The sequence below is a fragment of the Streptomyces sp. NRRL S-350 genome (assembly GCF_000719705.1).
Taxonomy (GTDB): Bacteria; Actinomycetota; Actinomycetes; order Streptomycetales; family Streptomycetaceae; genus Kitasatospora.
Genome location: NZ_JOHO01000034.1, coordinates 1 through 56,620, shown reverse-complemented (window position 1 = coordinate 56,620; position 56,620 = coordinate 1). Strand labels below are relative to the sequence as shown.

Sequence of the window (56,620 nt, the reverse complement as noted above, 5' to 3'; positions counted from 1 at the left end):
AGGTGGCCGTCCTCAGCCTGGTGTTCGGCGCCGTACTGCTGACCGGCGCGGCCGCCGGTGCCTGGGGCGACCCGGCCGACGTGCCGCCGCGCCCCTCCGCCGACGCCGCCCGGGCCGCGGGCGTCGGCCTCCCGTCGGACCCTGCGGGCAGCGCACTGTCGGAGCAGCAGGCCGAGCACCTCCTCGGGGCCAGCGGCGACCGCTGGGGCGCGTACTACAGCGCGCAGGAGTACGCCGAGTTCAGCCAGGGGCTGGACGGCCGCTACCTCGGCGTGGGCCTCTCCGTCGGCCGCGGCGAGGACGGCACCACCGAGGTCTCCCAGGTCGCGCCCGGCGGCCCGGCCGCGGCCGCCGGGATCACCCCCGGCGACCGGCTGCTGCGGGTCGGCCCGGACCAGGCCGACCACCTGCCCGTCACCGAGGTGGTCGCGCGGCTGCGCGGCCAGGGCGACGAGCGCAGGGCCGGCTCCGAGGTCACCCTGGAGGTGCGGCGCGGCGGGGGCGAGGTGCGCGAACTGCGGCTGCGGCGGGCCCTGCTGGACAGTCGGCAGGTCGCCGTGGAGCGCCTGGACAAGGGTGTGCTGCGGATCACCGTACGGGCCTTCACCAGCGGCGTGGCGGATCAGGTCCGCGCCGCGCTGCGCGCCGCGCACACCGGCGTGGTGCTCGATCTGCGCGGCAACTCCGGGGGGTTGGTCGACGAGGCGGCCGGCACCGCCGGGGTCTTCCTGGACGGCGGCCCGGTCGGCTCGTACCAGGAGCGCGGCGGGACCAGGGAGTTGACCGCCCCGCGCGGCGGGGACCAGCGCACCCCGCTGGTGGTGCTGGTGGACGGCGGCACGATGAGCGCGGCCGAACTGCTCGCCGGCGCCCTGCAGGACCGCAGCCGCGCCGTGGTGGTGGGCGCGCGGACCTTCGGCAAGGGCACCGTCCAGCAGCCCAGCCGGCTCGCCGACGGCGCCGTGCTGGAGATGACCGTCGGCCGCTACTTCACCCCCGCCGGCCGCTCCCCGGACGGCACCGGCCTCGCCCCCGACGTCCCGGCGGCCGCCGGCGAGGACGCCGACGCGCTCGCCCTGCGCGTCCTCGCCGGGCTCGGGACCCGCGCGTAAAGGGGCTGCCCCCGGGCGCCCGAAGTGCGAGAATGTCCGCGCTATGGCAAAGGAAACCGGACACAAGCTGATCGCGCAGAACAAGAAGGCGCGGCACGAGTACACGATCCTCGACACCTACGAGTGCGGCCTCGTACTCACCGGCACCGAGGTCAAGTCGCTGCGCGAGGGGCGGGCCAACCTGGTCGACGGCTACGCCTACGTCCAGAACCACGAGGCGTGGATCGACAACGTCTTCATCCCCGAGTACACCCAGGGGACGTGGACCAACCACGCGGCCCGCCGCAAGCGCAAGCTGCTGCTGCACCGCATGGAGATCCGCAAGATCGAGACCAAGGTCCGCGACGCGGGCCACACCCTGGTCCCGCTCTCGCTGTACTTCAAGGACGGCCGGGTCAAGCTGGAACTCGCGCTGGCGGTCGGCAAGAAGCTGTACGACAAGCGCCAGACGCTCCGCGAGAAGCAGGACACCCGCGAGACGGCCCGCGCCGTGGCCGCCGCCCGGCGGCGCCAGGGTTAATCCGCTGGACCCTCGCCCGTCGCCTCGCGTACTATGGCCCAAGCAACACGGACGGTCGACGTCCGAGCTGTTTCTCAAAAAAACATGGGGATGATCGGTTTCGACAGGGGATGTTGAAACAGGGGAAGCGAGCCGAGGAACGCGGCAATGATCTCGTAAACCACGTGTCGCAAAAAATAATCGCCAACTCTAAGCGCGATTCCCAGCAGTTCGCTCTCGCTGCCTAATAAGCACCGATAGCGCTTGGGTGTCAGACCGGGGAGTTCCCGACCCGGACCCTGGCATAATCTAGGGAACTCAACCGTCCGCCCGGGCTGCGGGGGCGGATGGGAAATCAAACAGCAGCTGGGCCTGTTGGCGGCTTGTCCGCGTGACTGCCAGGGCCGAGAAAATCACAGCGGACTGCGCTCGGAGAAGCCCTGAATTAACTCCACTGGACCCGGGTTCGATTCCCGGCATCTCCACCACCCCATGTTCACACCGAAGGCCGCCCACCGCCCCGCGCGGAGGGCGGCCTTCGATTTTTGTGCGCTCCGGTGCAGCGCTGCGCGGGGGTCGCAGCGTAGGATCATCCGTCCGCTCGTTTTCCGGAGCCGGATTCCGCCGCTACCACCGAGGCCATGCAGAGCAACACGGATACCACCCCCGCCACCGACCACGAGACCGTCCGCGAGCGCGAGATCTCCGGTGAGCAGCAGCACCTCGACACCGTCTACCACCGGCTGGAGGAGAAGCTCGCCGAGGCCGAGTACATCCTGGAGGACGCCGCCAAGCGGGTCCAGGTCGGCACTCCCGGCGCGCTCGCCGAGCGCGACGCCCAGGTGTACCGGGCCGGCGCCCACCTCCAGCGCCTCAACAACGAGTTCGAGGACTTCCTCTTCGGCCGGATCGACCTCCAGCGGGCGGACGCCCCGGAGGAGCACGGCATCCCCTCGAACACCCCGCTCGACCCGGCCGACCCGGCCGTGGCCGAGACCCTCCACATCGGGCGCCTGGGGGTGCTGGACGCCGAGTACGGCCCGCTGGTGATCGACTGGCGGGCGCCCGCCGCCGCGCCGTTCTACCGCGCCACCCCGGTCGAGCCCGGCCGGGTCATCCGCCGCCGGGTGATCCGCTCCAAGGGCCGCAGGGTGATCGGCGTCGAGGACGACCTGCTGCGCCCCGACCTCACCCCGACCCTGGACGGCGAGGAGCTGGCCGTGGTCGGCGACGGCGCGCTGATGGCCTCGCTGGGCCGCGCCCGCAGCCACTCCATGCGCGACATCGTCTCCTCGATCCAGAAGGAGCAGGACGAGGTGATCCGCGCCCCCGCCGCGGGCGCCACCCTGGTCACCGGCGGCCCGGGCACCGGCAAGACCGCCGTCGCCCTGCACCGCGCCGCGTACCTGCTCTACCAGGACCGCCGCCGCTACGCCGGGGGCATCCTGGTGGTCTCGCCGACCCCGCTGCTGGTCTCCTACACCGAAGGCGTGCTGCCGGCGCTCGGCGAGGAGGGCCAGGTCGCCATCCGGGCCGTCGGCTCGCTGGTGGACGGCATCGAGGCGGCCACCTACGACACCCCCGAGGCGGCCCGGGTCAAGGGCTCGGCCCGGATGGTGCAGCTGCTGCGCCGGGCCGCCCGCGCGGCCCTGGAGCTGAACGCCCCGCAGGTGCTGAAGGTGGTCGCCCGCGGCGAGGTGCTGAAGCTGGACGCGGGCCGGCTGAGGGCCGTGCGCGGCAACGTGGTGGGCTCCGGCGGCACCCCGCTGAACCTGCTGCGCCCGCGCGCCCGCCGGCTGCTGCTGGACGCCCTGTGGCACGAGTTCGTCAAGGACCTGCCGAAGCCCGCCGACCACTACGCCCGCGAGCAGCGCCAGGAGGAGAAGGAGTCCTTCGACGACTACGTCTCGGACCAGGCGCCGTTCCTGGACTTCCTGGACGCCTGGTGGCCGGCCCTGACCCCGCGTCGGGTGCTCGCCACGCTCAAGCAGCACCGCCACACCAACCGGATCGCCCGTCGAGCCGTCACCCCGGACGAGGCGAGGCTGCTGGCCGCCTCCTGGCGCCACCTGTCCCCGTCGGGCGAGGGCGCGCTGTCCGCGCACGACGTCGCGCTGGTGGACGAACTGCAGGTGCTGCTCGGCGAGCCGGCCCGCCCGAAGGTCCGCGAGGTGGACGCGATGGACCTGCTGACCGGGCTGGAGGAGGTCACCACCTTCGCCGACCGCAGCTCCCGCCGGCGCGACCACGGGCCGGTGGAGCGCAAGGAGTACGCGCACATCATCGTGGACGAGGCGCAGGACCTCACCCCGATGCAGTGGCGGCTGATCGGGCGCCGGGCCCGGATGGCCACCTGGACGATCGTCGGAGACCCGGCGCAGTCCTCCTGGCCGTTCCCGCAGGAGGCCCAGGCCGCGCTGGACGAGGTGCTGGCGGGCAAGCCGCGCCGCCGGTTCACACTGACCGTGAACTACCGCAACCCGGCCGAGATCGCCGAGGTCGCGGCCAAGGTGCTGGCCCTGGCGGCGCCGGGCACGCCCTCGCCGAGCGCGGTGCGCCACGTCGGCGTGGAGCCGCGCTTCGCGGCCACCGCCGACCCCTCGCCGGAGGCCTTCGGCAAGGCCGCCCGGGCCGAGCTGGAGCGGCTGCTGGCCGAGGTGGACGGCACCGTGGCGATCGTGGTGCCGATGGACCGCCGGGCCGAGGCGGCCGGGTGGGCCGAGGGCCTGGGGGAGCGGGTGGTCGCACTGGGCAGTCTGGAGGCCAAGGGCCTGGAGTACGACGCCACCGTGGTGGCCGATCCGACCGGCATCGCCGGCGAGTCGGAGGCCGGTCTGCGGGTGCTGTACGTCGCGCTGACCCGGGCGACCCAGCGGCTGACCGTGCTGTCCGGCCCGGACGACCTGCCGGACGCGGCCGGCGTGCCCGCGCTGCTGCGCGACTGACGGGCCGTACGGAAGAGGGCCCCTCACCGCTTGGTGAGGGGCCCTCAGACGTTGACGACACCGACCCGCCATGCTCGCCTCGCGGCAAGTGGTCCCTCGAAGGGACGAAGGTTGGGCCCGGGGGCTTGGATCGAGCCGGTGTCCCGTCCAATGTAACGCATCGGCCCGGAGAGGCAAGGAGTGGGCGGCGGGAGCTCGGTGGAGCCCGGGCGGATTGTCGGATCCGCACACTCAATGAACGTTATTTCTGGCTATCCCTTGGAAGGTGCGACGATCGAGGTCTAGCATGCGCAGGCGATGCCTTCAACAAAATGTTGAGCCTGCGGGACAGACGGAAGAAGGAAGCGTCGATGGCGACGGTGCCCAGTGTCTCCAACTCGATCACGGTACGGCTGGAGGTCCCGGCGCGGGGCAACGCCGTCAGTGCGATCACCACGGCCGTGGAGTCCTCCGGCGGTTCGGTGACCGGTCTCGACGTCACCGCCTCCGGCCTGGAGGCGCTGCGGATCGACGTCACGGTGGCGGCCTTCTCGGTCGCGCACGGCGAGGAGATCGTCGAGAAGCTGCGGGCGATCGACGGCGTGTCGATCGGCAAGGTCTCGGACCGCACCTTCCTGATGCACCTCGGCGGCAAGATCGAGATGTCGTCCAAGCTGCCGATCCGCAACCGTGACGACCTCAGCATGATCTACACCCCGGGCGTCGCCCGCGTCTGCATGGCGATCGCGGAGAACCCCGAGGACGCCCGTCGCCTCACCATCAAGCGCAACAGCGTCGCCGTGGTCACCGACGGCTCCGCGGTGCTGGGCCTGGGCAACATCGGCCCGGCGGCCGCGCTGCCGGTCATGGAGGGCAAGGCGGCCCTGTTCAAGCGCTTCGCCGGCATCGACGCGTGGCCGATCTGCCTGGACACCCAGGACACCGACGAGATCGTCGCCATCGTCAAGGCGATCGCCCCCGGCTTCGCGGGCATCAACCTGGAGGACATCTCCGCGCCGCGCTGCTTCGAGATCGAGGCCCGGCTGCGCGAGGCCCTGGACATCCCGGTCTTCCACGACGACCAGCACGGCACCGCGATCGTGGTGCTGGCCGCCCTCACCAACGCGCTGAAGGTGGTCGGCAAGGAGATCGGCGACATCCGCCTGGTGATGTCGGGCGCCGGCGCCGCCGGCACCGCGATCCTCAAGCTGCTGATGGCGGCCGGCGTCGAGCACGCCACCGTGGCGGACGTGCGCGGAGTGGTCCACGAGGGCCGCGAGGACCTCAACGAGAGCCTGCGCTGGATCGCCGAGCACACCAACCGCTCGGGCCGCACCGGCAGCCTCAAGGAGGCCGTGGCGGGCGCGGACGTCTTCATCGGCGTCTCGGCCCCGAACGTCCTGGACGGCGACGACCTGGCCACCATGGCCGAGAACGCGGTCGTCTTCGCGCTGGCCAACCCGGACCCGGAGGTCGACCCGGCCATCGCCCGGCAGACCGCCGCCGTCGTCGCCACCGGCCGCAGCGACTTCCCGAACCAGATCAACAACGTGCTGGTCTTCCCGGGCGTCTTCCGCGGCCTGCTGGACGCCCAGAGCCGCACGGTCAACACCGAGATGATGATCGCCGCCGCCCGGGCGCTGGCCACCACCGTCGCCGACGACGAGCTGAACGCGAACTACATCATCCCGAGCGTCTTCCACAAGGACGTCGCCAAGACCGTCGCCGCCGCCGTGCGCGACGCGGCCCTGGCCGGCGCCCAGGAGGACCGCGTGCCGGACCGTCCGACCCCCGGCATCGTCGGCACCCTGGACACCTCCGCCTTCCCTGTGGTCAAGCTCTGACGGCCGAATCGGCGGCCGTGCCGCTGATCGCTCAAATGTGCGAATAGCGGTCATACCCGCCCCGCCCGCCCCGAACCCTTGCGACACAAGGGCGAGGGGCGTGTTTGGGCTTGTCAGTCGTAGGGCGTACGGTAGCCCTGCACGGGGCAGGCGTGTCCGACAAGTACGGAACGTCCCCCTGGTCTTCCGGCGAGTCCTCCCGACCGCCGTCCGCGCCCGGTCCGCCGGAGCCGACGGAGCGTCACACCTCCAACGGGCGGGCTGTGTTCGGGTGGCCCGGCCGGGGCCCGATTGGCTTTCTCGGGGCCGGTCGGGGCAGGATTCGTATCCAGGCGGGCGGGTGGGCCTTCGAAGGCTCCGGCGCGCGGCATCGGGTACGGATCCGGCCTGCGACCACGCATTGCCTGCATGAGCACAGTGTGCGGACCTGCGGCCTATCCGGGTGCCCCCCGGTGGGAGCACCGATGGGCCCCCGCACACCGCAAGCGAACAGACCACAGGAGTACACATGAACCGCAGTGAGCTGGTGGCCGCGCTGTCCGAGCGCGCCGAGGTGACCCGCAAGGACGCCGACGCCGTTCTGGCCGCCTTCGCCGAGATCGTCGGCGAGGTCGTCGCCAAGGGCGACGAGAAGGTCACCATCCCCGGTTTCCTGACCTTCGAGCGCACCCACCGCGCGGCCCGCACCGCCCGCAACCCGCAGACCGGCGAGCCGATCCAGATCGCCGCGGGCTACAGCGCCAAGGTGAGCGCCGGCTCCAAGCTGAAGGAAGCCGCCAAGGGCGCTGCCTGAGCCACCCCTTGAACGCCGAGAGGCCGGGCTCCCCACGCGGGGGGCCCGGCCTCTCGCCGTACGTACGGCGGGGCTGAGGATCAGGCGTCGACCAGTTGCTCGCTGGGCAGCTCGACGTGGGCGCCCAGGTCGCGCAGCTTGTCCATGAAGTTCTCGTAGCCGCGGTTGATCAGGTCGATGCCGTGCACGGTCGAGGTGCCCTCGGCCGCCAGCGCCGCGATCAGGTACGAGAAGCCGCCGCGCAGGTCCGGGATGACCAGCTCGGAGCCGATCAGCTTGGACGGGCCGGAGACGACCGCGGAGTGCAGGAAGTTGCGGGCGCCGAAGCGGCACGGGGTGGCGCCCAGGCACTCGCGGTACAGCTGGATGTGCGCACCCATCTGGTTCAGGGCGCCGGTGAAGCCGAGCCGCGACTCGTACACCGTCTCGTGGACGATGGACAGGCCGGTGGCCTGGGTCAGCGCGACCACCAGCGGCTGCTGCCAGTCGGTCTGGAAGCCCGGGTGCACGTCCGTCTCCAGGGCGATCGCCTTGAGCTCGCCGCCCGGGTGCCAGAAGCGGATGCCCTCGTCGTCGACCTCGAAGGCCCCACCGACCTTCCGGAAGGTGTTGAGGAAGGTCATCATCTCCAGCTGGCGGGCGCCGCGGACGTAGATGTCGCCCTTGGTGGCCAGCGCCGCGCAGGCCCAGGAGGCGGACTCCAGGCGGTCCGGCAGCGCGCGGTGGTTGTAGCCGCCGAGCTCGTCCACACCGGTGATCAGGATGGTCCGGTCGGTGCCGAGGGTGATGATCGCGCCCATCTTCTGCAGGACGCAGATCAGGTCGACGATCTCCGGCTCGATGGCCGCGTTGCGCAGCTCGGTGACGCCCTCGGCGAGCACGGCGGTGAGCAGCACCTGCTCGGTCGCACCGACCGAGGGGTAGGGCAGCTCGATCTTGGTGCCGCGCAGGCGCTGCGGGGCGACCAGGTAGGTGCCCTGCGGGTGCTTCTCGATGGTGGCGCCGAACTGGCGCAGCACCTCGAAGTGGAAGTCGACCGGGCGGCCGCCGATGTCGCAGCCGCCCAGGCCCGGGATGAAGGCGTGGCCGAGGCGGTGCAGCAGCGGGCCGCAGAACAGGATCGGGATCCGCGAGGAGCCGGCGTGCGCGTCGATGTCGGCCACGTTGGCGCTCTCGACGTGCGAGGGGTCGAGGATCAGCTCGCCGTCCTCGTCACCGGTGCGCACGGTCACGCCGTGCAGCTGCAGCAGTCCGCGGACCACCTTGACGTCACGGATGTCCGGGACGTTGCGCAGTCTGCTGGGGCCCTGGCCGAGGAGGGCGGCGACCATGGCCTTGGGGACCAGGTTCTTCGCACCGCGGACGCGGATCTCGCCTTCGAGCGGGTTTCCGCCGTGGACCAGCAGGACGTCGTCGGTCATCGTTCTCGCAATCCGGGGTGCCAGAGGAATCGGGGAGGGCTCCGGGAGAGAGCCGGTGGTGGACCGGTCGTACGGGCGCGTTCGGGCCCCCGGCGAATCCGAGTCGGCACCTATAGGCGTCCACCAGACGTAGATGGTAGTGGGCGTGCCGTTGGTTCCCGTGAGCCTCTCCCGTGATGGTGCTCTCTCCGGACGTCCTCCCGCCCGCCGGTGCCGCCGTACGGGTGTTCGTCCGGCGTGTCGGGTTTCGGGCGTTGCGGTGCCCGGTCGGTGCCGTTCTGCGGGATCATGTGAGGCATGACGGCGGCCCATTCGCACGGAGACCGATCCCACACCGGCCGTCTGCTCGTCGCGACGCCCGTGCTCACCGACCCGAACTTCGCGCGGGCGGTGGTGCTCCTCCTCGACCACGACGCCGAGGGGGCGCTCGGCGTGGTCCTCAACCGGCCGACCCCGGTCGACGTGGGCAGCGTGCTCGACGGCTGGGGGCGACTCGTCGGGCAGCCCGCCGTGGTGTTCCAGGGCGGCCCGGTGGCGCTGGACTCGGCACTCGGCCTCGCGGTGGCACCGGGGGAGCCGGGCACCGGCGAGCCGCTCGGCTGGCGGCGGGTGCACGGCGCGATCGGCCTGGTCGACCTGGGGGCGCCGCCCGAGGTGCTGGCGGGAGAGCTGGGCAGCCTGCGGATCTTCGCCGGGTACGCGGGCTGGTCGCCGGGCCAGCTGGAGGCCGAGCTGGAGAGCGGCGCCTGGTACCTGGTGGAGTGCGAGCCCGGGGACGTCTCCAGCCCCGAGCCGGAGCGGCTGTGGCGCGCGGTGCTGCGCCGCCAGCGCGGCCCGCTCGCCCTGCTGGCGACCTACCCGGACGACCCGACGATGAACTGAGCCGCCGGCCCCGACACGCGATACTGGCCCGGTTTCCCGGGGCGCCCATAGACTTGGCACCCATGAGCACTCTTGAGCCCGAGCGCGGCCTCGGCACCGGCACCCTGGTCGAGCCCGTCCCCCAGGTCTCCCACGGGGACGGCGACCACGAGCGCTTCGCGCACTACGTCCAGAAGGACAAGATCATGGAGAGCGCGCTCTCCGGGTCTCCCGTGGTGGCGCTCTGCGGCAAGGTGTGGGTGCCCGGGCGCGACCCGAAGAAGTACCCGGTCTGCCCGATGTGCAAGGAGATCTACGACGGCATCGGCAAGCCGCAGGACGGCGACGGCGACAAGTAGGCCGCCGGCCCGTTCCCGAGCCGCCGCAGCGCGCCGTCCCGCACGGCACTGCGATCGCACGTGGTCTATGCCAATCGGCCAGGGCGTGGGCAGGATGTCGGAATGGACCTCATTCCCGCACCCTCGCGTGCCGTCCGCCGCCCGGACGAGGACTTCCCGCTCGACGCCTCGACCACGCTGACCGCCCCGCCCGTGCTGGCCGACACCGAGCGGTGGCTGCGCGCCACGCTGTCCGCCGCCACCGGGCTGCCGCTCCCCCCGGGCCGGCCGGGCGCCGGAATCGAACTGGTCCAGGACGACGCGCTCGCCGCCGAGGCGTACCGGATCACGGTGCGCCCCGGCCGCGCCCTGCTCGTCGCGGGCGGCCCGGCCGGCGCGCGGTGGGGAGCGCAGACCCTGCGGCAGCTGCTCGGGCCGGACGCCTTCCGCCGCTCGCCGCTGCGCCGCGACGGCTGGGTGCTGCCCGGCGCCGACATCGAGGACGCCCCCCGCTTCGGCTGGCGCGGCGCCCTGCTCGACGTCGCCCGGCACTTCCTGCCCAAGGCGGACGTGCTGCGCTTCGTCGACCTGCTGGCCGTGCACAAGCTCAACGTGCTGCACCTGCACCTGACCGACGACCAGGGCTGGCGGGTGGAGATCAAGCGCTACCCGAGGCTGACCGGGCGCGGCGCCTGGCGGGACCGCTCGATGGTCGGCTACCGGACCGGGCAGCGCCGGGACGACCGCCCGCACGGCGGCTACTACACCCAGGACGACCTGCGCGAGATCGTCGCGTACGCGGCCGAGCGCGGCGTCACCGTCGTCCCCGAGATCGACCTGCCCGGGCACACCCAGGCCGCCGTCGCCGCCTACCCCGAGCTGGGCAACACCGACGTGGCGGACACCGCCGCGCTCGGCGTCTGGACGGACTGGGGCGTGAGCCACCACGTGCTCAACGCCTCCGAGGAGACCCTGCGCTTCTTCGAAGGGGTGCTGGAGGAGGTCCTGGAGCTCTTCCCCTCCGAGTTCATCCACCTCGGCGGCGACGAGTGCCCCAAGGAGCAGTGGAAGGACAGCGCCGCCGCCCAGGCCCGGATCCGCGAACTGGGCCTGGCCAACGAGGACGAACTGCAGAGCCACGTCATCCGGCACTTCGACCGCTGGCTGGCCGGGCGCGGCCGTCGGCTGATCGGCTGGGACGAGATCCTGGAGGGCGGGCTCGCCCCGGGCGCCGCCGTCTCCTCCTGGCGCGGCTTCGCCGGCGGGATCGCCGCCGCGAAGGCCGGGCACGACGTGGTGATGTGCCCCGAACAGCACGTCTACTTCGACCACCGGCAGGCGGACGGGCCGGACGAGCCGATCCCGGTCGGCTTCGTCCGCACGCTGGAGGACGTCTACCGCTTCGAGCCGGTGCCCGCGCAGCTGGACGAGGCCGCGGCGCGGCACGTGATCGGCACCCAGGCCAACCTGTGGAGCGAGTTCGCGGACAGCGCCCGGGACATCGACTACCGCGTGTTCCCCCGACTGGTCGCCTTCGCCGAGGTCGCCTGGTCCGAGCTGCCCGCCGAGCCGGACGCGCGCGACTTCGCCGGGTTCGAGCAGCGGCTGGCGGCGCACCTCGCGGTGCTGGACGCGCTCGGCGTCGAGTACCGCCCGGCCGGCGGACCGCACCCGTGGCAGCGTCGGCCCGGCGTGCTGGGCCGGCCGATCGAGGGGCCGCCGCCGGTGCGTTAGTCGTACCCGTCGGGAACTTCCGGAAGGTCATCCGACGTCAAGAACAGATGAACATCTGCCCAGGCCCGAACCTGGCCCGGGCAGATACCGCCCGGTATCCGTCCCAATCGGGCAGTCCCGTTCACCGGCCCCGAAGTGATCATCGAGCATTGTGTGCCAGAGTTGCCCAACCCGGCCCGATCGCCCGTACCCTACGGGCCAGGCCGGGCTGCTGACGCAGGACAGCACGGCCGAAGGCCGCGGGCGGCAGGCGACAGATGAGCAAGTGGAGCACGGTGGGACCCAGGTGAACCGGACGATCATGCTGCCGGCCTCGCTCGACGAGGCCGTCGACGCGCTGGCCACCGCCCCGGCCGCGGTACCGGTGGCCGGAGCCACCGACCTCATGGAAGCCGTCAATGCCGGCCGGCTGCGCCCCGCCGCCCTGGTCGGCCTCGGCCGGATCACCGAACTGCGCGGCTGGCGCTACGAGGACGGCGGCACCGCCGTCCTCGGCGCCGGACTCACCCACGCCCGGATGGACCGCCCCGACTTCGCCGCGCTCATCCCCGCGCTCGCCGACGCCGCCCGCACCGCCGGCCCGCCGCAGGTCCGCAACGTCGGCACCCTCGGCGGCAACATCGTCACCGCCGCGCCGGCCGGCGACACCCTGCCGGTGCTCGCCGCACTGGAGGCCAGCGTCACCCTCGCGCGCGCCGGCGCCACCCGCGAGGTGCCGGTCAGTCACCTGCTCACCGGCCTCGACCCGGTGCGCCCCGGCGAACTGCTCACCTGGGTGCGCGTCCCGCTGCTGCACGCGCCGCAGGTCTTCCTCAAGGCCACCGGCCGCAGCGGCCCGGCCCGCGCCACCGCCTCCGTCGCCCTCGTCCTCGACCCGGCCCGGCGCTCGGTCCGCTGCGCCGTCGGGGCCGTCGCCCCGGTGCCGCTGCGCCCGCTGGAGGCCGAGGCCTGGGTGGCCGGCTGCATCGACTGGGACGGCAGCCGCGAAATCGACCCGGCCGCGAACGCCGCCTTCGGCGAATACGTGGCCACCGCCTGCGTCCCCGACAACTACGGCGCCGAGGGCGCCTGGGAGGCCGTGACCGAGGGGCCGACCGCGGCCGCCGTTCGGCTGCGGCGTACCGTAGCGGTGCTGGCCCGACGGGCACTGGGAAGGGCGCTGAAGTGAGCACAGACCCCATCGAGACCCTCGACGCCGACCCGCTCGGCCTCTCCCCGCAGGTCAGCCGCGAGCTGCGCCCGTGCGCCTCCTACACGCTGCGGGTCAACGGTTTCGAACGGCCCGTCACCGACGCCTGGATCGGCGAGAGCCTGCTCTACGTGCTGCGCGAGCGGCTCGGCCTGGCCGGCGCCAAGGACGGCTGCGAGCAGGGCGAGTGCGGGGCCTGCTCGGTGCAGGTGGACGGCCAGCTCGTGGCCGGCTGCCTGGTGCCCGCCGCGCTGGCCGCCGACAGCGAGATCAACACCGTCGAGGGCCTGTCGGCCGGCGGCGGCGCGAGCGACGTCCAGCAGGCGCTGGCCGCCTCCGGCGCCGTCCAGTGCGGCTACTGCACCCCGGGCATGGCGATGGCCGTGCACGACCTGCTCCAGCGCAACCACCGGCCCACCGAGGTCGAGGCCCGGCAGGCGCTCTGCGGCAACCTCTGCCGCTGCACCGGCTACAAGGGCGTGCTCGCCGCCGTCCAGACCGTCGCGGACGCCCGCGCCCTGGAGGCCGAGGAGGCGGAGGAAGCCGCCGCGGAGGCTGCCGCACAGTCCGCCGAGCCGGGCGGCGGGGCAGCGGGCGACCCGCCCGCCCAGCCGGTGGCCGAGCCGCCCGCCGGCACACCCGCGGAACCCGGGGCCGCCGTCGAGCCGCCGGTCTACGCCGACGCCGAGGCCTGGATCGAGCACGTCCCGCAGCAGCACCCCGCCGCCCAGCAGCCCGCGGCCCCGCACCCCGCCGCCCCGCACCCCGCCGGGCAGCAGCCCGTCGACCAGGCGCAGATCCCGGTCGGGACGCCGTACGGCGATCCGGCGGGCGGCTACGACACCGGCGTGTACGACACCGCCGTCCTGGCCCCGGTGCACGGCGGGATCCCCGCCCAGGCCACCGACGACCAGGTGTACTACCCGCCGCAGGGCTACCCCGAACAGGCGTACCAGGGCACCCCCGCCCACGGCACGTACCTGCCCTACCCGGACGGCCACCAGCAGCACACCGGCTACGGCACCGGGTACGACACCGGGTACGACGCCCCGGTCTACGAGCCCACCCCCGCGCACGGCACCCCGCTGCCCGGCACCGCCTTCGACGGCACGCCGCCGCACGGCACCCCGTACGTCGCCCAGCACCCGCACGGTGCCCCCGCCGAGGGCGGTGCCCCGGCCGGCGCCCCGTACGGTGCCACCCCCGCCCACGGCATCCGGCTCCCCGAGGACGACCACGCATCATGACGTCGCCTACCGACATCGGCGCAGCACCCCAGCAGGACGGCGACGAGGGCGGCGCACCGGAGCCGTTCGGCCTGGGCAGCTCCCCGCTGCGCAGCGACGCACTGCCCAAGGCGCTCGGCATCTACCCGTACGCGGCCGACCTGTGGGCCGAGGGCCTGCTGTGGGGCGCGGTGCTGCGCTCGCCGCACCCGCACGCCCGGATCCGCGGCATCGACACCTCGGCCGCGCTCGCGCTGCCCGGTGTGCACGCCGTGGTCACCGCCGCCGACCTGCCGCCGGGCCCGGACGGCGCCCCCGACGGCGCCCCGGCCGGCCCGATCGTCGCCGACCGGCCGGTGCTGGCCGCCGGCGTGGTGCGCCACCACGGCGAGCCGATCGCCGCGGTGGCCGCCGACCACCCGGACACCGCCCGGCTGGCGGTCGGTCTGATCGCGGTCGACTACGAGCCCCTGGAGGCCGTGATCGACCCCGAGCAGGCGTTCACCGCGCCGCCGCTGCACCCGGACGGCAACCTGTTCCGCCACCTGCCGCTGCGCACCGGTGACCCCGACGCGGTCGGCGAGATCGTCGTCGAGGGCCTCTACCAGGTCGGCCGGCAGGACCCCGCCCCGCTCGGCGCCGAGGCCGGGCTGGCCGTACCGCGCCCGGACGGCGGCGTCGAGCTGCACCTGTCCTCCACCGACCCGCACGGCGACCGCGACCGCACCGCCGCCTGCCTCGGCCTGGAGCCCGACCGGGTCCGGCTGGTGGTCACCGGCGTGCCCGGCGCCACCACCGACCGCGAGGACCTCTCCTTCCAGGTGACCCTCGCACTGCTGGCGCTGCGCACCGGCCGCCCGGTGAAGATGACCCTCACCCGTGAGGAGTCCTTCCACACCCACACCTCGCGCCACCCCGCTCTCCTGCGCTACCGCCACCACGCCGACGCCGAGGGCACCCTGGTGAAGGTCGAGGCGCAGATCCTGCTGGACGGCGGCGCCTACGCGGACGTCTCGGCCGAGGCGCTGGCCGCCGCGACGGCGTTCTCGGTCGGCCCGTACATCTGCCCGAACGTCTTCGTGGACGCCTGGGCGGTGCGCACCAACAACCCGCCGGCCGGGCGGATGCGCGGCGAGGGCGCGCTGCAGGCCTGCTTCGCGTACGAGTCGCAGCTGGACCAGCTGGCCGCCCGGGTCGGCGTGGACCCGGTGGAGATCCGCCGGCGCAACGCGATGTCCACCGGCGACCCGCTGCCCACCGGACAGGCCGTCACCTGCCCGGCGCCGGTGCGGGCCCTGCTGGACGCCGTCGCCGACGAGCCGCTGCCGGCCCTGCCGGTGGACGAGCCGGACGCCGAGTGGCTGCTGCCCGGCGGTCCCGGCGGCGCGGGCGACCCGGCGGCGGTGCGGCGCGGCATCGGCTACGCCGTCGGCATGGTGCACATGCTGGGCGCCGAGGGCGAGGACGAGGTCTCCACCGCGACGGTGCGGGTCAGCGGCGACCACGCCACGGTGATCTGCGCGGCCGTCGACGCCGGGCAGGGCTTCGCCACGCTGGCCCGGCAGATCGTGCAGACCGTACTGGGCGTCAGCGAGGTCTACATCGCGCCGGCCGACAGCGACCAGTCGATCGCCGGTCCGTCCGCGCGGGGCCGGCACACCTGGGTCTCCGGCGGCGCGGTCGAGCGGGCCGCGCTGATGGTCCGCCACCAGCTGCTGCAGCCGATCGCGGCCAACTTCGGGATGTCGGCGGAGCTGCTGCAGATCGCCGACGGCAAGATCACCTCGTACGACGGGGTGCTGGGCATGCCGGTCGCCGAGGCGCTGGAGGGCAAGGAGCTCTGGGCGACCGCGCAGTGCCGCCCGCACCCCACCGAGCCGCTGGACGAGTCCGGGCAGGGCGACGCCTTCGTCTCCATCTCGTTCTGCGCGATGCGCGCGGTGGTGGACGTGGACATCGAGCTGGGTGCCGTGCGGGTGGTCGAGATGACGGTCGCCCAGGACGTCGGGCGGGCGCTGAACCCGCGCCAGATCGAGGACCGGATCGAGGCGGGCGTGGCGCAGGGCGTGGGCCTGGCGCTGCTGGAGGACCTGCGCACGGAGGGCGGCGTGCTGCAGAACCCCTCGCTGACCGGTTACCGGCTGCCGACCGCGCTGGACACCCCTGAGGTGCGGATCGCCACGCTGCTGGAGGAGCGGGACGTGGTCGCCCCCTTCGGCGCCAAGGCGGTCGGCGCGGTGCCCGCGGTGGTCGCCCCGGCGGCCGTCGCCGCGGCCGTCCGCGCCGCCACCGGCCTGCCGGTCGGCCGATTGCCGATCCGGGCTGAGGACGCCGTCACGGCCTGAGGGGAACGCCGCGGCGGGAGCGGCGGGAACCCGGGCGCGAAAAAACTCGCGGGAAAGCCGCACGAAAGCGGCGGGAAACCGTCGCGAAAGCGGCGCGAGTCAACGGAAAGGAATTGCCGGTCGACTTCGCGAGTCGACCGGCAATTCCTTTTCCACGAGGCCATGGCGGGAATCGAACCCGCGTGCACCGCTTTGCAGGCGGTTCCCTAAACCACTCGGGCACACGGCCAGTGAATTCATGGTGGCGTATACGGGGAGGGGGGTCAACGCCGGATTGTAAATTCTGCATGGCAAGGTGTGCTACGGTCGCGGACAGGTGGCCTCGTTCGCGCCACCCCGGACGAGCGCGTCGTACCCGGTGACGACAAGACGGCGCAGTTCAGCGGCAGTTCGGCCGCTGTGGACTGCGGAGGCATCACCGTCATGGCCTGGCTCGTTCTGCTCGTCTCGAGTTTCCTGGAAACCGTGTGGGCGGTCGCCCTGGAATCGTCCAGGGGCTTCACCCGTCCCGTCCCCGCCGCCGTCTTCGGCGTCGCCCTGCTGTTCAGCATGGGCGGCCTGGCGTACGCGATGCGGACCATCCCGATCGGCACCGGTTACGCGGTCTGGGTCGGCATCGGCGCGGTCGGCACCGCGGTGTACGGGATGACCGTCCTGGGCGACGCGGTGACCGCGGCCCGGATCGCCTGCCTGCTGCTGATCGTCTCCGGCGTGGTCGGACTCAAGGTGCTGCACTGACGGGGAGGCGACCGGCGACCCAGGACCACGGACGGAGTCGAGCACCGACCGTGGTCAGGGGCCATCCGGGCGGACGGCTCTTACGATGTCACGTATGACCACTGCCTCCCCCACCTCGGTCGACCCCGCACCGATATCCCGCGACGACGACCCCGGCGGCGGGGTGCTCAGCGGCCGCTACCGCGCGCTGACGCTGGGGATCGTCTCGGTGGTGCTGGTGATCGCCTTCGAGGCGACCGCCGTCAACACCGCGATGCCGACGGCGGCCCGTGAGCTGCACGGCCTCGGGCTGTACGCCTTCGCCTTCTCCGGCTACTTCACCACCACGCTGTTCGCCCTGGTCGTCTCCGGCCAGTGGTGCGACCGTCGCGGCGCGCGGCGGCCGCTGTTCACCGGCATCGCGCTGTTCGGCGTCGGCCTGCTGGTGGCCGGCACGGCGCCCGGGATGTGGGTCTTCGTGGCCGGGCGGGCCGTCCAGGGCCTGGGCGGCGGGCTGGTGATCGTCGCGCTGTACGTGGTGGTCGGCCGGGCCTATCCGGAGCGGTTGCGCCCGTCGGTGTTCGCGGCCTTCTCCTCGGCCTGGGTGCTGCCCTCGATCGTCGGCCCGCTGGTCGCCGGGGCGGTCACACAGCACCTCGGCTGGCGCTGGGTGTTCCTGGCCGTCCCGGCGCTGATCCTGCTGCCGCTGGCCGTGATGGGCCCGGCGCTGGCGCGTTCCGAACGCGAGCACCCGGTGCCCAGGAGCGCGGATTTCGACCGCCGCCGCACCGCACTGGCCGCGATGGCCGCGCTCGGCGCCGGACTGCTGCAGTACGCGGGCCAGCGCCTCGACCCGGTCGGGCTGCTCCCGGGCGCGGCCGGGGCGGCGCTGCTGCTGCCCGCCGTCCTCGGGCTGCTGCCCGCCGGGACGCTGCGGGCGGTGCGCGGGCTGCCGACCGTGATCCTGCTGCGCGGGGTGGCGGCGGGCGCGTTCTTCTCCGCCGAGGTGTTCGTCCCGCTGATGATGACCAGTCAGCGCGGCCTCTCGCCGACCCTGGCCGGGCTCACCCTGACCAGTGGCGGGCTCACCTGGGCGCTGGGCTCGTGGCTGCAGGGGCGGCCGGGGGCCGAGCGCTACCGGGAGGCGATGATCCGGGGCGGCTTCGTGCTGACCGCGGTGGCGATCGCGGGCGCCGCGCTGGTGCTCGTCCCGGCGGTGCCGACGTGGGTGGCCGCGGTGGCCTGGGGCGTCGGCGGGATCGGGATGGGCCTGGCCATCGCGAGCGTCAGCGTGCTGATGATGAAGCTCTCCGCGCCGCAGGACCCCGGCGCCAACTCGGCCGCGCTGCAGATGAGCGACGCGCTGGGGAACGTGCTGCTCACCGGCCTGGCCGGGGTGCTGTTCGCGGCGCTCGGCGGCGGCTCGGCGGCCGGCGCCCACACGGGCGAAGGCGCCGGTTCGCCCGGCGCCTTCGCGGTGGTGTTCCTGACCAGTACGGGGGTGGCCCTGCTGGGGGCGCTGGTCTCCGGCCGGGTCCGCGGCCGGGCCTGAGCTCAGCCGACGGCGGCGGCGGAGGGGGCCGGCGGCGCCGCCGGGGTGCCGAGGAAGGCCTCCCAGCCGCCGGCCGGGGCCTGGCCGGGGGCGAGGGTCTGCAGCTTGCGCAGCACGGCCGGGTCCTGGGCGTCCAGCCAGTCGACCAGCTGGCGGAAGGAGACCAGCCGGACCTCCGGCTTGCCCGCGATGGTCTTGAGGACCTCCTCGACGGCGTTCATGTAGATGCCGCCGTTCCACTCCTCGAAGTGGTTGCCGATGACGTACGGCGCCCGGTTGCCGTTGTACGTGCGGTCGAAGCCCATCAGGTAGGCGTCGCGGGCCTGGGTCTGGAAGCCCGGGTGGAGCGCCGGATCGGCCTTGGTGTTGGGGCCGCACTGGTTGTACATGATGTTGTAGTCCATCGAGAGGACCTGGAAGGTGTGCCCGGGGAAGGGGATGGACTGCAGCGGGAGGTCCCACAGGGCGCCGCCCTGGATCTTCTGCGGCCACACCTGGGTGCCGTTGCCGCTGCTGTCGTAGCGCCAGCCGCGCTTGACCGCGGTGGGCAGCAGGTTGCGCTGGCCCTCCAGGCAGGGGGTGCGGCTGCCGATCAGCTCCTTGCGGTAGTCGAAGGGCAGCGCGGGCAGGTCGGTGAAGCCGGTGTTGGTGCGCCAGTTCGTCACGAAGTCCATGGCCTGCTGGATCTCGCTGTCCCACTCCTCGGGGGACCACTTGCCGACGCCGGTGGCGCCGCAGAAGTGGCCGTTGAAGTGGGTGCCGATCTCGTGGCCCTCCAGCCAGGCCGCGCGCACGTTCTCCAGGGTGTCGCGGATGTGCTGGTCGCTCAGGTAGCCGATGTCGGACGCGCCGACCTTGTGCTGGGGCGGGCGGTAGAGGTCCTTCTTCGACTCGGGCAGCAGGTAGAGGCCGCTGAGAAAGAAGGTCATCTTCGCGTCGTGCTCCTGGGCCAGCCGGCGGAAGCGGGCGAACAGTCCGTTGTCGAGCTCGCCGGCGCCGTCCCAGGAGAAGACCACGAACTGCGGCGGGCGCTGACCGGGCTGCAGCCGCTCGGGGACGGGCTGGTGCGGCTGGGCGCCGGTGTCGGAGGTGGAGCCGTCGCCGATCAGGACGACCTGCGGCTTGGGGGCGGGGGCCGGGGTGGCGCTCTGCTCGACGGCCGCGCCGGTGGCGGGGGCGGCGGACCCGGTCGCCCGCTCCCCGCCGGTGGCGTGGTTGCTGCCGCAGCCCGCCGCCAGGGTGGCGGCGGTGGCGGCACCGGCCGCCAACAGGGTGCGGCGGGAGAGCGCGTCCATGGTCACTCCGTATCGTGAGGCGTTCGGCAGTGCGGGAGTGCGGGATCCGGTCGGAACGTCAGGTGATAGAACCCGTGACCGAGTCAGCATGGCATGAGGGCGTAAGTGATCGAAGAGGCGCAGCCGGTGGTCGTAACCGATCGCCCGAACGTCGCAACCGAACCGAGTCGGGGAACCGTCGGTAGCTCGTGGCGGGCGAGGTCCTGCGGTGGCCGCGCGCGGGGGGCGGTGGTCGCGCTCTGCGATCGGGCGCCCACTGGGCGCAGAGAAGGGGGCGGCAGCCCTGCCGATCGGCGGGTGACGATACGACCATCGTATGGACGTGCCTTACAGTCCGATCCGGTTCAATTGTTTCCCAGGAAACTCCCAGGAAGTGGGATTCCGTCGGCAGAGGGGAGCGCCCGTGGGCGTCCAGCAGAGCAGGAGCCCCTGGCCGGGCACCCTGGCGGCGGGAGCCGCACTGGTGCTCGGTGCCTGGCTGCTGCGCGGCGGATCGCCCGTGCTGCCGCCCTCCCCGGGCGGCAGCCAGGCGCAGGCCGGCATCGCGCCCGTCTCCGTCGTCCCCCCGCTGGGGGCGTCCGCGCCCACCCGGATCCGCATCCCGGCGGTCCGGCTGGACGCCCCGGTGACCGCGCTCGGCCTGGACGCCGACGGGCACCTGCAGGCCCCGCCCGAGGCCGACCGGAACCTGGCGGGCTGGTACCGGGGCGGGGCCAGCCCCGGCCAGCGGGGCACCGCGATCCTCGCGGGGCACGTCGACAACAAGTCCGGTCCGGCCGTCTTCTACCATCTGGGGGCGCTCCGTCGCGGGGACCGGATCGAGATCGCCCGGGCGGACGGCGCCACTGCCGTCTACCAGCTGTACGCCATCGAAGTGCACGACCGAAAGGACTTCCCGGACGACCGGGTCTATCGCCAGGCCGCTGACGCGCAACTGCGGGTGATCACCTGCGGGGGCGCGTACAGCGAGGAACGCGGCTACGACGGCAACGTCGTGGCCTACGGATTCCTGGCCGACACCACCCAGCCGGGCAAAGCAGCATGACCACGCTCACTCTCGCCTCACGCTGGAACCCGATCGACTGGCCGCTCACCGAGGGCCTGATCCCGCACGCCGTGCTCGCGGCCGGCTGGGCGGCGCTGTTCGCGCTCGCCGTCGGCCGCGGCCGGAGCTGGTGGCGGTTCCGCCTGCCCGCCGCGCTGTTCACCGCGGCCGCTCTCAGCCTGCTGCTGGACGTCGTCGTCGACGGCTGGTGGCACCCCTTCCCGGAGGGCACGCCCGAGTACGTCACCTGGTGGATAGCCGTCGCCCTGCTCGGCTTCTGCCTGGCCGGCTACCGGATGCGGCACCTCGCCTGGCGGCGCCGCGGCATCGCGCTCGGCCTGAGCGGGCTGGTGCTGCTGATGGCCGCCTCCGAGGTCAACATCGGCTTCGGCCAGTTCCCGAGCGGGCGGGTGATGCTGGCGCCGTGGCTGACCAAGACCGACGGGCTGGTCCCCAAGGTCGGGCAGACCCTGGCCGCTCCGCCGGACAAGGTCCTCGACGAGGTCTGGCGGCCGCCGGCCGGCCTGCCCGACAAGGGCACCGTCTCGGTGGTGCCGATCCCGGGCACCAAGTCGGGCTTCAAGGCCCGCGACGCGTACGTCTACCTCCCGCCCGCCTACCAGGCCACGCCGCGGCCGCTGCTGCCGGTGGTGGTCATGATCACCGGCCAGCCCGGGGTGCCCGGGGACTGGGTGCTCTCCGCGCAGATCAACGAGGCGCTGGACGACTTCGCCGCCCAGCACGGCGGTCTCGCGCCGATCGTGGTGATGCCCGACCAGCTCGGCTCGACCTGGGCCAACACGCTCTGCCTCGACTCCAAGATCGCCAAGACGCAGACCTACCTGGCGGTGGACGTGCCCAACTGGGTCCACCAGAACCTGCAGACCGCCACCGGCCGGAGGGCCTGGGCGGTCGGCGGTGCCTCGATGGGCGGCACCTGCGCCCTCCAGCTCGGCGTCAACGCGCCCGACGTGTACGGCACCGTCCTGGACATGTCCGGGCAGGAGGAGCCGACCCTGGGCACCCGGGAGCAGACCGTCAAGGCCGCGTTCGACGGGGACGAGAAGAAGTTCGACGCCGTCGACCCGGTGCAGGTGATGGCCCGCAAGAAGTTCCCGGACACCAACGTCGCCATGGTCGTCGGCGAGACCGACGACGAGTTCAGGCCGCAGATGGAGAAGGTCTACCAGGCCGTGCAGGGGGCCGGGATGAAGTCCAAGTTCGAACTGATGCCGGGCGGCCACGGCTGGGTCGTCTTCCGCCCCGGCATCGCCCAGCAGATCCCGTGGCTCGCCCAGCAGACCGGGCTGACCCGGTGACCGGGGCGGGAGCCACCGCCGTCGCCGTCGGCGAGGGCGAGCACCGGACGGCGCGGGTCGTCGCGCAGCGCGCGGCCGAGGGAGGCGCGGACCGCGCCCCCGTCACCCGCACGCCGGAGCCGCGGCCGCAGCGGGTCCGGCGGGCGGCCCGGGCGCTCGGCACCCGGCTGCGCGCGGCGCCGCTGACGCTGGCCCTGCTGGCCGGGCTCTGGCTGCTGGGCGCGGCCACCGGCAGCCTGACCCACGGGCCGTCCGAGCGGCTGCTGGAGCGGGCCGGGGTCGGCCTGCCCACGCTCGCCGAGGGCCACTGGTGGGCGCCGTTCACCTCGGCGCTCTGGTGCTCGGGCCGCGGCTCGTACGTGTTCACCAGCCTGCTGCTGCTCCTGGTCGGCCCGGCCGCCGAGCACCGGCTCGGCCGGCTGCGCACCCTCGCGGTGCTGGTCGGCGGGCAGGTCGCGGGCACCCTGCTGGGCGCCGGGCTGGTCGCGCTCGGCTCCTCGGCCGGCGAGCAGTGGACCGTCTCGGTCGCCGACCAGATCTCGGTCGGCCCCGCCGTCGGCCTGTTCGCGCTGGCCGGGGTGCTCGGGTACCGGCTCACCGTGCTCTGGCGCCGCCGGCTGCACCTGCTGGTACTGCTCGTCCCGCTCGTCATGACGCTGTACGTCGGCCACCTCCAGAGCGTCCAGCGGTGCGCCGCCGCGCTGGCCGGACTCGGCGTGGGCGCGCTGATCAGCCGCGGCCGCCCGTACCTGCGCTCGCACCGCTCCTCGCACTCCGAGACCCGGGTGCTGGTCGCGCTCTGCCTGGTCGCCGCCGCCTTCGGGCCGCTGCTCGCGTCGCTGTACGACACCGCCAGCGGGCCGTTCAACACCTTCTCCGAGCTCTACCTCTCCCACCGGCTCAGCCCGGACGAGGTGGCCGACTTCTGCGCGATGTCCGCGCACGACTGCGCCCGCGCGCACGCCGTCGTCCGGATCTTCGACACCCCCGGCCGGCTGATGGCGACGCTGTTCCCGGCGCTGCTGCTGGTGCTCGCCGAGGGACTGCGCCGGGGGCTGCGGTTCGCCTGGTTGGTGACCGTCGCCACCGAGCTGCTCTGGGGCGCGCTGTTGGGCTGGCTGTACGTGGACGCGGGGCCGGTCAGCCAGGACGTGGTGCAGTACTTCGTCGAGGCGATGCTGCTGCCGCTGCTCACCACCGGGCTGCTGCTGGCCACCCGCAAGCGGTTCCGGCTGCGGCTGTCCGGCCGGTCGGTGCGCCGGCTGGTGGTGGTGCTCGGCGGGGCCGCGCTGGTCTCCTCGGCCGCGTACGTGGGGCTCGGGCGGCTGGTGGCCGGCCAGTTCGAGCCGGGGGCGAGCGTCCGCCGGCTGCTGCACGGCCTGCCGGCGCAGTTCCTGCCCCCCGCGTACAACGACCTGCTGCCGGACTACCCGATCGCGGTCGGCCCGGTGGCACGCCTGCTGGAAACGTACTGCGGGCTGGCGTTCTGGGTGGTGGCGCTGGCCGTGCTGCTGTCGGCCTTCCGCCGGCCGGTGCTGCACACCGACGCGGAGGCCGCCGCCCGGGCCCGGGCGCTGCTGACCGAGCACGGCGGCGGGACGCTGTCGTTCATCACCACCTGGGACGGCAACCACTACTGGTTCGACGAGCAGGGCCGCGCGGCCGTCGCCTACCGGGTGGTGGGCACCGTCGCGCTGACCACCGGCGACCCGTTCGGCGCGCCGCAGGACCGGGCCCGGGCGGTGGCCGGCTTCGCCCGGTACTGCGACGCGCGGGGCTGGACGCCGTGCTTCTACAGCGTCAGCGGCCAGACCAGGGAGGCCGCCGCGCAGCTCGGCTGGCGCTCGGTGCAGGTCGCCGAGGACACCGTGGTCGCGCTGCCCGAGCTGGCCTTCACCGGCCGCAAGTGGCAGGACATCCGCACCGCGCTCAACAAGGCCGGCAAGCAGGGCATCACCGCCGAGTGGTGGGCCTACCACGAGGCGCCGCTCGCCCTGCGGGACCAGATCCGGGCGATCTCCGAGGAGTGGGTCTCCGAGAAGGGCCTGCCCGAGATGGGGTTCACGCTGGGCGGGCTGGAGGAGCTGGACGACCCGGACGTCCGGGTGCTGGTCGCGGTGGACGAGCAGCGGGTGGTGCACGGGCTGACCAGCTGGATGCCGGTGTACGAGGACGGCGTGCCGGTCGGCTGGACGCTGGACTTCATGCGCCGGCGCTCGGACGGCTTCCGCGGCGTCAACGAGTTCCTGATCGCCTCCGCCGCGCTCGGCTTCAAGGAGGAGGGCGCGCGCTTCCTGTCGCTGTCGGGCGCGCCGCTGGCCCGCGCGGGGCAGGGCGAGGAGCCCACCGGGCTGCAGCGGATGCTGGACTGGATGGGCAAGGTGCTGGAGCCGGTGTACGGCTTCCGTTCGCTGCTCGCGTTCAAGTCGAAGTTCCAGCCGGAGTACCGGCCGATGTACATGGCCTACCCCGACCCGGCCGCGCTGCCCGGCATCACCCGGGCGATCGGCAAGGCGTACCTGCCGCACCTCACGGCGGCGCAGGGCGTCCGGCTGATGCGCAAGCTGTCGGGCTGACGCGCGGGCCCGGGCCCCGGGCGGCCCCGGGCCGCCGATCCGCGGCGTTCGGCGGCCCGGGGCGTTCGGCGGCCGGCACGCGGGCTTCGGCCGAGCGGTCGGGCGAGCGCCCGGTCGGCGTCCGGGTGCGGGTGCCCGTCGCACCCGGGCACGACCGGCACCCTCCTGCTGGGAGTCCTGGCGGCCGTGGTGGCCACCGGGTTCCGGGCGGGCCCGGACGTGATCCGCGTCACGGCGGTTTCCGGCCGCCGGGGCCCGGCACGGAGCCTCGCCTGGAGGCCCCGGCGGCGTCGGCCCGGTAGGCTGGGCGGGTTGTCCGATCGCCGCCCGACCGCGGGACGGGGCTGCCAAACCGCCTCTGACCTGCGATGATCCCCCTCGGAGACCGTGAGTACTGCCGCCGCCTCCTCGATGCCGCTGTTCTCCGACGCCTCGGAGCCGCAGGCGCCCGCCCGATCCGTCGGCCAAGCCGCGTCCGCCGGTTCGCACCACCTCTCCCCGGCCTTCCCCGGCCGCGCCCCCTGGGGCACCGCGGGCAAGCTGCGGGCCTGGCAGCAGGGTGCGCTGGACAAGTACATCGAGACCCAGCCGCGGGACTTCCTCGCGGTCGCGACCCCGGGCGCAGGCAAGACCACCTTCGCGCTGACCCTGGCCTCGTACCTGCTGCACAACCACCTGGTGCAGCAGGTGACCGTCGTCGCGCCGACCGAGCACCTGAAGAAGCAGTGGGCCGAGGCGGCCGCGCGGATAGGCATCAAGCTGGACCCGGCGTACTCCTCCGGGCCGCTGTCCCGGGAGTACCACGGCATCGTCGTCACCTACGCGGGCGTCGGGGTCAACCCGATGCTGCACCGCAACCGGACGGAAGCCCGCAAGACCCTCGTGATCATGGACGAGATCCACCACGCCGGTGACTCCAAGTCCTGGGGCGAGGCCTGCTTCGAGGCCTTCGAGCCCGCCGCCCGCCGGCTCGCGCTGACCGGCACGCCGTTCCGGTCGGACACCAACCCGATCCCGTTCGTGCAGTACGAGGCCGGCAGCGACGGCATCCGCAAGTCCGTCGCCGACTACACCTACGGCTACGGGCACGCGCTCGCCGACCACGTCGTCCGCCCCGTGATCTTCCTCAGCTACAGCGGCAACATGCGCTGGCGCACCAAGGCCGGCGACGAGCTGGAGGCCCGGCTCGGCGAGCCGATGACCAAGGACCTGATCGCCCAGGCCTGGCGCACCGCACTGGCCCCCCAGGGCGAGTGGATCCCGGCCGTGCTGCAGGCCGCCGACCGACGGCTGACCGAGGTCCGCAAGGCCATCCCGGACGCCGGCGGGCTGGTGATCGCCACCGACCAGACCGTGGCCCGCGCCTACGCCAAGCTGCTGCGCGAGATCAGCGGCGAGAAGGTCACCCTGGTGCTCTCCGACGAGGCCGAGGCCTCCAAGCGGATCTCCGACTTCGCGGCCGGGACCTCCCGCTGGATGGTCGCCGTCCGCATGGTGTCCGAGGGCGTCGACGTGCCCCGGCTCAGCGTCGGCGTGTACGCCACCTCGATCTCCACCCCGCTGTTCTTCGCCCAGGCCGTCGGCCGCTTCGTGCGCGCCCGCAAACGCGGCGAGACCGCGTCGGTGTTCCTGCCGACCATCCCGATGCTGCTCGGCTTCGCCAACGAGATGGAGGTCCAGCGCGACCACGTCCTCGACCGGCCGAAGAAGGAGGGCGACGGCCTCTTCGACGAGGAGGACCGGCTGCTCGCCGAGGCCGAGCGGGCCAACGACGGGCCGGACGGCGCGGGCGGCGAGGAGTTCTCGTACGAGGCGCTCGGCTCCGACGCGGTCTTCGACCGGGTGCTGTACAACGCCATGGAATTCGGCATGCAGGCCCACCCGGGGAGCGAGGAGGAGGAGGACTACCTCGGCATCCCGGGCCTGCTGGAGCCGGACCAGGTGCAGATGCTGCTGCAGAAGCGCCAGCACCGCCAGATCCAGCGCAGCAAGGCCAAGCCCGCCGACGAGGCGGACCTGCTGGAGATGCCGGCCGAGCAGCGGCCGGTCGTCACCCACCAGGAGCTCCGCGAACTGCGCAAGGAGCTGAACGCGCTGGTGGCCGCCTGGCACCACCGCACCAACCAGCCGCACGGCACCGTCCACAACGAGCTGCGCCGCCAGTGCGGCGGGCCGCTCACCGCGCAGGCCACCGCCAACCAGCTCAAGGCGCGGATCGCCAAGATCCGGGAGTGGGCCAAGTAGCGGTCCGGCGGGCGCCCGCGCGGCCGCCCGCGGGCAGCGGCCCGCGGCCCGATGTGTCCGGACTCCGGACCGGCCGCGGAGCCACGCCCTGATGTGACGGGCGAAATGGTGGCATTCGTCCGGAATCCTCGGTGTCGCGGAAGTCGATCACGCCCGAATTTTGGACAACCACTTCCGCCACGACATTTCCTTCACTACCTTTCCCCCACGCTCTTCCGCCGGGCAACCCCCGCAGGACGGGCTCCGCAGGACCGTGCGGGCGTCAAGGACGACACCGCACCGGCCCGAGCGCGGCCACCCCCCACCTGCGCGCGACACCGACCTCGAACCGGCGTCGCCGCCCGCGAGTGCCGCGGAAAGGATTGCCCGTCGTGACTGCCGAGACCTCACAGACCCTGGACCGCGGCGTTCGGGTCCTCAAGCTCCTCGCCGACTCCGAACGGGGGCTCACCGTCACCGAACTGGCCGCCCGGCTCGCGGTCAACCGCACCGTCGTCTACCGGCTGCTGGCCACCCTGGAGCAGCACGGGCTGGTCCGCCGCGACATCGGCGGCCGGGCCCGCGTCGGCCTCGGCGTGCTGCGGCTCGCCCACCGGGTGCACCCGCTGCTGCGCGAAGCCGCACTGCCCGCCCTGCGCAGCCTCGCCGAGGACCTCGGCGCCACCGCCCACCTGACCCTGGTGGACGGCAACGAGGCGCTGGCCGTCGCGGTCGTCGAACCGAGCTGGACCGACTTCCACGTCGCCTACCGGACCGGCCTGCGGCACCCGCTCACCGAGAGCGCCGCCGGCCGCGCGATCCTGGACGCCCGCATCTTCCCCAGCCAGCGCCGGCCCGAACAGGGCTTCGTCATCACCCGGGCGGAGGAGCAGTCCGGTGCGTGCGGGGCCGCCGCCGCGCTGCTCGGACTGAGCGGCATCGAGGGCAGCGTCGGCGTGGTGATGCTGAACGGGATGGTGCCCGAGCGGGTCGGCCCCCGGGTGGTGGAGGCCGCGACCGAGGTGGCCGACGCCCTGAGGTAGCGCTCGCGAGGGGCGTCGGGTGTGTTTGGATTCCTCCTGTGTCCGACTCCAAGCTGCCCACGGCCCTCACCTCCCCGCGGACCCGCGCGCTCGCGCTGTGCGGGGTGCTGGTCGCCGCGCTGTTCGGCGTGGCCGCCTTCGTCCCGCTGCCGTACACCGTCACCTGGCCGGGCCTGACCGCGGACACCCTGGGCACCTACCAGGACAAGCCGGTGCTCACCATCACCGGGGCGCCGCTGCGCACCACCCAGGGCGAGCTGCGGATGGTCACCATCACGGCGACCAACCCCGATCAGCGCAGCACCTTCCTGCGGTCGATGCGGGCCTGGTTCGACCCGCAGGAGGCCGTCCGCCCCACCGACACCGTGTACCCCGAGGGCAACCCCGCCAAGGCCGAGGAGGTGACGGCCCAGCAGATGGCCGAGTCGCAGGACAGCGCCACCGCGGCCGCGCTGGGCTACCTCCACCTCTCGCCGGACCAGGTGAAGGTCAAGGTCGACCTGGGCGACGTCGGCGGCCCGAGCGCCGGCCAGATGCTGGCTCTCGGCATCGTCGACAAGCTCGCCGGCGACGGCAACGGCGGCGACCTCACCGGCGGGCTCACCATCGCGGGCACCGGCACGATCGACAAGGACGGCACCGTCGGCCCGGTGGGCGGCGTCCCGCTGAAGACGCAGGCGGCCGCCCGGGACGGCGCGACGGTGTTCCTGCTGCCCCGGGACGAGTGCACGGACGCCAAGGTGAACACGCCCAAGACGCTGCGGCTGGTGCCGGTCGGCACCCTCGCCGAGGCGGTCTCGGTGCTGCAGGCGCTCAAGAGCGGCGGCAGCGTCCCCGCCTGTTGACCGTCGCCGCCTGCTGACCGCCTACGCCTGTTGACCGTCTCCGCGTGTTGACGCCCCCGCCTGCGGACCGCCCCGCTCGGCCTACTCGGCGGCGGCCTGGTCCACCAGCGGCAGGATCCGGTACGGCACCGGGTTCTCCAGCACGATCGCGGTGGACGAGCGGACGATCCCGTCGAAGCCCACCACCCGGTCGATCACCCGCTGCAGATCGGCGTTGGAACGGGCCACGATCCGCACCATCATGTCCCCGACCCCGGTGATGGTGTGCAGCTCCAGCACCTCCGGCACGCTCGCCAGGTGCGCCCGCACGTCCGTGCCCTGGCCCTGGGAGATCTCCAGGGTGGCGAACGCCGTCACCGGGTAGCCGATCGCCGCCGGATCCACCTCCGGGCCGAAGCCGCCGATCACGCCCTTGGCCTGGAGCCGGTCCAGGCGGGCCTGCACGGTGCCCCGGGCGACCTGCAGCCGGCGCGAGCACTCCAGCACCCCGATCCGGGGCTCCTCGGCGAGCAGCCGGATCAGCCGGCCGTCCAGGGCGTCGATGGTGTCGTTCGCGCCGGCCGGCGGGGCGGTGGAAGCGCCGTGCGGCGCCGGGGAGCCGGGGGAGCCGGCCGAGGTCGGGCTCGGGGAGTGGGCGGGGGGCATCGCGGCACCGTCCTCCGGTGGGCATTCTGTACAGCGGTGCGGCCGATTCTCCCGCTCCGGGCACAGCTTGACCAGCAGGAAGAAGGGTTCCGCCCCTGCGGGTCGACACGGCTAGCGGACGGCCGTCTCGACGAGCGGGGGGTGGCCGTTCCAGGAGACGAAGACCGAGTTGGCCTGGTCGCCCCGGGTGAAATCGACCCGCATCCACTGGGGGCCGTTCCACACCTGCATCTGCCAGCCCGGGTCCGGCGTGGCGGAGACCAGGGACGCCTGGTCGGCCCGCAGGTCCAGCGCGACCTTGCCGCCCGGGATGGGGTAGCTCTTCACCGTGGACGTCGGGGTGGCGGCGGGCGAGGGCCGGCGGGCGGGCGGCGGGGCGGAAGCGGGGCAGGCCGGGCCGTGCGCGGTCGTCGCGGCGGGGGAGGCCGACGGGGCCGGGGTCTCGCCCGGCACGCCCGAGGGGGACTGCTCGGGGGCGGCGGCCGGGGCGGACGGTGTGCCGTCGCCCCGGGGGGAGGGCAGCGGCAGCGCCGCGGGCTGCTCGAACGCGGCGCCCGTCAGCACCGCGTGCACGCCGAGCCAGGACAGCGCCACCGCCGCCCCGGTGGCCGCCGCCCAGGCGCCGAGCTGTACCAGTCCGTTCCGCATCGTGCGCACATCCTGCCGCATCCCGGCCCCGCCCGAGACCGGCACCCCCGGTGCTCCCCAGGGCAGTTGCCCGTCTCCGGGCAGCACCCCGAGGCTCGGGCCACCGGCCTGCGAGGTACAGACCACTGGCCTTCCAGGTACAGACCACTGCCCGCCGATGGCGTACCGTGCTGGCCCATGGCAACAGTGCTCGTGGTCGAGGACGACCCCTTCGTACGCTCCGCCCTCATCCGCCACCTGACCGACACCGGCCACGCCGTCCGCAGCGTGGGCACCGCGCTCGAAGCGCTGCGGGAGGTCGCCCAGGTCGGCTGCGACCTGGTGATCCTCGACCTGGGCCTGCCCGATCTGGACGGCAGCGAGGCGCTCAAGATGATCCGGGGCCTGACCAATGTGCCGGTGATCGTCGCCACCGCCCGGGACGACGAGGCCGAGATCGTCCGGCTGCTCAACGACGGCGCCGACGACTACCTGGTGAAACCTTTCTCCGGAGAACACCTCAGCGCCCGGATGACCGCCGTGCTGCGCCGGTTCGGCAGCGGCGCAGCGCCCGTCGCCCAGGTACTGAGGGTCGGCGGGCTCGCCATCGACCTCCAGCGGCGCGAAGCCTCCCTGGATGGACGGCCGCTCGACCTGACCCGCCGTGAATTCGACCTGCTGGCCTTCCTCGCCGCCCGGCCCGGCGTCGTCGTGCCGCGCAAGGAGATCCTCGCCGAGGTCTGGCAGCAGACCTACGGCGGCGACCAGACCATCGACGTCCACCTCTCCTGGCTGCGCCGCAAGCTCGGCGAGACCGCCTCCAGCCCCCGCTACCTGCACACCGTCCGGGGCGTCGGCGTCCGGCTGGAGGCCCCCGGGGGCTCCCCGGAGCACCGGACATGAGGAGGTTCGGACACTCGCTGCGCTGGGCCCTGATCAAGGCCGCCGTGGCCGGGACCACCATGGTCGCGCTGGCCTTCCTCATCCCGCTCGGCCTGATGGTCCAGCAGACCGCCCGGGACCGGGCGTTCACCGCCGCCGAGCGGCAGGCGGCCGCGCTCGGGCCCGCCCTGGCGATCACCACCGACCAGGACGCCGTCGACCGGGCCCTGGCCAGCACGGACGCCGGCGGCCAGGGACGGATGGCCGTCCACCTGCCGGCGGCCGGGCAGCCTCCCGCCGTCGGGCAGCCTCCCGCCGTTGGGCAGCCCACCACTGCCGGGCTGTCTCCCGCCGCAGGGACGGACGGCCCCGCCGGCCCGACCCTCGGGGAGGCGCGGGCCACCCCCGGCGACGTGGCCACGGCCGGCGGGCAGGGCCGCTCCTTCACCGTGAAGGTGGCCGGCGGGTACGCCCTCCTCCAGCCCGTCGCGGTGGACACCGGGCGCACCGCCGTGGTCGAGGTGTTCGTGGCCGAGAGCGACCTCACCCGGGGCGTCGCCACCGCCTGGCTGGTGCTCTCCGCCGTCGCGCTCGGCCTGGTCGCCATCTCGGTGCTCGTCGCCGACCGGATGGGCAACCGGATCGTCGCCTCCGCGCGCAGACTCGCCGGCGCCGCCCGCTCGCTCGGCGCCGGAAACCTCGCGGTCCGCGTCCCGGTGGAGGGCAAACAGGTCGACGGCAGCCCGGAGGAACTGCGCGAAGCCGGCCACGCGTTCAACACCATGGCCGACCGGGTGGCCCAACTCCTCGCAGCCGAAAGGGAACTGGCGGCGGACCTGTCCCACCGGCTGCGCACCCCGCTGACCGTGCTGCGGCTCAACGCCGCCTCGCTCGGCGACGGCGACGCGGCCCACGCCACCCGGCACGCGGTCGCCCAACTGGAGCGCGAGGTCGACCAGATCATCCGCGCGGCCCGCCGCGCCCCCGAGGACGCCCCCGCCGTCGCGGTCGGCTGCGACGCCGCCGAGGTGATCCGGGAACGCGTCGCCTTCTGGTCCGCGCTGGCCGAGGACGAAGGCCGCCGCTGGCAGCTGGCCGGCGCCGAACGGGCCGTGCCGGTGCCCGTCCAGCGCGGGGACCTGGCGGCCGCCGTCGACGCCCTGCTCGGCAACGTTTTCCGGCACACCGTCATCGGCACCGCCTTCTCGGTGGACGTGCTGGCCACCGACTCCTCGGTCATCGTGCTGGTCGGCGACGCCGGGCCGGGCTACAGCGACCCGGCCGCCGCCCTCGAACGCGGCCGGGGCCACGGCGGGGAGGGCTCCACCGGCCTCGGCCTGGACATCGTCCGCAAGCTCGCCGAGTCCACCGGCGGGGACCTCGCGCTCGGGCGCTCCGCCGTGCTCGGCGGCGCCGAGACCCGGCTGCGACTGCGCGCCCGCGCGGAGGTGGCGCTGCCCCCGCGTGCCGGTCGGCGGCGCAGCCGGGGAGCGCTCTTCCAGCGGTGACCGGGGACGGCGGGGACGCGGGTGCCTGCCGCCGCGCCTGCCACAGTGGCTGCCGTGGGGCTGACGCGGTGTCTGCCGCGCTTCCCGGGGCAGGGCGGGGCGGCCGGTGGCGGGGGCCGGGGGCCGTCCTGGGGGCGGCCGCCGGGGCTCTTCCTTAACTGCGGCCTAAGGGAGTTCTACCCCTCGCTCAGGCCGCCGGTTCCGCCCCCGGGCCGCCGCTAGCGTCGGTCGCGCCGGTCACCCGACCGAGCCGGGCCGGCCGCCCGGACACCCGTACGCACCCCTGCCCGGACGGCGGCCGACCGAAGGCACCCGCGGAGGTAACGCGCCATGACCACCCAGCCCACCCGCCGCTCCGGCCGCCGCAGGCGCAGCCGCAAGGGCACGATCGTCGCGGCCGCCGCGGTCGCCGCCGCCCTCGTCGCGGGCGGCACGGTCCTCCTCGCCTCCTCGGCCAGCGCCGCCTCGCTCGGCGCCGTCTACAGCCGCACCAGCGCGTGGGACTCCGGCTACACCGGCCAGTACCTGGTCACCAACCCGGACAGCAGCCCGATCGAGGACTGGACGCTCAGCTTCGACCTGCCCGCCGGGGCGAAGATCGACTCGCTCTGGAACGCCTCCTTCACCGCCGAAGGCCGGCACATCACCGTCAGGCCGGAGGCCTGGAGCAAGCGGCTGGAGCCCGGCAGGAGCGTGGTGGTCGGCTTCGTCGCCCAGGGCGCGGGCGCGGCGCAGGCCGAACCGACCGACTGCCTGATCAACCACACCTCCTGCAAGGCCGGCGACGGCACCGCGCCCACCCCCTCGGGGCGCCCGACCGGCGCCGCCTCTCCGACGGCCACCGCCGTACCCACCGCGACCGCCACACCCAGCCCCACCGCCACGGCCAGGCCGACCACACCGGCGCCGACCACACCGGCGCCGACCCCCACCCCGACCGCCACCCCCACGGCGACCGGTGTGCCCGTGCCCCCGGTCGGCGCCGGGGCCGGCTTCGCCCCCTACGTGGACACCTCGCTCTACCCGCCGTACGACCTGGTCGCGACCGCCAAGGCGAGCGGCGTGAAGAACTACAACCTCGCCTTCGTGGTCTCCGGGGGCGGCTGCGCCCCCAAGTGGGGCGGCGTCAGCGACCTGTCCGCCGACGCGGTGGCCGCCCAGATCGGCGCGTTGCGGGCGATCGGCGGCGACGTCCGGCTCTCCTTCGGCGGCGCCAACGGCAGCGAACTGGCCCTCGCCTGCGGCTCCGGCACCGATCTCGCGGCCGCCTACCAGAAGGCCGTGGACGCCTACGGCGTGACCAAGCTGGACTTCGACGTCGAGGGCGGCGCGATCGCCGACCGGGCCGCCAACACCCGGCGCGCCCAGGCCATCGCCCAACTGCAGAAGAACGCCGCCGCCAGGGGCAAGGCCCTCGACGTCTCCTTCACCCTGCCCGCGCTGCCTTCCGGCCTGACCCAGGAGGGCGTCGACCTGGTCGCCGGTGCCAAGGCCGACGGCGTCGCGATCGGCGCCGTCAACATCATGGCCATGGACTTCGGCGACGGCGTCGCTCCCGACCCGCGGGGCCGGATGGGCGCGTACGCGATCGCCGCGGCCACCGCCACCCAGGCCCAGGTCAAGAGCGTGCTCGGGCTGGACGACGCGGCCGCCTGGCGCAAGGTGGCGGTCACCCCGATGATCGGCGTCAACGACGTGGCCAGCGAGGTCTTCACCGTGGCCGACGCCGAGCAGCTCGCCGGCTTCGCTACTGCCAAGCACCTCGCCTGGCTGGCCATGTGGTCCGGCACCCGGGACAAGGCCTGCGACGGCGGCGCCAAGGGCTACGCCGATGCGACCTGCAGCAGCATCGTCCAGCAGCCGCTGGACTTCACCCGGGCTCTCGGGGCGTACAGGGGCTGAGGCCCGCGCCCGGGGACCGGGGGTCGGGCACCGGGGGTCGGGGCCTGGCGGCCCCGGCCCTGGCCACGGTGTCTGTGCTCCGCCCGAAACGGGGGTACGGGCAGCCGAGGTCGAGCGTCACTCTGGGTAGTCGAATGTGCCCGGGCCTGTTCGGGTGGCATCCGGTATCGTCGCTGGTTGGCCGAGCGGTGGACGGAGTGGACAAGTGACAGCGGTGCAAGACGAGCGCAGCCCGGTGCGGACCGCACCCGACCCCGCGCCCGGCCCCCTGTCGGACCGTCTGCGCCGAGCGCTCGGCGCCCCCGTCCGGGCCCTGCGCGAGGCGCCCCGCCGCCCGCTGCTGGCCGCCTCCGCACTGGCCCTGCTGTCCCTGGTCGGGTACGCCGTGGTGCGCCACTTCGTCCACACCTCGATGGTGGACATGATCGTCTACCGGGCCGAGGGCGCCGCCGTCGCCAACGGCACCGACCTGTACGCGCTGCGCGTCACCGAGTGGAACCTCCCCGCGACCTACCCGCCGTTCGCGGCGATGCTGTTCGTCCCGACCACCTGGTTCCCGATCCCCTTCCTCCGGATTGCGATCACTCTCGGCAACCTCGGCCTGCTCGCCCTGCTGACCCACCTCTCCTTCCGGCTGGTCGGCTGGCCACGCCGCGAACTGCGGCCGATCGGCGTGATCCTGGTGACCGGCCTCGGAGTCTGGCTCGAACCCGTGTTCACCACGCTCCGTTACGGCCAGATCAACCTCGCGCTCGCCTGCCTGATCCTCTGGGACCTCACCCGCCCGGACGGGCACCGCAGCAAGGGCGTGGCGATCGGCATCGCCGCCGGCATCAAGCTCACCCCCGGCCTGTTCGCGGTCTACCTGCTGATCACCGGCCGGATCCGGGCCGCCTTCGTGGCCGGGTTCACCTTCCTCGGCACGTTCCTGCTCGGCGCCCTGGTCCTGCCCGACGCCACCCGGGGCTTCTGGACCACGTACCTCTACGACTCCTCCCGCGTCGGCAAGACGTACATCGTCGACAACCAGTCGCTGCGCGGCGCCGCCGCCCGACTGCTGCACGTCGCCGAACCCGGCACCGCCGCCACCCTCGCGGCCGGCGTGGTCGCCCTGGCCGGCCTCGCCGTCGCCGCCTGGGCCGCCCGCAGCGGGCGCTGGCTGCCCCGGTCCGAGGCCTGGGGCGTCTGCTGCGCGGCCGTCACCGCGGTGCTGATCTCGCCGATCAGCTGGACCCACCACTGGATCTGGTGCGTGCCCGTGCTCGTCCTGCTCGCCGCCGAGGCCTCCGTCGAGCACGCCCGCCCGGCGGGCGTCCGCCGGGTGCGCTGGCGGGCCGCCTTCTGGGCCACGCTGGTCGCCTTCCTCTCCTTCGCCATGTGGGCGGCGAAGCCGACCGGGACGGCCGTCCTCCGGATGCCGCCGTGGCGGCAGCTGCCGACCTCGGTCTACCCCTGGGTCGGGCTCTGCTTCCTGCTCGCCGCCGCCGTCCGGATAAGGGCCCGGCGGCGCTCCGCCGGCGCCCCGCTGGTCCGGCTGCCCGGCCAGCGCGACGGCGGCCCGGACACTGCCCGCGGCCGTCAGCAGGCCCCCGCGGCCCGCTGAGCCGGCGGGGGCGCCGCTCCTGTTTCCCTCCGGCCGTGCCGCTCGCTCCGGCCGCTCGTGCCGGTCGGTCGCACGCCCTGTCGGACACTCCGGTCGCGGCCGTAGCGGCCGTGGCGGTCGTCGCGGTCGGTCGTGCGTGCTGGTCGCCACGTGCCCTGTGCACGCCGGGGTGCACGCTAGGCGAGCAGCTCGGCGAGCGAGCCGTCCATGTCCAGCACGGCCAGCTCGCTGCCCGGCGGCACCAGTCGGTGCGCCCGCTCCAGCCAGGCCGCGACGGCCGGCAGCGGCGCCTCCAGGAGCGCGTCCCCGGCGGGCGAGCTCAGCGCCAGGCACAGCACGCTGCGCCGGCCCGAGCGGGTCGGCCAGATCCGCACGTCGCCCTGGCCGCACGGGCGGAAGGTGCCCTCGACCAGCAGCTCGCGGGCGAACACCCAGGTCACCGGGGAGCCGGTGTCCAGGTGGAAGGTGATGTAGACCGCGTACGGGTCGTGGCTGCCGTAGGACAGCCGTGCCGGCACGGGGACGCTGTGCTCCGGCGAGAGCACCAGGTTGAGCTCCAGCTCGTGCTCGACGACGCTGACGGGGCGTTCCATGATCGTCTCCCTCTCTGCCTTCGGGTCGTGCCCGGTTCCGGGCCTGTGACCTTTGAGAGGGCGGTCCACGCCCGCTCTTACACACGTTTCCGGGATTTCTTCGGGAAGTCCGGCTCGGGGTGGTGAACGGCCGACGGCGGGGCGCGCGGGTGCCTGCTGTGCGCCTGGTGCCCATGGCGGCTGGCTCCTTACCGCGAGCGGCCTCCCGCTGTCCGGGGATTCGCGAACTTCCCGTCACGGGTTCGGCGAGGTACTACTCTTTGTGACAGTCCGGCGACTTTCCGCCCACCGGTGGCGCCCCCATGCGCGCCGAGCGCCGGGCGTGCGCCCGGGTGTGCGCGCGGGCGGCCGCGTCGCGCCGGCTCCCGTCGGCGCTCACCGGCCCAGATCGGCCCCCACCGGTCCGGTCGGGCCCTGCCGGTCGGCCTGCTGGGCGGCTCCCGCCGCCGTCCGCCGTCCCTCCATGCCCGCGTCAGGACCTGCCAGGAAAGAAGACCCCCATGACGGACCGCCCCTTCGCCGACGGCGGCGACCCGGCCGTCGCGCCGGAGCCGGGCTACTACCCCGACCCCTCCATCCCCGGCTTCATCCGGTACTGGAGCGGCTCGGCCTGGGTGCCCGGCACCAGCCGACCCGCGCCCGCCGAGGGCGAGGTGCCGCCACCGCCCCGCTACGCGACCCGCCCGGCGGCCCCGGGCAGGCCGCCTGCACGGGCGGTGCCGCCTCCGGTGGTGCCGGGGGCCGCGGCGCCCGCGGCCGGGGCGGAGTCCGGGACGGTGTCCGGATCGGCGTCGGGCCCGGTGCCCGCAGCGGCGTCGGGGGCGGTGCCGGGAGCCCGGTCGGCGGGCGGGGGCGACACCGGGCCGATGTACTTCGACCAGACCTCGGGTGGGGCCTCCTTCGTGCTCGGGCCGCGAGTGGCGGAGGTGATCGGCGGGCCGGTGTTCCGCACGGTCGCTCCGGCGGGGGCCGCTGCCGCCACTGCGGCGGGCGGGGTGTCCGAGCTGTCCGGGGTGTCGGGGGCGTCGGGGGCATCCGGGGCGTCGGAGGTTTCGGAGGCCCGGGTGGGGGCGAGGGTGCCGGGCGGCGCCGGGATTCCTGCCGGGAGCGTCGACGAGTGGCCGGCGGCCGGTGCGGTCGCCGAGGCGGTAGCCGGTGCGGTGCCCGAGGAGTCCGGCTGGCAGGCCGATCCGCGAGCCCAGCGGGGACTGATGGAGACGGGCGGTGCCCAACGCTGGGTCTCCTGGGGGGTGCTCCCGGGGGCGCCCGACGCGGAGGAGGGGCGCGCGGAGCCCGAGCCCGCTTCGGCTGCCAAGGAGGAGGTGGCCGCCGCCGTCGGCCCGGCCCGCGCGGTGGCCAGGGCGGTGACGGTACGGGAGTCCCCGGTGCCCGCCGTCGAGGCCTCCGGCGTGGTGCCGGTGATCGAGGAGGCCGAGGCGAAGTCCGCAGTGGCTGATGTGTCGACCGCTGCCCCGACCGCTGCCCCGACCGCTGCGTCCGTGACGCCCAAGGCGGCCGGGGCGACCGGGGCGACCGGGGTGCGTGGGGCGACCGGGTCGCCTGGTACGCCTGTTGCGGGCACCGCCGTAGCCCGCACCACTCCACTGCCCGCCGTTCGGCAGGCCCGCCCGTCCGCCGCCCGCCGCCGCACGCCCTCCGGTGCGGCTGCCGCCGTGCCGGCGGGGCTGGGGCGCCGACTGGCAGCCCGGGTGGTGGACACCGTCGTGCTGCTGGTCGTCGCCGTCGCCGCCGGGATCCCGCTCGGCCGCTCGGTCTCCGACCACCTCCAGCAGAAGCTCGACCAGGCCCGGATGGCCAGTGCCCTCACCCGCCGCCAGGTCCAGGTCTGGCTCGTGGACGACGTGGTGCTGGGCAAGGTCGCCGTACTGATCGGCATCCTGCTGTTCGTCGGCCTCCTCTACGAGGTGCTGCCGACCGCCCGCACCGGCCAGACCTTCGGCAAGCGCCTGGCCCGGATCCGCGTGGTGGACGTCGCCGCCCCCGCCGCCCGCGGCAGGCTGAGCCTCGGCCGGTCGCTGCTCCGCTGGGCCGTCCGGCAGACGGGAGCGGTGCTGCTGCTCGGCCTGCTCTGGCCGGCGTTGGACCGCCCGCTGCGACGCGGCTGGCAGGACCGCGCGGCCCGCACCAGGGTGGTGCGCGGCTGAGCCGCCGGACCCCGCGCCCGTTCCGCGGCCACGGCAGCAAAACGAACAAAATGTCCCAAATCTCAAGAATGTGCGATGTTCTACTCGGGGAATGAGCACCCACGACCCCTCAGGCCCCCAGCCGGAGGGGGGCGGCAAGCCCTCCTTCGACAAGCAGTCCCCGCAGCCGGGCGGCGGCACGCCGGAAGGTGAGCCGTCAGGCCCGACCGCTCCCGACGAGCCGTCAGGCGACGGGTCGGGTGGCAGGCCGGGCGGCCCGGCAGGCGGCCCGGAAAGCGGCGGACCGTCCCATGGCCCGGGCGCCTACCAGGGCACCTACGGCGGCACCTCGCAGCCCGGACCGGCCTACGGCCAGAACCCGTACGGCCGGCCGCCCCACGACCAGACGCCACCCGGCTACGGCGCCGGCCCCGGTCACGGCCCCGGCGCGTACGGAACCCCCGGAGCCGGACCCGTCCCCGGCATGCCGCCCCTCGGCACCTGGCCCAAGCGGATCCTCTCCCGGCTGATCGACTACCTCCTCGTGCAGGCCGTCGCCATCGTCATCGTGGCGCCCTTCGTCGACCTCGGCGAGCGCGACGGCTCCGCCGAGGCGTTCTGGCTCGCCTGCGCCATCTACCTCGTCTACGAGGCCCTGATGCTCAGCCGGGACGGCCAGACCCTCGGCCGGAAGGCGATGAAAATCCGCGTCGCCATGCTCCTCGACGGCAACACGCCCACCCAGTCCGCCGCCTGGACCCGCACCGCCGTGTTCATCCTCCCGGCCGTGCTCTGCTGCGCCGCGATCTGGTGGCTCATCGACGGGCTCTTCGGCGTCTTCGACAAGCCGTACCAGCAGTGCATCCACGACAAGGCCGTGAAGACCGTGGTGGTCACCACGGAGGTCTGAGCGGCGGCGCGGAACGCGCCCGCGCCCGGCGGCGGATCAGCGCTGCCGGGCGTACGCCTGTCCGGCGGCGGCCGGAGCGCCCGCCGAAGCCTGGGCGCTCGCGGAGGTAGGGGCGCTCGCGGAAGTAGGGGACTCCACCGGCCCGCCCGGAACGCCGGCCGGGCCCGGCTTCGAGGCGGCCGGCGAAAGCACCGCCACCGCGGTGCCGAGCGCCAGTGCGAACACCACCAGCACCGAGACCGCCAGCACGCCCGAGGCGCCCGAAACGGCCAGCAGCGCCACCGTGACGGCGACGACGGAGAACGAACCGAGGCAGAGCCGGGCAGCGGACAGACGCGGCATGGCGGGAGGTCCTTCGCACGTCAGGGGACACGGACGGGAGCAACAGCTGCTCCAGGAGGCCTACCCCGCAAGGGAGTTCGACGCCTCCAGGGTAGCCCCCCAACCCGGGGGCACAGGGGGCGCACGGGCTCACCCCGGGGTCGTCCGCCCCGGTCGGTACGGTGAACCGGAACCAGCCGACAACACCCACCACGACGCGGCACCACCCGCCACCACCACCCACCGGGGGACCGACCTTGCCCATTCCCGCCGACTGGCCCACCACCCAGGCCCAAGCACTCGCCGAACAGGAACGGCTGCGCCCCCTCGTCCGGGCCCACGACGACACCGAACCCCCCGGCCGACTGATCGCCGGCGTGGACGTCGCCTACGACGACGACCACGACCTCGTCGCCGCCGCAGCCGTCCTGCTCGACCAGGACACCCTGGAAGTGGTCGAACAAGCCACCGCCGTCGGCCGCATCGCCTTCCCCTACATCCCAGGACTGCTCGCCTTCCGCGAACTCCCCGCCGTCCTCGACGCCCTGGCCGCCCTCACCCACACCCCCGACACCGTCGTCTGCGACGGCTACGGGCTCGCCCACCCCCGCCGCCTCGGCCTCGCCAGCCACCTCGGCGTCCTCACCGGACTCCGCACCCTCGGCGTCGCCAAAAGCCCCTTCACCTTCGACCACCGCCAACCCGACACCGCCCGCGGCGCCTCCACCCCCCTCACCGACCCCGCCACCGGCGAAGAAGTCGGCCGCGCCCTGCGCACCCAGCCCGGCGTCAAACCCGTCTTCGTCTCCATCGGCCACCGCACCGGCCTCGACAGCGCCGTCCGCACCACCCTCGACCTCGCCCGCCACTACCGCCTGCCCGAAACCACCCGACACGCCGACTCGCTCTGCCGCCGCGCCCTCACCGAAGCCCTCCACGGCAGGACGACCGCGAACTGACCATGTACCCGGCGGGATTCACGCCCCGTGTGTTAGACATGAGACACCGGGGCCCCGCCCCGACCGCCAGGAACGGACGCACGGGGGAGGCGCCGACATGGGATCAGGAACCGGTACCGGATCCACCGGCGGAGCCGGACAGGGCTACCGCGTCGAAATCGAACAACTTCGCACCTTCGCCGGCCAAGTACGGCTTATGCTCGCCGACTTCCAGAAACACGCCGACGGCACCGACACCCACGGACGCAGCGGCATCGGCAAGAACGCCTTCGGCACCTTCGCCGAGGCCACCGAGATCCACGGCCGCTACGCCACCATGCGGGACGCGCTGCGCGACGTCCTCAACCAGCTCCAGGAAGCCGTGAACGAGGCCCAGCAGAAAGCCGAACTCACCGCCACCAACTACGAGGAACAAGACCAGCACACCGCCCGGAAACTCAAACTCGGCGGCGACGGCTGGTCCGTCCAACAACCCTCCGCGACCAGCCGAGCCGCGTACGAGAAGAACCTCACCCCGTCCGACCGCGGCAACGCCACCATCTAGCCGCCCGGCCGAGCCCGGACCGACCCGCCCGCCCAGCCCGCCCGGACCCGAACGGAGGCGAACCGCCCGTGGCCTACACCGACTTCACCAAATACAGCCATGCCCAACTCCGCACGATGGCGCAAGCCCTCGACCCCGGCGCGGTCATGGCCGCAGGCGACCCCTGGCGAAACGCCGCCGACACCCTCAAACAGATCCGCCTCACCCTCACCAAAGCGAGCACCGAGGCCGCCACCTCCTGGGAAGGCACCACCAGCGACGCCTTCCACACCCGCATGCTCAACCTCGCCGCCAGCATCAACAACGCCGCCGCCTACGCCAACGACGCGGCCAACACCCTCCACAACGTCTCCGAAGCCATGGCCAAGGCCAAACGCGACATGCCCGAGGAACCCGGCACCTGGGACAAGGTCAAGGACACCGTCAGCGACGGCGTCACCGCCGTCTTCGGCGACGGCGACGACGAACACATCCCCATCGCCGACCGCAAAAAAGCCGAAGCCGCCACCATCATGCAAACCCTCGCCATGCACTACCGCATCGCGACCCCGGCCCTGAAGGCTCCGCCGCCGTTCGACCCGAAGAAGCCGCCGGTGAATCCCGGGGGGCGGGACGACTTCTCCGACCAGAGCTCCGGAGATCAGAGCGCGTTCGCCGCCGCGGGCGGTGTGATGACCGGCATGGGCGCAGGAAATCTGAGTTCGGCCGGAGGGTTCTTCGGCAAGGCCGCTGATGCCCCGGCGGAGCCCCGGAACCGCAGTGTCAGCAGGGGAAGCACTGCCACGAAGCCGTCGGCAGGCTCAGGAAGCACGCCGATTCCACCGGAACCCGGAATCAAGGGCGGAACGGCCACGGCTTCGGAGAAGCCGGGGTCGGCCAAATTCGGCGCGGGAACCGCTGTCGATGGTGTGAACATGGTTCCGCAGTCGACGGCGGGTGGGCCGGCGCCAGTCGGGGTGACGGGCACGCCCACCACCACCGGAACCGGGCCCCATACCGGCACCGGTCCCACCTGGTTCGGGCCTGGCAAACGGGAGCCGTCGTCCGACGTGTTCGACGGAGGACGTGGGAAGGCGGCAGGAGTGGTCGAGCGCGGGATCACTGGCCGGGGTGAACAGCCGACCGGTTCCGGAAGCGCTCGTGGCCGCTCCACGCGGGCTGTCGAGGGTATCCAGGGTGGAAGTCCCCGCTCGGCGGGCCCAGGAGCGGGCCGAGCCGGAGGCCCTGTGGTCGGTACCGGTGAGCGATCGGTGCCAGGGGGCAAGACGTCTGCGGGCGAGGGCGCGCCGGGTGGTGGAAGGCGGGCCTTCACAGAGGGCGGTTCCGGCCTGGGACAGCGTGGTCGGCTTCGGGCGGAACAGGGAACCGGCTCCGGAGTTTCCGCAGGCTCCGCAGTCCCGCTCGGCGGGGCTCAGGGGAAGGCCAAGGACAAGGAGAAGGGCCGTAAGCGGCCGGACTACCTTGTGGAGGACGAGGAGACGTGGGCGTCGGAGGAGCCCGCCAATCCTGACGTGGTGAAATGACCCTGGTCCTCAGGAGACCAGGTGATCCGATCGAGGCCCTCGTGGTTGGTGGACCACGAGGGCTGTCGCTGTGCTGAGTGGGGTGACCGGCTTTGGGAGACTCGCGGCTTCGGCGTGGGATGGCTGTGCTGGCGGCGGGAGGAGTGGTCGCCGTGATCGGCGCAGGTCCGTCCAGTGCCGACAGCACCCGTGACGCACAGTGGGTGTTGACCGACTACCGTGCGGACGATGCGTTGTGGCCGGTGTCGCAGGGCGGTGGTGTCACGGTAGCCGTCATCGACAGTGGTGTCATGAAGGACCACCAGGACCTGGTCGGCCAGGTCCTCGCCGGGGCGGACTTCACGGGCGAGGGCAGCGACGGCACAGTCGACAAGGATGGCCACGGGACCGGGATGGCGAGCCTTATCGCCGGTCATGGCCACGGTGACAACGCGGGGATCATGGGCCTGGCTCCGAAGGCGAAGATCCTTCCGGTCCGGGTGAGCTGGAGCACCGAGGGCGCCGTGGCCCAGAAAGGTCTGGCACAGGGCATTCGGTTCGCCGTAGACCATGGCTCCAAGGTGGTCAACATGTCGATCGGCGGCTACTCGGGGGCCGATCAGGAGACCAGGGCGGCAGTCAAGTACGCCGTCGACCACGATGTGGTTCTCGTCGCCTCGACCGGAAACAGTGGGCAGCAAGCCGCCCCGGTCGAGTATCCGGCGGCGTATCCGGGAGTGGTGGCGGTCGGCGCCGTGGACCGGCAGGGAAAGGCGTGGGAGAAGTCCACGTACGGACCGGAGACCACGTTGGCAGGTCCCGGTGCGGAGATCTACCGAGCGAGCGCGAAGTCCGCGGCGGGCTACGGCGTTGCCAACGGCACCTCGGATGCCACCGCCTACGTGTCCGCCACTGCCGCACTGATCCGGGCGAAGTACCCGAATCTCTCGGCCGGGCAGGTGATCAATCGGATGATCAAGTCGGCCACACCGCCGAACGGGGCGGCGACACCGAACGACCGTTACGGGTACGGGATTCTGGCGCCCGCGAAGGCGTTGGAGGCGAATCCGACCGTGGACGGCGGCCCTCGGGAGAATCCGTTGGTCGGGCGGAAGGAGTCGCAGGGCGCGCCGCCCGCTGATGACCCGACGGATTCGACCTCGGAGGAGGCCGTTGCGCCTGGGGCGGATGGTGGGGGGAGCAGTGGGAACGGGATGGAGATCGTCGTGGTAGCGGCGGCCGGCGGGTTGGTGCTTGTGGTCGGCGTGGTGTTCGCGCTGGTGCTGCGGGCGCGGCGGCGGGGGGCGGGGACGTACCGGTGAGTGGGTAGTGGGTGGTTTGGGGGTGGCCGGCGGGGTGGCAGCATTTCGGCGGTCGGTGGCGGCGTTGGCGCTGGTGGGGCGTGTGTGGTGGGCGCCATGCTGGGGCCATGAGCGCTTCTGAGGATGCCGTGGGTGTTGCTGCGGGGGAGATCGTCCCCGATACCAAGGACTGGACCTGGGTGTTGGAACGGGCTTGTTCCGACTGCGGGTTGGATACTCCGGCGGTGGTCCGCGAGGACGTTGCCGGGATGATCCGGGCGAACGCGCGGGGCTGGTTGGCGGTGCTGGCCGGGGACGAGTCGGGGCTGCGTCGCAGGCCGCGGCCGGGGGTCTGGTCGGACTTGGAGTACGCGTGCCACGTCCGGGACGTCTTCCGGCTGTTCCGCGTCCGGCTGGCGCTGATGCTGGACCGGGAGGACCCGCTGTTCCCGAACTGGGACCAGGACGAGACGGCGGTGGCCGAGCGTTACGGCGAGCAGCGGCCGAGCGTGGTGGCGGGGGAGTTGGCGGAGGCCGCGGAGGCGTTGGCGGTGGCGTTCGAGGGGGTGGCGGGCGAACGGTGGCAGCGGACGGGGAGCCGTAGTGACGGGGCTCGGTTCACGGTGGAGTCGTTCGCCCGGTACTTGATCCACGACCCGGTGCACCATCTGTTCGACGTGACGGGCGCGCGGGTCTGAGGCGGGCCCGGGGGCGGGCGGGGCGTGGGGTCACCAACCGGAGGCCTCGTGCAGCATGGTGCGCCGCAGTCGTCCGGCCACGCTGGCGGCGTCGGTGCCGATGACGTCGGCGATCTCGGGAGCGGCGAGGCCGACGACGTAGTGCAGGATCGCCAGGTCGTCGTCGGCCGGGTGGCGGTCCGGGGCGGCCGGTTCGCGCCGGGTGTGCTCGGCGACGGTGCCGCGCAGGATTTCCCAGGCGTGGGCGGTCGGGTTGGAGCTGCCCATCAAGTCCCGCCAGCGTACGGCGATTTCGGCGAATGCCGTCTGGACGGCGGTGGCCGCGGCGCTGTGCTCGGTCAGCCACACCCGGGCGTAGCTGAGGTACCGGGGGCGGTGGAGTTCGCAGAACGCGGTGAACTCCAGTGGTACGTCCTCCGGCTCGCCGAGCCCCGGGGGTGGCTCGGTGGAAGTCGCGTGACGGTTGGTCATCTCGTCTTCTCGGAAAGGGAGATGGGTTTCTGACGGTCGATCGTCTGTGCTCACTCTACGGTAGGCCCTCGGTGCACTGGGTGACCAATCCGATGGAATGCCCAGAACCCGCCGCCGCCCGGCCGGTTCCGGTGTCGACGGGGTGCGGCGAGGGCGGCGGAGCGGCCCGGGCGGGGGGTCGGCGAGGTGCCGGTGGAGCAGTGCTTCGCAGTGGCGCGGGGGGTGTAGTTGCGAGCGCGTCGCAGCTGGTCAGAGGGCGTAGGACGGCTATGGCTGCAAGGCAGTTGATGTGCCACCGTAGGGCCTATGGAGGCTGACGTCCACGCTCACGGCGCGAACCCGCACCCGCGCAACCACCCGCACAACCGCACGCATGACCGCACCCGCGACCGCACTCACGACCGTGGCGACGATCACTCCGGTGAGGGCCCCGGACACCGCTCGGCGCCTCTCCACGACCACACGCATGGCCGCACCGAGGACCACCGGCACGGCCAGGACGACGGGCACGGGCACGGGCACGGGCATGAGCACGGGCCCGGGCACGAGCACAGCCACGGCCACGAGCACGGCCACGGCCACGAGCACGGCCACGGCCCTGCCCGGTCCCGCTCCGCCGTCCTGCGCCATCGCCTCGCCCACCTCCTGCGGCCGCACTCGCACGACGCCGCGGACCGGGTGGACGCCGCCATGGAGGCCTCCGCCGAGGGGCTGCGCACCCTGTGGATCTCGCTCGCCGTGCTCGGCGCCACCGCCCTGGTGCAGGGCGTGATCGTGGCGCTGTCCGGCTCGGTGGCCCTGCTCGGTGACACCGTGCACAACTTCGCCGACGCGCTGACCGCCGTCCCGCTCGGCATCGCGTTCCTGCTCGGCCGCCGGCCCGCCAACCGCCGTTACACCTACGGCTACGGGCGGGCGGAGGACCTGGCGGGGGTGGCGATCGTCCTGGCCGTCGCGGCCTCGGGGGTGTTCACGGCGGTGGCGGCGGTGGACCGGCTGCTGCATCCGCGGCCGGTGGACCACCTGGCCGCGGTGGCCGTCGCGGCGCTGGTCGGCTGTCTGGGCAACGAGTGGGTGGCCCGGTACCGGATCCGCACCGGGCGCAGGATCGGTTCGGCGGCGCTGGTCGCGGACGGTGTGCACGCCCGTACGGACGGCCTGACCTCGCTCGCGGTGCTGGTCGGTGCGGCCGGGGCGGGGCTGGGGCTGCGCTGGGCGGATCCGCTGGTCGGCCTGCTGATCACGGCGGCGATCCTGGTGGTGCTGCGCGGTTCGGTGCGCGAGGTGGGCCGCCGGCTGATGGACGGGGTGGATCCGGGCCTGGTGGACGCCGCCGAGGGTGCGCTGCGCGGGGTGGCCGGCGTGCGCGGGGTGGGCGCGCTGCGGATGCGGTGGATCGGGCACTCGCTGCGCGCCGAGGCGGACGTGGTGGTGGACGGGGCGCTCACCGTGGTGGCGGCGCACCGGGTGGCCGAGGCGGCGGAGCAGGCGCTGATCCGGGCGGTCCCGCGCCTGCTGGCCGCCACCGTGCACATCGACCACGCCCCGGCGGCCTGAACCCGTTCGCGGCGACCGGGGTGGGAGGGGCGGGCGGTGTGCCCGCGGGTCAGGAGGTCGTCCGGGCCTCCGACGGGGAGATCCGGTTGGCGGCGGTTCCTCGTTCGACCTGGGTGGGGAAGGCGTCGACGGCCCGCCGCCGGGCGGCCTGTGCGGCGGTCGCAGTCGTGGCCGTCGCCGCTCCGGCGGCGGTTTGCTCACGCTCGCACCGGTGGGCCGAGCCGCCGCCGGCATGCGGGCCGGCAGTGTGCGGGCCGGAGGCGTGAGTCGCGGCCGAGTGCGGGCCGGCGCTGTGAGCCGCGGCCGAGTGCGAACCGGCCGTGTGTGAACCGGCCGAGTGCGAACCGGCCGTGTGTGAACCGGCTGTGTGTGAACCGGCCGTGTGCGGGCCGGCGGTGTGAGTCGCGGCCGTGTGCGATCCGGCCGCATGCGACCCCGGGGGCCGCCCCGCGGCCCGCCGTCTGCTGCCGAGCGCGGTCCGGGCGGCGTGTTCCTCGGCTGCCTGCCTGGCCGCCAGGTAGGCCTGCACGGCGGCCATGCCGTAGACCGGCTGGATGAGCTGGTGGCCTTTGAAGAACGGTCTGGCCGGGGCGAATCCGGCGGCGACCACCAGGTCGCGGATCTCTGCTATCTCGGCTTCACTGCGGGCGGTGAAGCGGACCTCCCAGCCCTTCTTGTACGTATGGCCCTTCTCGCCGCTGCGGCGGGCCGGGTCCGGGCGGCGGACGTATCCGGGCAGGCGGCCGAGGCGGAGCTGGGCCGCGCGGAGGCCGGCGGTCTCGTCACGTGACATGACGTAAGCCTAGGCAATCGCCGGGGCGGGATTGACGTCCGGAGGGCTCCTCGCCGTATGCCTTTGATCACTCTGGGTCAGACGAGCTGGTCAGCGTTCGCCTTTGATCAGGTATGACAACCGGATGAGCGTCAATTACTCCAAATGAGTGAGGGTATGAGGACTTTAGTGCGGGCTGGTCCCGGTTTCGCGACGGTTGGGTAACAGTGCGTCAGGCTCCCGGTCGGCGGTCCGGCCCGTTGGGGATGGTGTCCGCATGAGCTACCGGATTCCCTCGCCGCCGCCGTCCCTCGAGGAACTGGCGCAGCGTCAGCAGAACGTCGTCACCGCGAGCCAGCTGCGCGCCCGGGGCGTGCCGGCCCGGATCGTCACCGAGCACTGCCGCCGGGGCGGGCCCTGGCAGCGGCTGCTGCCCAGGGTCTACCTGCTGCAGTCCGACGAGCCCACCGCCGAGCAGCGGATGTGGGCCGCGCTGCTCTACGCGGCGCAGAACGGCCGCGAGGAGGGCCGCCGAGAGGGCGCGGTGATCACCGGCCCGGCCGCGCTCGCCCTGTACGGCTTCACTGCCGTGCCCCGGCTGCCCGCCGTGACGGGGGTGGACGTCCTGGTGCCCCGGCAGCGTCGCCTGAAGGACGTCGGCGAGGTGCGGATCCGGCGCACCGAACGGGAGTTGGTGGCCCGCTCGGTGCACGGCCTGGCCTGCGCGCCGGTGGCCCGGGCGGTCGCGGACGCGCTGGGCGAGTGGACGGCGGACCCGGACGTCCCGGCTCCGGTGCGGGAGGTGCTGCGGGAGGCCGTCTCGCTGCCCGAGAACCGCTGTACGGCAAGGGAGTTGGCGGCGGAACTGATCGACTCCGGGCTGACCGTCGAACCCCGGGTGCGGGCGGCGCTGGACGAACTCCTCGCTGCCGAACGGGACTCGGTGCTGGAGCGGCTCGGCCACCTGGTGGACGAGTGGCTGCTGCCCGTCCCGCTGAACGCCCCCGAGCTGCGGATGCGCGGCGGCACGTACATCGCCGTGCCCGACCTCTACTGGCCGGAGCGCGGCGTCGCGGTGGAGGTGGACTCGGACCTGCGCTGCGTCAGCGAGGGCGAGGCCGCCTGGGTGCGCGGCGGCCAGCACCGGATGGAGTACCTGGGCATCCGGGTGGTGTACGTCTCCGGCGACCGGCTGGCCGCCGACCCGGACGCGGTCGGCGGCGAGCTGCGCGAGGCCTTCCGGGCCGGCGGCACGGACGTGGTGGAACTGCTGGTGGTCTGAGCGGGGAGGTGGGAGCAGGGAGGTGGGAGCGGGGGCGGTGGAGGGGGACAGGGGGCGCGGCGGAAGACAGGGGAGACGGCCGAGCCGGGGGTGCGGCGAACAGGGGGCCGGTCCGCAGGGCGCCGGCCGCAGGGCTCGGAGCGCGGGGTGCCGGGAGGCGTCGCCGCTAGGAGCGGACCACCGGTGTGCCGACCAGCTCGACCCCGGCCGCCCGCAGTTCTTCCAGTGCGGCGGCGGTGGTCTCCGGAGCCACGCCGGCGGTGAGGTCCAGCAGGACGCGGGTGGTGAAGCCGGCCCGGGCCGCGTCGAGCGCGGTCGCCCGGACGCAGTGGTCGGTGGCGAGGCCCACCACGTCGACCTCGTCGACCTGCCGCTCGCGCAGCCACTCCACCGGCCCGCGGTTGTTCTCGTCCAGTCCCTCGAAGCCGCTGTACGCCGCCGAGTAGGCGCCCTTGTCGAAGACCGCCTCGACCGCGCCGGAGATCACGGAGGGTGCGAAGTTGGGGTGGAAGCCCACGCCTTCGGTGCCGGCCACGCAGTGGACCGGCCAGCTGGTGACGTAGTCCGGCTCGGCGGAGAAGTGGTCGCCCGGGTCGATGTGGTGGTCGCGGGTGGCGAGGATGTGCCGGTAGCCGGGGGCCGATTCGGCGATGAGGTCGGTGATGGCGGCGGCCACCTCGGCGCCGCCGGCGACGGCCAGGCTGCCGCCCTCGCAGAAGTCGTTCTGCACGTCGACGACGATCAGTGCCCGGTGCATGACTCGCATCCTCGGATGTCGGGGGCCCGCGGGTGGCGGCGCCCCGGATGGGGGAGCCCTCGGGAGTACTCGGTCCGGTGGTGCGGGACGCGGGGGGTTCTCGGGGAGCTCCGGGGAACTCTACGGCTGACTCTAGGGAGTGCCGCGCGGGGGCGGAAGCCCCGGGGGCCGCTCCGGTGGCCGGGGCGGGGCTTCCGCGTGACGACGGTGACGGGTCAGCGGGCCTCGTCGGCCGGCAGGACCAGCTCGGTCGGCAGCACCGGGTCGCCCTTGGAGAGCTGGGTGGCCGACAGCGGCAGCGCGGCCCGGGCCCGGACGTGCCGTTCGCGGGCGGCGCTCAGCGGCTCCCGGCCGACGGCCTCGCCGCCCAGCACCAGCGGCACCTGCATCAGGTGCGGCCGCAGTTCGTCCGGGACCGGCCCGGTGCCGACCACCTCGGCCTCGGCGATGCCGTCGGCGTCGGGCCGGCGGGCCGCCCACTTGCGGCCGCCGATGCTGGTCTTGCCACCGGCGGCGCGCTTGGCCACCGGGACCATCGGCCCGTCCTCGGTCCCGGCCCGGGCGACCAGCTTGTAGACCATCGCGCAGGTCGGGTGTCCGCTGCCGGTGACGAGGCTGGTGCCGACGCCGTAGCCGTCGACGGGGGCGGCGGCCAGGGCCGCGATCGCGTACTCGTCGAGGTCTGAGGTGACGATGATCCGGGTCTTCTCGGCGCCCAGCTCGTCCAGTTGGCGGCGCACCCGGTGGGCCAGCAGGGTGAGGTCGCCGGAGTCGATCCGGACGGCGCCCAGCTCGGGGCCGGCCACCTCGACGGCGGTGCGCACCGCCTCGCGCAGGTCGTAGGTGTCGACCAGCAGCGTGGTGCCCTTGCCCATCGAGGCGATCTGGGCCCGGAAGGCGTCCCGTTCGCTGTCGTGCACCAGGGTGAAGGCGTGCGCGGCGGTGCCGGTGGTCGGGATGCCGTGGGTGAAGCCGGCTTCCAGGTCTGAGGTGGCGGCGAACCCGGCCACGTACGCGGCCCGGGCGGCGGCGACGGCGGCCTGCTCGTGGGCCCGGCGGGCGCCCATCTCGATCACCGGGCGGCCCCCGGCGGCGGCGGTCATCCGGGAGGCGGCGGCCGCGATCGCGGAGTCGTGGTTGAGGATCGACAGGATCACCGTCTCCAGGATCACCGCCTCGGCGAAGCTGCCCTCGACGGTGAGCAGCGGTGAGCCGGGGAAGTAGATCTCGCCTTCGGGGTAGCCGTGGATGTCGCCGCGGAAGCGGTAGTCGGCGAGGTAGCGCAGGGTGTCCTCGTCGACCACGCCCTGGCCGGCCAGCCAGTCCAGTTGGGCGGTGGAGAAGCGGAAGTTCTCGACGGCGTCGAGCACCCGGCCGGTGCCGGCCAGGACGCCGTAGCGGCGGCCGCCCGGCAGGCGCCGGGTGAACACCTCGAAGACGGAGCGGCGGTGCGCGGCCCCGCTGCGCAGGGCGGCCTGCAGCATGGTGAGCTCGTAGCGGTCGGTGAGCAGCGCGGTCGAGCCGGCCGCGCGCACTGAAGTGGCGTCCATGGAGATGATGCTACTACCACTTAGCGTCAGAGTGACGATTTCTCGTCGAGAGGTCCGGGCCGGAATCGCCCGGGTGTCCCCCGGATGGCAGCATGGGGCGTGAGGGGTTACGGACGAGCGTGCAGCGAGGAGGACCCGGCGTGAGTGTCGCGCCCGCGGAGATCGAGCGCCCAGAGGTCGAGGGGCTGCCGGTGGCAGAACCGGACACGCCCTGGGTGACCATCGTGCACAACGACCCGGTCAACCTGATGAGCTACGTCCAGTACGTCTTCCAGGCCTACTTCGGCTACCCGAAGGACAAGGCCCGGAAGCTGATGATGGACGTCCACAGCAAGGGGCGGGCGGTGGTCTCCAGCGGATCCCGCGAGGAGATGGAGCGCGACGTCCAGGCGATGCACGGCTACGGCCTCTGGGCGACGCTGCAGCACGACTGACGCCGGGCCGCCGGCCGCACGACCGATGACGACGAAGACGGGCTGACCGATACAGATGGCTGGGTTGTTCGAGAGCACCGGCGGTGGCGGCGCGGCGATCGCGCTGGACGAGTGGGAGTCCTCCATCCTGCGCTCGCTGGAAGTGCAGTTGCTGGAGCTGATCGGCCCCGGCCCGGGCGGGGAGGACGGCGATCCGCTGGCCGCGCTGTTCGCCGAGGGGCCGACGGAGGCGCCGGCCGATCCGGTGCTGGCCCGGTTCTTCCCGGACGCCTACGGCGACCCGGCGGGGCCGGGCGGCGAAGAGGCCAGGGCCGCGTCCGAGGAGTTCCGCCGCTTCACCGAGCTGGACCTGCGGGCCCGCAAGCGGGACGACGCGCTGTTCGTCATCAGGGCGCTGGACGGCCTCGGCGGTGGCGGGGTGCTCAAGCTGGGCGCCGACGACTGCCCGCGCTGGCTGGGCGCGCTGAACGACCTGCGGCTGGCCCTCGGTGTCCGACTGGAGGTCACGGAGGAGGACGAGGAGGGCCTCTACGGGCTGCCGGACGGCGACGAGCGCAAGCCGCTGGTGGTGGCGTACCTCTGGCTCGGGGCGCTGCAGGAGTCGCTGCTGGAGGCGATGGCCGGGTGAGAGTCCCGGCGTGAGCCGGACCCGGTCCTGGGCCCGGTCCCGGGCCTGAGCCCGGGGCGAACGCGGGGGCCGTGAGGTGAACTCCGGCTGAACCCGGGTCTGACTCCGCGTGAACGCGGAGTGTCCGAATCCGCTTCCACTGCCGTGTCCCGGGCGATCCTGCCCGGTTTCGGGCAGGCTCCGGCGGTTTCGTCCAACATGTGGACGATCTTCCAGAGCTTTTGTATTCAAAATCGGACAAACTATGCCAGGTCATGCTCAAATATCGCTCAGATGAACACCGCTATCCGGATGGTGCGTGGTACGACTTCTCCACTCCCGAGACCGACCAGGACGGTGGACCATGGCCGAGAAGCCGTACGACGAAGTGGCCGACGCCCAACCGGGTGAGGAGGGCTACGAGCGGGGACTCGGTGGCCGCCAGATCCAGATGATCGCGATCGGCGGCGCCATCGGCACCGGCCTCTTCCTCGGCGCCGGCACCGCGATCTCCAAGTCCGGTCCGAGCCTGATCCTGTCCTACGCCGTGGCCGGCGTGGTGATCTTCGTGATCATGCGGGCCCTCGGCGAACTGCTGACCTACCGCCCGGTCTCCGGCAGCTTCGCCGAGTACGCGCGGGAGTTCCTCGGCCCCTTCGCCGGCTACGTGACCGGCTGGACGTACTGGCTGTTCTGGGTCGTCACCGGAATGGCGGAGACCACCGCCGCCGCCGTCTACGTGAAGTTCTGGGCGCCGGGCATACCGCAGTGGCTCAGCGCGCTGACCTTCCTGGTCATCCTCTACGCGGCCAACCTGATCTCGGTGAAGGTGTTCGGCGAGATCGAGTTCTGGTTCTCCATGGTCAAGGTCACCGCCATCATCGGCATGATCCTGATCGGCGTCGGCGTCCTCACCCTGGGCTTCAGCAAGGCCGGTGACACCGCGTCGATCTCCCACCTGTGGCAGAACGGCGGCTTCTTCCCCAAGGGCATCGGCGCCACCGTGATGACCCTGCAGATCGTCATGTTCGCCTACCTCGGCGTCGAACTCGTCGGCGTGACCGCGGGCGAGAGCGAGAACCCCGAGAAGACGCTGCCGCGGGCCATCAACACCCTGCCCTGGCGCATCGCGCTGTTCTACATCGGCGCCCTGGTCGTCATCCTGTCGCTCGTCCCGTGGACCGAATTCCAGCCCGGCGTCAGCCCGTTCGTCGCCGCCTTCGGCAAGATCGGCATCCCGGCGGCGGCCGGCATCATCAACTTCGTGGTGCTCACCGCCGCGCTCTCGTCCTGCAACTCCGGGATGTACTCCACCGGCCGCATGCTGCGCGACCTCGCGCTGCGCGGCCAGGCCCCCGGGCGGCTCACCAGGCTCAACACCCGCCGCAGCCCGGCCTACGCGATCACCGTCTCCAGTCTGCTGATGGGCGTCGGCGTGGTGCTCAACTACCTCGTCCCGGCACGGGCGTTCGAGTACATCACCTCGGTCGCCACCGTCTGCGGCCTGTGGACGTGGGCGATGATCCTGATCTCCCAGATCCGCTACCGCCGGGCCTGGAAGGGCGGCCGGCTGCCGGCGCCCACCTTCAGGGCGCCCGGCGGCGCCTGGGTCAGCTGGGTCGCGCTCGCCTTCCTCGCCCTGGTCGTGGTGCTGATCGCCCTCGACGAGGACAACCGGATCTCGCTGTACGTCTTCCCCGCCTGGGCCCTGCTGCTGGTGATCGGCTACCGCTTCCTGGAGCGCCGCAACCCGCAGGCCGTGCTCGGCTCGCCGGACCACGAGCACCTGCCCGTCCGCGACGCCGGCTGACCCGCCCCCCGCGAAGGGGCGCCGAGGACCGCCCCGCGGACGCCCCGCGACCGCGCCTCGGACGCCCCGCCGACACCTGCGGGGGCGTGGCTATCCTGACCGGATGCTGACCATCACCCGAGAACTCCGCGACCGGATCGTGGCCCACGCCCGCGCCGACCACCCGGACGAGGCCTGCGGCGTGGTCGCCGGACCGGCCGGCAGCGGACGGCCCGAGCGGTTCATCCCGATGCTCAACGCCGCGCGCTCGCCCACCTTCTACGAGTTCGACTCGGGCGACCTGCTCAAGCTCTACCGCGAGATGGACGACCGGGACGAGGAGCCGGTGATCGTCTACCACTCGCACACCGCCACCGAGGCCTACCCCTCGCGCACCGACGTGAGCTACGCCTCCGAGCCGTTCGCCCACTACGTCCTGGTCTCCACCGCCGACGGCACCGGCGAGGACGACCCCTACCAGTTCCGCTCGTTCCGCATCGTGGACGGCGAGATCACGGAGGAAGACGTCCAGGTCGTCGAGGAGTACTCCGCCTGACCGGCACGTGTCCGGGCCCGGCCCGCCGACCTCCGCGAGCGGTCGGCGGGCCGGCGTCGTCTCAGCCCTGGGAACGAGAACATCCGGATCCCGAGACGGGCATGTCTAAGCGGGCCCGGGAATCTATACGATGAGCCCATGCGTTCCGTCGATGTGAGCAACCAGGCCCCGGGCACCCGCCTCGTGGCGCGCCTGCACATCGACCTGTGCCGGCACGCCGGTGCGATCTGTCCCGGTACGCCCGCGCGCTCGCGCTGAGAGCCGCCTCGCCCCACCCGGGCCCCGCCGCCCGCGGCGACGCCGAGCCCCGGGCACCCTCCGCCCCGCCGCGCCCGCCGCGGCCCACCCACTCCACGACTCGCACAGGAGCGCACCCATGGCCATCGAGGTCCGGATCCCGACCATCCTCCGCACCTACACCGACGGCGCCAAGGCCGTCGAGGGCAACGGCAGCAACCTCGGGGAACTCTTCACCGACCTCGACGCCCGGCACCCGGGCATCGCCGCCCGCCTGGTCGAGGGCGGCGAACTGCGCCGCTTCGTCAACGTCTACCTGAACGACGAGGACGTCCGGTTCCTGGAGGGCATCTCCACCGCCCTCGCCGACGGCGACAGCGTCACCATCCTGCCCGCCGTGGCCGGCGGCGCCCGCTGATCCAGCGGCTCCCCCGCCGCCGGTGGGGGAGCCCCCGCGACCCTCACCGCCGTTGTGACCCTCACCGCCGTGGCCGGAGGCCTCCCTTGCGTTACGACAGTCCGCTCGAAGCCGTCGGCAACACCCCGCTGGTCCGCCTGCCCCGGCTGTCCGCGGCCGTGCCCGGCAACACCGAGGGCCTGGTCACCCTCTGGGCCAAGCTGGAGGACCGCAACCCGACCGGCTCGATCAAGGACCGCCCGGCGCTGCACATGATCGAGCGCGCCGAGGCCGACGGCCGGCTCACCCCGGGCTGCACCATCCTCGAGCCCACCAGCGGCAACACCGGCATCTCGCTCGCCATGGCCGCCAAGCTCAAGGGCTACCGGATGGTCTGCGTGATGCCCGAGAACACCAGCGAGGAACGGCGCGAACTGCTCCGCATGTGGGGCGCCGAGATCATCCCCTCCCCGGCGGCCGGCGGCTCCAACACCGCCGTCCGGATCGCCAAGGAGATCGCCGCCGAACACCCCGACTGGGTCATGCTCTACCAGTACGGCAACCCCGACAACGCGGGCGCCCACTACACCGGCACCGGCCCCGAGATCCTCGCCGACCTGCCGACCGTCACCCACTTCGTGGCGGGCCTCGGCACCACCGGCACCCTGATGGGCGTCGGCCGCTACCTGCGCGAGAAAGCCCCCGGCGTGAAGATCGTCGCAGCCGAACCGCGCTACGACGACCTGGTGTACGGACTGCGCAACCTGGACGAGGGCTTCGTACCCGAGCTGTACGACGCCGCGGTGCTCACCACCCGCTTCTCGGTCGGCTCCGCGGACGCCGTCCGCCGCACCCGCGAACTCCTGCAGCAGGAGGGCATCTTCGCGGGCGTCTCCACCGGCGCCATCCTGCACGCGGCGATCGGCGTCGGCCGCAAGGCGGCCGCGGCGGGGGAGCGCGCGGACGTCGTGTTCGTGGTCGCCGACGGCGGCTGGAAGTACCTGTCCACCGGCATCTACACCGCCGAGTCCACCGAGGCGGCGGTCGAGGCGCTGCAGGGCCAGCTCTGGGCCTAGCTGTACTGACCATGGAGGTTGGTGACGGGGTTCACGGCGTGGTGATCTTGAAATGAGTGAGGGCCTTCTGGCTCGGTGTGGATTGCGACATCTGC

At 73.4% G+C, this 56,620-nt stretch carries 48 protein-coding genes, 1 tRNA gene, 1 other RNA gene, 1 pseudogene and 1 riboswitch (1 of these 52 cut by a window edge); of the genes and pseudogenes, 40 read left to right on the top strand and 11 right to left on the bottom strand.

The window, feature by feature from the left end; all coding sequences use genetic code 11:
- The 6 genes from IF30_RS0126280 to IF30_RS0126260 all read left to right on the top strand — a co-directional run.
- Nucleotides 1–1,112, top strand: partial view of a S41 family peptidase gene (locus tag IF30_RS0126280; protein ID WP_030242991.1) — the 3' portion only. The gene continues 28 nt to the left of window position 1, outside the view; only the last 1,112 of its 1,140 coding nucleotides appear in the window; its start codon lies beyond the left edge, outside the window; it ends in the stop codon at nt 1,110–1,112.
- A 43-nt stretch (nt 1,113–1,155) separates the two neighbouring features.
- Nucleotides 1,156–1,632 (top strand): SsrA-binding protein SmpB, encoded by a 477-nt coding sequence (gene smpB / locus IF30_RS0126275; protein ID WP_030242985.1) that lies wholly within the window; start codon nt 1,156–1,158, stop codon nt 1,630–1,632.
- Nucleotides 1,633–1,718: 86 nt separating this feature from the next.
- Nucleotides 1,719–2,099: a transfer-messenger RNA gene (ssrA, locus tag IF30_RS44650) on the top strand.
- 153 nt (nt 2,100–2,252) lie between these two features.
- Nucleotides 2,253–4,556 carry a HelD family protein gene (locus tag IF30_RS0126270; RefSeq protein ID WP_030242983.1) on the top strand — a complete coding sequence of 768 codons (2,304 nt, stop codon included), beginning with the start codon at nt 2,253–2,255 and terminating at the stop codon, nt 4,554–4,556.
- 350 nt (nt 4,557–4,906) lie between these two features.
- Nucleotides 4,907–6,379, top strand: a complete 1,473-nt coding sequence (locus tag IF30_RS0126265) for an NAD-dependent malic enzyme (RefSeq protein WP_030242981.1) — start codon at nt 4,907–4,909, stop codon at nt 6,377–6,379.
- 508 nt (nt 6,380–6,887) lie between these two features.
- Nucleotides 6,888–7,172 carry an HU family DNA-binding protein gene (locus IF30_RS0126260; protein ID WP_030242980.1) on the top strand — a complete coding sequence of 95 codons (285 nt, stop codon included), beginning with the start codon at nt 6,888–6,890 and terminating at the stop codon, nt 7,170–7,172.
- A gap of 80 nt (nt 7,173–7,252) precedes the next feature.
- On the opposite strand, the gene murA is transcribed toward IF30_RS0126260, so the two are convergent.
- On the bottom strand, nt 7,253–8,593 hold the full coding sequence (murA, locus tag IF30_RS0126255) for a UDP-N-acetylglucosamine 1-carboxyvinyltransferase (protein WP_030242975.1): 1,341 nt from the start codon (nt 8,591–8,593) through the stop codon (nt 7,253–7,255).
- Between the two features lie 297 nt (nt 8,594–8,890).
- Between murA and IF30_RS0126250 the strand changes: the two genes are divergently transcribed.
- The 6 genes and pseudogenes from IF30_RS0126250 to IF30_RS0126225 all read left to right on the top strand — a co-directional run bounded on the left by IF30_RS0126250 (nt 8,891) and on the right by IF30_RS0126225 (nt 16,286).
- On the top strand, nt 8,891–9,475 hold the full coding sequence (locus IF30_RS0126250; RefSeq protein ID WP_030242973.1) for a YqgE/AlgH family protein: 585 nt from the start codon (nt 8,891–8,893) through the stop codon (nt 9,473–9,475).
- A gap of 62 nt (nt 9,476–9,537) precedes the next feature.
- Nucleotides 9,538–9,813 (top strand): DUF3039 domain-containing protein, encoded by a 276-nt coding sequence (locus IF30_RS0126245; RefSeq protein ID WP_030242972.1) that lies wholly within the window; start codon nt 9,538–9,540, stop codon nt 9,811–9,813.
- Between the two features lie 102 nt (nt 9,814–9,915).
- Nucleotides 9,916–11,526: a beta-N-acetylhexosaminidase gene (locus tag IF30_RS0126240; RefSeq protein ID WP_030242970.1), complete on the top strand. Its 1,611-nt coding sequence runs from the start codon at nt 9,916–9,918 to the stop codon at nt 11,524–11,526.
- A gap of 301 nt (nt 11,527–11,827) precedes the next feature.
- Complete coding sequence (locus IF30_RS0126235; protein WP_051711190.1) at nt 11,828–12,694, top strand: FAD binding domain-containing protein; 867 nt, start codon at nt 11,828–11,830, stop codon at nt 12,692–12,694.
- 71 nt (nt 12,695–12,765) lie between these two features.
- Nucleotides 12,766–13,365 (top strand): annotated as a pseudogene (locus tag IF30_RS46980) ((2Fe-2S)-binding protein); the annotation flags it as partial.
- A 593-nt stretch (nt 13,366–13,958) separates the two neighbouring features.
- A complete protein-coding gene (locus tag IF30_RS0126225; RefSeq protein ID WP_037901240.1) occupies nt 13,959–16,286 on the top strand; it encodes a xanthine dehydrogenase family protein molybdopterin-binding subunit in 2,328 nt (775 codons plus the stop codon).
- A gap of 157 nt (nt 16,287–16,443) precedes the next feature.
- Here IF30_RS0126225 and IF30_RS0126220 read toward each other — a convergent pair.
- A tRNA-Cys gene (locus IF30_RS0126220) sits at nt 16,444–16,515 on the bottom strand.
- Nucleotides 16,516–16,599: 84 nt separating this feature from the next.
- Nucleotides 16,600–16,665, top strand: a riboswitch (guanidine-III (ykkC-III) riboswitch).
- 44 nt (nt 16,666–16,709) lie between these two features.
- On the opposite strand from IF30_RS0126220, the gene IF30_RS0126215 reads away from it, so the two are divergent.
- Together IF30_RS0126215 and IF30_RS0126210 are read left to right on the top strand one after the other, a co-directional pair.
- Nucleotides 16,710–17,024, top strand: a complete 315-nt coding sequence (locus tag IF30_RS0126215; RefSeq protein ID WP_030242964.1) for a DMT family transporter — start codon at nt 16,710–16,712, stop codon at nt 17,022–17,024.
- Nucleotides 17,025–17,118: 94 nt separating this feature from the next.
- Nucleotides 17,119–18,555, top strand: a complete 1,437-nt coding sequence (locus IF30_RS0126210; protein ID WP_030242963.1) for an MFS transporter — start codon at nt 17,119–17,121, stop codon at nt 18,553–18,555.
- Nucleotides 18,556–18,557: 2 nt separating this feature from the next.
- On the opposite strand, the gene IF30_RS0126205 is transcribed toward IF30_RS0126210, so the two are convergent.
- The gene (locus tag IF30_RS0126205; RefSeq protein WP_030242961.1) at nt 18,558–19,850 is read right to left on the bottom strand and encodes a hypothetical protein; all 1,293 of its coding nucleotides are present in this window, start codon (nt 19,848–19,850) and stop codon (nt 18,558–18,560) included.
- Between the two features lie 403 nt (nt 19,851–20,253).
- On the opposite strand from IF30_RS0126205, the gene IF30_RS0126200 reads away from it, so the two are divergent.
- The 6 genes from IF30_RS0126200 (at nt 20,254) to IF30_RS0126175 (ending at nt 28,901) form a co-directional block, all read left to right on the top strand.
- Nucleotides 20,254–20,895: a class F sortase gene (locus IF30_RS0126200; protein ID WP_030242959.1), complete on the top strand. Its 642-nt coding sequence runs from the start codon at nt 20,254–20,256 to the stop codon at nt 20,893–20,895.
- The gene (locus tag IF30_RS0126195; RefSeq protein ID WP_051711178.1) at nt 20,892–22,214 is read left to right on the top strand and encodes an alpha/beta hydrolase; all 1,323 of its coding nucleotides are present in this window, start codon (nt 20,892–20,894) and stop codon (nt 22,212–22,214) included. Before IF30_RS0126200 ends, IF30_RS0126195 begins: the two co-directional genes overlap by 4 nt.
- Nucleotides 22,181–24,790 carry a bifunctional lysylphosphatidylglycerol flippase/synthetase MprF gene (locus IF30_RS48765; protein WP_199807926.1) on the top strand — a complete coding sequence of 870 codons (2,610 nt, stop codon included), beginning with the start codon at nt 22,181–22,183 and terminating at the stop codon, nt 24,788–24,790. The genes IF30_RS0126195 and IF30_RS48765 overlap by 34 nt, the downstream gene beginning before the upstream one ends.
- Nucleotides 24,791–25,201: 411 nt before the next feature.
- Nucleotides 25,202–27,034, top strand: a complete 1,833-nt coding sequence (locus tag IF30_RS0126185) for a DEAD/DEAH box helicase (RefSeq protein ID WP_030242953.1) — start codon at nt 25,202–25,204, stop codon at nt 27,032–27,034.
- Between the two features lie 371 nt (nt 27,035–27,405).
- Nucleotides 27,406–28,056: an IclR family transcriptional regulator gene (locus IF30_RS0126180; RefSeq protein WP_030242952.1), complete on the top strand. Its 651-nt coding sequence runs from the start codon at nt 27,406–27,408 to the stop codon at nt 28,054–28,056.
- Between the two features lie 38 nt (nt 28,057–28,094).
- Nucleotides 28,095–28,901, top strand: a complete 807-nt coding sequence (locus IF30_RS0126175; RefSeq protein ID WP_234322843.1) for a S16 family serine protease — start codon at nt 28,095–28,097, stop codon at nt 28,899–28,901.
- A gap of 81 nt (nt 28,902–28,982) precedes the next feature.
- Here IF30_RS0126175 and IF30_RS0126170 read toward each other — a convergent pair whose 3' ends face one another.
- Both IF30_RS0126170 and IF30_RS50325 read right to left on the bottom strand, forming a co-directional pair.
- Nucleotides 28,983–29,546, bottom strand: coding sequence for an Lrp/AsnC family transcriptional regulator (locus IF30_RS0126170; protein ID WP_234322842.1), 564 nt, complete (start codon nt 29,544–29,546; stop codon nt 28,983–28,985).
- A gap of 111 nt (nt 29,547–29,657) precedes the next feature.
- Nucleotides 29,658–30,194, bottom strand: coding sequence for a hypothetical protein (locus IF30_RS50325; protein WP_030242948.1), 537 nt, complete (start codon nt 30,192–30,194; stop codon nt 29,658–29,660).
- 177 nt (nt 30,195–30,371) lie between these two features.
- Here IF30_RS50325 and IF30_RS0126160 point away from each other — a divergent pair, with 177 nt between their 5' ends.
- The 4 genes from IF30_RS0126160 to IF30_RS0126145 all read left to right on the top strand — a co-directional run bounded on the left by IF30_RS0126160 (nt 30,372) and on the right by IF30_RS0126145 (nt 36,068).
- A complete protein-coding gene (locus IF30_RS0126160) occupies nt 30,372–31,076 on the top strand; it encodes a response regulator transcription factor (protein WP_030242946.1) in 705 nt (234 codons plus the stop codon).
- 17 nt (nt 31,077–31,093) lie between these two features.
- Nucleotides 31,094–32,563, top strand: coding sequence for a sensor histidine kinase (locus tag IF30_RS0126155; RefSeq protein WP_030242945.1), 1,470 nt, complete (start codon nt 31,094–31,096; stop codon nt 32,561–32,563).
- A gap of 330 nt (nt 32,564–32,893) precedes the next feature.
- Nucleotides 32,894–34,465, top strand: coding sequence for a cellulose binding domain-containing protein (locus tag IF30_RS0126150; protein ID WP_030242944.1), 1,572 nt, complete (start codon nt 32,894–32,896; stop codon nt 34,463–34,465).
- A 205-nt stretch (nt 34,466–34,670) separates the two neighbouring features.
- Nucleotides 34,671–36,068: a glycosyltransferase 87 family protein gene (locus IF30_RS0126145; RefSeq protein ID WP_107054523.1), complete on the top strand. Its 1,398-nt coding sequence runs from the start codon at nt 34,671–34,673 to the stop codon at nt 36,066–36,068.
- A 176-nt stretch (nt 36,069–36,244) separates the two neighbouring features.
- On the opposite strand, the gene IF30_RS0126140 is transcribed toward IF30_RS0126145, so the two are convergent.
- Entirely contained in the window at nt 36,245–36,661 is a 417-nt protein-coding gene (locus IF30_RS0126140; RefSeq protein WP_030242942.1) for an SsgA family sporulation/cell division regulator, read from the bottom strand.
- Between the two features lie 500 nt (nt 36,662–37,161).
- Here IF30_RS0126140 and IF30_RS50320 point away from each other — a divergent pair, with 500 nt between their 5' ends.
- Nucleotides 37,162–38,826 (top strand): RDD family protein, encoded by a 1,665-nt coding sequence (locus IF30_RS50320; RefSeq protein WP_078891699.1) that lies wholly within the window; start codon nt 37,162–37,164, stop codon nt 38,824–38,826.
- A 91-nt stretch (nt 38,827–38,917) separates the two neighbouring features.
- Nucleotides 38,918–39,715 carry an RDD family protein gene (locus IF30_RS43950; protein ID WP_051711174.1) on the top strand — a complete coding sequence of 266 codons (798 nt, stop codon included), beginning with the start codon at nt 38,918–38,920 and terminating at the stop codon, nt 39,713–39,715.
- 36 nt (nt 39,716–39,751) lie between these two features.
- Here the strand turns inward: IF30_RS43950 and IF30_RS43945 are convergent, their stop codons facing one another.
- Complete coding sequence (locus IF30_RS43945) at nt 39,752–40,057, bottom strand: hypothetical protein (protein ID WP_051711172.1); 306 nt, start codon at nt 40,055–40,057, stop codon at nt 39,752–39,754.
- A gap of 236 nt (nt 40,058–40,293) precedes the next feature.
- On the opposite strand from IF30_RS43945, the gene IF30_RS0126115 reads away from it, so the two are divergent.
- The 5 genes from IF30_RS0126115 (at nt 40,294) to IF30_RS0126090 (ending at nt 45,040) form a co-directional block, all read left to right on the top strand.
- Complete coding sequence (locus tag IF30_RS0126115) at nt 40,294–40,995, top strand: endonuclease V (RefSeq protein ID WP_030242934.1); 702 nt, start codon at nt 40,294–40,296, stop codon at nt 40,993–40,995.
- 97 nt (nt 40,996–41,092) lie between these two features.
- On the top strand, nt 41,093–41,539 hold the full coding sequence (locus IF30_RS0126110) for a hypothetical protein (RefSeq protein ID WP_158835497.1): 447 nt from the start codon (nt 41,093–41,095) through the stop codon (nt 41,537–41,539).
- Nucleotides 41,540–41,607: 68 nt separating this feature from the next.
- On the top strand, nt 41,608–43,062 hold the full coding sequence (locus IF30_RS48095; protein WP_158835494.1) for a PPE domain-containing protein: 1,455 nt from the start codon (nt 41,608–41,610) through the stop codon (nt 43,060–43,062).
- 152 nt (nt 43,063–43,214) lie between these two features.
- Nucleotides 43,215–44,363, top strand: coding sequence for a type VII secretion-associated serine protease mycosin (gene mycP / locus IF30_RS0126095; protein WP_051711170.1), 1,149 nt, complete (start codon nt 43,215–43,217; stop codon nt 44,361–44,363).
- A 107-nt stretch (nt 44,364–44,470) separates the two neighbouring features.
- Nucleotides 44,471–45,040 (top strand): DinB family protein, encoded by a 570-nt coding sequence (locus IF30_RS0126090; RefSeq protein ID WP_051711168.1) that lies wholly within the window; start codon nt 44,471–44,473, stop codon nt 45,038–45,040.
- Between the two features lie 30 nt (nt 45,041–45,070).
- On the opposite strand, the gene IF30_RS43940 is transcribed toward IF30_RS0126090, so the two are convergent.
- On the bottom strand, nt 45,071–45,511 hold the full coding sequence (locus IF30_RS43940; RefSeq protein ID WP_051711166.1) for a sigma-70 family RNA polymerase sigma factor: 441 nt from the start codon (nt 45,509–45,511) through the stop codon (nt 45,071–45,073).
- A 306-nt stretch (nt 45,512–45,817) separates the two neighbouring features.
- Between IF30_RS43940 and IF30_RS0126080 the strand changes: the two genes are divergently transcribed.
- Nucleotides 45,818–47,068, top strand: coding sequence for a cation diffusion facilitator family transporter (locus IF30_RS0126080; RefSeq protein ID WP_078891698.1), 1,251 nt, complete (start codon nt 45,818–45,820; stop codon nt 47,066–47,068).
- A gap of 49 nt (nt 47,069–47,117) precedes the next feature.
- On the opposite strand, the gene IF30_RS0126075 is transcribed toward IF30_RS0126080, so the two are convergent.
- Nucleotides 47,118–47,861, bottom strand: coding sequence for a hypothetical protein (locus IF30_RS0126075; RefSeq protein ID WP_030242920.1), 744 nt, complete (start codon nt 47,859–47,861; stop codon nt 47,118–47,120).
- 256 nt (nt 47,862–48,117) lie between these two features.
- Between IF30_RS0126075 and IF30_RS0126070 the strand changes: the two genes are divergently transcribed.
- Entirely contained in the window at nt 48,118–49,122 is a 1,005-nt protein-coding gene (locus IF30_RS0126070; RefSeq protein WP_051711164.1) for a hypothetical protein, read from the top strand.
- Between the two features lie 166 nt (nt 49,123–49,288).
- Here IF30_RS0126070 and IF30_RS0126065 read toward each other — a convergent pair whose 3' ends face one another.
- Together IF30_RS0126065 and IF30_RS0126060 are read right to left on the bottom strand one after the other, a co-directional pair.
- Nucleotides 49,289–49,879 (bottom strand): isochorismatase family protein, encoded by a 591-nt coding sequence (locus IF30_RS0126065; protein ID WP_030242916.1) that lies wholly within the window; start codon nt 49,877–49,879, stop codon nt 49,289–49,291.
- A gap of 215 nt (nt 49,880–50,094) precedes the next feature.
- Complete coding sequence (locus tag IF30_RS0126060; protein WP_030242914.1) at nt 50,095–51,429, bottom strand: nicotinate phosphoribosyltransferase; 1,335 nt, start codon at nt 51,427–51,429, stop codon at nt 50,095–50,097.
- 140 nt (nt 51,430–51,569) lie between these two features.
- Here IF30_RS0126060 and clpS point away from each other — a divergent pair, with 140 nt between their 5' ends.
- The 7 genes from clpS to IF30_RS0126030 all read left to right on the top strand — a co-directional run bounded on the left by clpS (nt 51,570) and on the right by IF30_RS0126030 (nt 56,525).
- The gene (gene clpS / locus IF30_RS0126055; RefSeq protein WP_030242912.1) at nt 51,570–51,863 is read left to right on the top strand and encodes an ATP-dependent Clp protease adapter ClpS; all 294 of its coding nucleotides are present in this window, start codon (nt 51,570–51,572) and stop codon (nt 51,861–51,863) included.
- Nucleotides 51,864–51,918: 55 nt separating this feature from the next.
- Entirely contained in the window at nt 51,919–52,491 is a 573-nt protein-coding gene (locus IF30_RS0126050) for a DUF2017 domain-containing protein (RefSeq protein ID WP_030242910.1), read from the top strand.
- A gap of 343 nt (nt 52,492–52,834) precedes the next feature.
- A complete protein-coding gene (locus tag IF30_RS0126045) occupies nt 52,835–54,280 on the top strand; it encodes an amino acid permease (RefSeq protein WP_051711162.1) in 1,446 nt (481 codons plus the stop codon).
- 103 nt (nt 54,281–54,383) lie between these two features.
- Nucleotides 54,384–54,815 (top strand): Mov34/MPN/PAD-1 family protein, encoded by a 432-nt coding sequence (locus IF30_RS0126040; RefSeq protein ID WP_030242905.1) that lies wholly within the window; start codon nt 54,384–54,386, stop codon nt 54,813–54,815.
- A 138-nt stretch (nt 54,816–54,953) separates the two neighbouring features.
- Entirely contained in the window at nt 54,954–55,073 is a 120-nt protein-coding gene (locus IF30_RS50640; RefSeq protein WP_317621128.1) for a putative leader peptide, read from the top strand.
- A gap of 118 nt (nt 55,074–55,191) precedes the next feature.
- Nucleotides 55,192–55,470, top strand: a complete 279-nt coding sequence (locus tag IF30_RS0126035; RefSeq protein WP_030242903.1) for a MoaD/ThiS family protein — start codon at nt 55,192–55,194, stop codon at nt 55,468–55,470.
- 86 nt (nt 55,471–55,556) lie between these two features.
- Nucleotides 55,557–56,525 (top strand): PLP-dependent cysteine synthase family protein, encoded by a 969-nt coding sequence (locus IF30_RS0126030; RefSeq protein WP_030242902.1) that lies wholly within the window; start codon nt 55,557–55,559, stop codon nt 56,523–56,525.
- The last annotated feature ends 95 nt before the right edge of the window (nt 56,526–56,620 follow it).

What these genes read in the sequence shown, in the direction of transcription:
- IF30_RS50640 (WP_317621128.1), top strand. Translation starts at nt 54,954, where the DNA reads ATGCGTTCCGTCGATGTGAGCAACCAGGCCCCGGGCACCCGCCTCGTG.
- IF30_RS0126090 (WP_051711168.1), top strand. Translation starts at nt 44,471, where the DNA reads ATGAGCGCTTCTGAGGATGCCGTGGGTGTTGCTGCGGGGGAGATCGTC.
- IF30_RS0126070 (WP_051711164.1), top strand. Translation starts at nt 48,118, where the DNA reads ATGAGCTACCGGATTCCCTCGCCGCCGCCGTCCCTCGAGGAACTGGCG.
- IF30_RS0126140 (WP_030242942.1), bottom strand. Translation starts at nt 36,661, where the DNA reads ATGGAACGCCCCGTCAGCGTCGTCGAGCACGAGCTGGAGCTCAACCTG.
- IF30_RS0126185 (WP_030242953.1), top strand. Translation starts at nt 25,202, where the DNA reads ATGCCGCTGTTCTCCGACGCCTCGGAGCCGCAGGCGCCCGCCCGATCC.
- IF30_RS0126260 (WP_030242980.1), top strand. Translation starts at nt 6,888, where the DNA reads ATGAACCGCAGTGAGCTGGTGGCCGCGCTGTCCGAGCGCGCCGAGGTG.
- murA (WP_030242975.1), bottom strand. Translation starts at nt 8,593, where the DNA reads ATGACCGACGACGTCCTGCTGGTCCACGGCGGAAACCCGCTCGAAGGC.
- smpB (WP_030242985.1), top strand. Translation starts at nt 1,156, where the DNA reads ATGGCAAAGGAAACCGGACACAAGCTGATCGCGCAGAACAAGAAGGCG.
- IF30_RS0126245 (WP_030242972.1), top strand. Translation starts at nt 9,538, where the DNA reads ATGAGCACTCTTGAGCCCGAGCGCGGCCTCGGCACCGGCACCCTGGTC.
- IF30_RS43950 (WP_051711174.1), top strand. Translation starts at nt 38,918, where the DNA reads ATGAGCACCCACGACCCCTCAGGCCCCCAGCCGGAGGGGGGCGGCAAG.
- IF30_RS0126040 (WP_030242905.1), top strand. Translation starts at nt 54,384, where the DNA reads ATGCTGACCATCACCCGAGAACTCCGCGACCGGATCGTGGCCCACGCC.
- IF30_RS0126265 (WP_030242981.1), top strand. Translation starts at nt 4,907, where the DNA reads ATGGCGACGGTGCCCAGTGTCTCCAACTCGATCACGGTACGGCTGGAG.
- IF30_RS0126215 (WP_030242964.1), top strand. Translation starts at nt 16,710, where the DNA reads ATGGCCTGGCTCGTTCTGCTCGTCTCGAGTTTCCTGGAAACCGTGTGG.
- IF30_RS0126250 (WP_030242973.1), top strand. Translation starts at nt 8,891, where the DNA reads ATGACGGCGGCCCATTCGCACGGAGACCGATCCCACACCGGCCGTCTG.
- IF30_RS0126270 (WP_030242983.1), top strand. Translation starts at nt 2,253, where the DNA reads ATGCAGAGCAACACGGATACCACCCCCGCCACCGACCACGAGACCGTC.
- IF30_RS43940 (WP_051711166.1), bottom strand. Translation starts at nt 45,511, where the DNA reads ATGACCAACCGTCACGCGACTTCCACCGAGCCACCCCCGGGGCTCGGC.
- IF30_RS0126110 (WP_158835497.1), top strand. Translation starts at nt 41,093, where the DNA reads ATGGGATCAGGAACCGGTACCGGATCCACCGGCGGAGCCGGACAGGGC.
- IF30_RS0126225 (WP_037901240.1), top strand. Translation starts at nt 13,959, where the DNA reads ATGACGTCGCCTACCGACATCGGCGCAGCACCCCAGCAGGACGGCGAC.
- IF30_RS0126080 (WP_078891698.1), top strand. Translation starts at nt 45,818, where the DNA reads ATGGAGGCTGACGTCCACGCTCACGGCGCGAACCCGCACCCGCGCAAC.
- IF30_RS0126170 (WP_234322842.1), bottom strand. Translation starts at nt 29,546, where the DNA reads ATGCCCCCCGCCCACTCCCCGAGCCCGACCTCGGCCGGCTCCCCCGGC.
- IF30_RS50320 (WP_078891699.1), top strand. Translation starts at nt 37,162, where the DNA reads ATGACGGACCGCCCCTTCGCCGACGGCGGCGACCCGGCCGTCGCGCCG.
- IF30_RS0126050 (WP_030242910.1), top strand. Translation starts at nt 51,919, where the DNA reads ATGGCTGGGTTGTTCGAGAGCACCGGCGGTGGCGGCGCGGCGATCGCG.
- IF30_RS0126160 (WP_030242946.1), top strand. Translation starts at nt 30,372, where the DNA reads ATGGCAACAGTGCTCGTGGTCGAGGACGACCCCTTCGTACGCTCCGCC.
- IF30_RS0126235 (WP_051711190.1), top strand. Translation starts at nt 11,828, where the DNA reads ATGCTGCCGGCCTCGCTCGACGAGGCCGTCGACGCGCTGGCCACCGCC.
- IF30_RS50325 (WP_030242948.1), bottom strand. Translation starts at nt 30,194, where the DNA reads ATGCGGAACGGACTGGTACAGCTCGGCGCCTGGGCGGCGGCCACCGGG.
- IF30_RS0126045 (WP_051711162.1), top strand. Translation starts at nt 52,835, where the DNA reads ATGGCCGAGAAGCCGTACGACGAAGTGGCCGACGCCCAACCGGGTGAG.
- IF30_RS0126075 (WP_030242920.1), bottom strand. Translation starts at nt 47,861, where the DNA reads ATGTCACGTGACGAGACCGCCGGCCTCCGCGCGGCCCAGCTCCGCCTC.
- IF30_RS0126240 (WP_030242970.1), top strand. Translation starts at nt 9,916, where the DNA reads ATGGACCTCATTCCCGCACCCTCGCGTGCCGTCCGCCGCCCGGACGAG.
- IF30_RS0126150 (WP_030242944.1), top strand. Translation starts at nt 32,894, where the DNA reads ATGACCACCCAGCCCACCCGCCGCTCCGGCCGCCGCAGGCGCAGCCGC.
- IF30_RS0126060 (WP_030242914.1), bottom strand. Translation starts at nt 51,429, where the DNA reads ATGGACGCCACTTCAGTGCGCGCGGCCGGCTCGACCGCGCTGCTCACC.
- IF30_RS0126195 (WP_051711178.1), top strand. Translation starts at nt 20,892, where the DNA reads ATGACCACGCTCACTCTCGCCTCACGCTGGAACCCGATCGACTGGCCG.
- IF30_RS0126065 (WP_030242916.1), bottom strand. Translation starts at nt 49,879, where the DNA reads ATGCACCGGGCACTGATCGTCGTCGACGTGCAGAACGACTTCTGCGAG.
- IF30_RS43945 (WP_051711172.1), bottom strand. Translation starts at nt 40,057, where the DNA reads ATGCCGCGTCTGTCCGCTGCCCGGCTCTGCCTCGGTTCGTTCTCCGTC.
- IF30_RS0126035 (WP_030242903.1), top strand. Translation starts at nt 55,192, where the DNA reads ATGGCCATCGAGGTCCGGATCCCGACCATCCTCCGCACCTACACCGAC.
- IF30_RS0126210 (WP_030242963.1), top strand. Translation starts at nt 17,119, where the DNA reads ATGACCACTGCCTCCCCCACCTCGGTCGACCCCGCACCGATATCCCGC.
- IF30_RS0126205 (WP_030242961.1), bottom strand. Translation starts at nt 19,850, where the DNA reads ATGGACGCGCTCTCCCGCCGCACCCTGTTGGCGGCCGGTGCCGCCACC.